A 57,671-nucleotide genomic window follows, 5' to 3' on the forward strand; every position below is an offset into this window, starting at 1 on the left:
TGTGGGAGAGTAGGACGCCGCCGAACAATTATTGTGGGAAGGCCCCGCACCTCTGGTGCGGGGCTTTTCTGCGTTCCGGACCCATTCACGACCGGCTCGTGACCCGGCCGCTCGATTAGGGTCGTCTGCATGCGCTATGACCTCGTCATCTTCGACAACGACGGTGTGCTCGTCGACAGCGAGCCCCTCTCGAACACCATCCTGGCCGCCTACCTCACCGAGCTCGGCCACCCCACCACGTACGAGGACTCACTGCGCGACTACATGGGCGCCGCCGTGCACCGTGTCCACGACCTCATACGCGAGCGGACCGGACACCCGCTGCCCGCCGACTTCGACGACACCTTTCATGCCCGCGTCTTCGCCGCCTTCGAGCGCGAACTGACCCCCGTCGACGGCGTGACCGAGGTGCTGGAGAAGCTCCGGGCCGACGGAGTGCCGTACTGCGTCGCCTCCTCCGGCAGTCATGAGCGCATCCTGGTCGGTCATCGCACCACGGGGCTGGACCGGTGGTTCACGGACGGCATCGTCTTCAGCGCCCAGGACGTGGGCAGGGGCAAGCCGGCGCCCGATCTCTTCCTTCATGCCGCCCGGCGGATGGGCGTCGCGCCCGAGCGGTGCGTCGTCGTGGAGGACAGCCGCCTCGGTGTGCAGGCGGCCCTGGCCGCGCGGATGGATGTCTACGGTTTCACCGCCATGACCGCCGAGGCGGAACTCGCCGGCGCCAACGGCTGGTTCGGGGCGATGGCGGAGCTGCCGGCACTGCTCGTGTGATCCGTCTACCGCGGAGTAAGGTCCGGGCATACGCTGTGCGGCCATGACTGAGCCGCGGTTGCGCCACGGACGTGCCTCTCTGGCGTTCAGCTTCTTCTCCCAGGGCGTCGCCTTCGCTCTGCTGGTGACCCGTATCCCCGCCATCCAGGACCGCTACGGGATCTCGGACGCCTTGCTGCCCCTGTTCCTCGCGGCCGTGCCGGTGCTCGCCGGGGTGGGCAGCGTGCTGACCGAGCGCGTCGTCCGGCGGGTCGCCGTGAGTACGGTGCTGCGCTGGGCGCAGCCCGTGGTGCTGCTGTCCCTGCTCGGCGTCGCCGCCGGCGACCGGCTGTGGCAGGTGGCCGTCGCTCTCGGCGTGTTCGGGCTGTCCGTCGGGGCGCTCGACGCGTCGATGAACATACTCGGCGTCGGCCTCCAACGGGCCTACGGCCGCAGCATCATGCTCGGCTTCCACGCCGCGTACAGCCTCGGCGGCATCGTCGGCGCCTCGCTCGCCTGGGTGGGCGCGCACTGGGACCTGGCGCTGGTCGTCTCATATCTGCCGGTCGTCGTGGTGCTCGTGCCGGCGGTTGCGGCCGGGAGCCGGTGGTACGTCGACGAGCAGCACGCCACAAAGCGGCCGGACGACGGGGACGCACCGGCTCCGGCCGGGAGCAAGGTCGCGTTCAGGATGTTGCTGCCGCTCTGCCTGGTGATGACGTTCGCGTACATCGGGGACTCGACCGTCTCCAACTGGAGCGCGAAGTATCTGCAGGACGTTCTCGGGAGCTCGGAGGAACTCGCGACCGTGCCGTACAACGCCTACATGGTGACGACCCTGATCGGGCGGGCCGTCGGAGACCTCGGGGTGCGGCGGTTCGGGGCCGTGGCGGTCGTCAGGTGCGGGGCGGTGCTGTCGGCGGCAGGGTTCGCCGTGGTGGCGGGGGCGCCGGGGGCGTGGGTCGGCATGCTCGGGTTCACGCTGCTGGGACTCGGGCTGTGCGTGATCGTGCCGCAGACCTTCGCGGCCGCCGGCCGCCTCTTCCCGGCCGGGCGTGCCAGCGACGCCGCCGTGGCCCGGCTGAACGTCTTCAACTACGTCGGCTTCCTCGTCGGCTCGCCCCTCGTGGGCGCGCTGGGGGGCGCCTGGAGCTATCGCGGGGCGATGCTGGTGCCGATGGCGCTGATCCTGGTGACGCTCGTGTATGCCCGATCGTTCGGCGAAGGAAGCGCCCGATACGGTGGCGGGTATGAGCGGCCGCGGGTTGTTGATGTGGGACGAGGCGGTAACGAAGTATGACTTCGGGCCCAGCCATCCGATGGATCCGGTGCGTCTGGCGCTGACCATGGGGCTGGTGCGCGCCTACGGGCTGGACCGGTCGATGGACGTGGTCGCCGGGAAGCCCGCCGGGGACTCGACGCTGCGTCTCGTGCACCGGGAGGACTACATCGAGGCCGTACGGGCCGCGTCGGCCGATCCGAAGGCCGCCGACCAGTCGTACGGGCTCGGCACGGTCGACGACCCCGCGTTCGCCGGGATGCACGAGACGTCGGCCCTGATCGCCGGCCAGTCCGTCGGTGCGGCGGAGGCGGTGTGGCGCGGGGACGCCGCGCACGCGGTGAACTTCGCGGGCGGCCTGCACCACGCGATGCCCGGTGGGGCGTCCGGGTTCTGCATCTACAACGACGCGTCGGTGGCGATCGCCCGGCTGCTGGAGCTGGGCGCGGAGCGGGTCGCGTACGTCGACGTGGACGTCCACCACGGGGACGGCGTCCAGGCGGCGTTCTGGGACGATCCACGGGTCCTCACGGTGTCGCTGCACGAGCATCCGCGGACACTGTTCCCGCAGACCGGCTGGCCGGAGGAGACCGGCGCCGACGCGGCGGAGGGCTCGGCGGTGAACGTGGCGCTGCCGGCGGGCACGGGCGACGAGGGCTGGCTGCGGGCCTTCCACGGGGTCGTGCCGGAGCTGCTGGCCGACTTCCGGCCGCAGGTGCTGGTGACCCAGCACGGCGCCGACACCCACTTCGAGGACCCGTTGGCGCACCTGGCGGTGTCCCTGGACGCGCAGCGCGCCGTCCAGGAGGCGTGCCACGCCCTGGCCCACGAGCATGTGGACGGCGGCCGCTGGGTCGCCCTCGGCGGCGGGGGATACGCGGTCGTGGACGTCGTGCCCCGGTCGTGGACGCATCTGGTGGCGATCGCGGCCCACGAGCCGGTGGAGCCCGAGTCGGTGATCCCGTCGTCGTGGCGGGACGAGGTGTACGCGAAGACGCGGCAGTTGGCCCCGGCGCGGATGACGGACGGCCGGTGGCCGGTGGCCTGGCGCCCCTGGGACGAGGGCTACGACCCCGCCGACCGGCTGGACCAGGCCGTTCTGGCGACCCGGCGGGCGGCCTTCCCGCTGCGCGGCCTGCTGGCATAGCCCTGGGCTCTGTCGCCGATCCCGCGACGGGCACGCGTTACGCCAACGGTGGGCGATGTACCGGGTTTTCGGGTGGCGGCCGCCCGGGTGCGTCAGCATCGGCAGGGTGTTGAGCACCCGAGCGCTGCGGGCGCATCTGCTGGCGTCACGACTGGCCGGTGTCGTCGCCACCCCCCGTGAGACGAGTCTGCGGAGCTATCGTGCCTTCGTCGCGCGTGACCCCCGCGTCACGATCGGCCTCGACCCCCGGTGGAACTGGAGCGGCCGGGACGTCCTCGCGCTCATGGCCGACCGGTGCGGGGTGTCGGCCGATCCGGAGCAGGTGAGCGGCGCGGACGTCATCGACCCCGAGCTGACTCTCGGCAGGCTCGACGCGTTCGCGGAGCGGCTGGGGGCCGTCGTCGCGCGCGGCGGCCCGGTGCTGTTCGGGACCGGACACCCGCACCGGCTGGTCGGGTTCTACGCCGGCCTGGCAGACGCCGTGTCGGCGGCGGGCTGTTCTGTACTCACACCCGCGCAGGGGCGATGTGTCGACATAACGACCCGGTTCGGCGTACGTCCCTACCGCCTCGAGTACGTACGGCGAGTGGCCGTGCTCCGTGAACCGGGAGCGCCCGCCGCCGGCGTCCATACGCATTCCCCCCTGCCGGTCAGGGTCGCGCTCCAGGCGGCCGCGGACGCCGGCGGGCCGCTGCCCGAGCTGGTCGTCGGCGATCACGGCTGGGTCTGCGGAGCAGGTCAACTGGGTGTCGAGGCCATCGGACTGGCCGACACGGACGATCCCGCCCTGTTCGTCGGGGAGGCGGAGGGTCTGGTGTCGGTCGCGGTTCCGCTTGACGACGCCGTACGGTCCGATTTCTACCGGCCGTTGACGCGCTATGTACTCGATCGGGCGTGTCTGTCACAGTAGGCCCCCGATCGCAGCTCCTCTTCCCCACTTGCATCACCCGCCCCTAGTCTGGGCAGTGAGCGCACAGCGACGAAGAGTCACCGGAGGGGAAGCCGGTGCGCGTCGGGTGCGGAAGGTACAGGTGGGTCATGGCTGCTGGCAGCGAGAGGCCTCTCAACGAGGTCAAGTTTCTCACCGTGGCGGAGGTTGCCTCGGTGATGCGGGTGTCGAAGATGACGGTGTACCGCTTGGTGCACAGCGGTCATCTGCCGGCGATCCGGGTGGGGAGGTCCTTCCGGGTACCGGAGCAAGCGGTGCACGAGTATCTCCGCGAATCCTTCGTGGGGGTGGAATCTGCGTGACGGAGGCTCGACGGTTCCCCTCGGATTACGTCCCTCACTCGGCGGCAGGTAGGCTAGGCCGACGTAGGTCGTGTGGGCCCAGACGCCCCGCACCGAGATTCCCGCTGATGCGGGGGTGTTCCGAGAAGTGAGCGAGGGTAGTCGTGGGCTCTGTTATCAAGAAGCGGCGTAAGCGGATGGCCAAGAAGAAGCACCGCAAGCTGCTCAAGCGCACCCGCGTTCAGCGTCGCAACAAGAAGTAAGCGGCAGCTGTACGCGTCGCCCCGGCCCCTCCACCACACGGTGGAGGGGCCGGGGTGTTTGCTGCTCCGACACGGCACGACGTGGCGAAAGTCCGTCGTGCGGTCATCACAGCGCAACAGTGACGCGCTACGGTGACGCCAGGACTCGAGGCCCGGTCGGCGGACCAGGGCCGGAACGCCCCAAGGAAGGCGCTGATCTTGGGCAAGGTCGTGCTCGTCACCGGAGTGGCCCGGCAGCTCGGCGGCCGTCTCGTACGGCGCGTCCAGCGGGACCCCGAGGTGGACCGGGTGATCGCGGTCGACGCCGTCGGCCCCGGACATCACCTGGGCGGTGCCGAGTTCGTCCGTGCCGACATCCGGCAGCCCGCCATCGCGCGGGTGCTCGCCGAGTACGCCGTCGACACGGTCGTGCACATGGACGTGACGGGCACCCCGCTCGGCGCCGGCGGCCGTGCGGCCGTCAAGGAGACCAACGTCATCGGCACCATGCAGCTCCTCGGCGCCTGCCAGAAGTCGCCGACGGTCAAGCGGCTGGTGATCAAGTCCAGTACGAGCGTCTACGGCTCCGCCCCCCGCGACCCGGCCGTCTTCACGGAGACCATGCCGCCCAAGTCGCTGCCGAGCGGCGGCTTCGCCAAGGACGCCGTCGAGGTCGAGGGATATGTGCGCGGCTTCGCCCGGCGCCGGCCCGACGTGGCGGTGTGCGTGCTGCGCTTCGCCAACATCCTCGGACCGTGCGCCGACTCGCCGCTCGCCGACTTCTTCACGCTGCCCGTGATGCCCACGGTCTTCGGGTACGACCCGCGGCTGCAGTTCGTCCACGAGGACGACGTCATCGACGTGCTGCGGATCGCCCTGCACGAACCGCGGCGCGGGACGCTCAACAGCGGCACCTTCAACATCGCCGGGGACGGCGTGCTGACGCTGTCGCAGTGCTCGCGCAGGCTGGGCAGGCCGACGCTGCCGGTGCTGCTGCCGGCGGTGACCTGGGTGGGCTCCGCGCTGCGGACGATCGGCCTCACCGACTTCTCGCCCGAGCAGATCCGGCTGCTGACCCACGGGCGGGTGGTGAGCACCGTTCAGATGCGCGAGACACTGGGCTTCCGGCCGAAGTACACGACGGCCGAGACGTTCGCGGACTTCGCACGCAGCCGCGGGCCCGGGCTGCTGCCGCCCGAGAAGCTCGCCAGGGCGGTGGACCAGGTCACGGCCGCCCTGTCCGTGGGCGACGCCGCCGTGGAGACCGGCGGGCCGGCGGCCACGCAGACGACGACGCACAGCAGCGGACAGCCCGGATAAGGAGCGCAGCCGACGATGGCGGACGCCAAGGTCATTCCGTTCGACGACGACCGGTCGCGCGGCGGCGGTGCACAGCGCCCGGCGCGGCGCCGCTCCCCGGCAGGCGGCCGCCGCAAGGCCGACCCCGCGGCTACGGGGGAGGCCGTGGTGAGCGCCCTGCCCGGGCCGCAGAGCGATGACGCCACGGACGGGCCGCCGACGCAGGACGACCCGGTGGCGTCCGGCGCCACGAGCGCCGAGGGCGCCGACGGGCCGGACGCCTCGCAGGACTCCGGGAGCACCCCGGCCGCCGCGGAGGGACACCAGGACACCGCGGCCGCGCAGGAGACACCCGGCGCGGCGGCCGGCGCCTGGGACCGGAGGATCGCCGGCGGGCTGGCGTTCCTCCGGCGCCGGATCACGGGGGACTACGAGGTCGACGAGTTCGGCTACGACGCCGAGCTCACCGACCAGGTCCTGATGTCGATGCTGCGGCCGCTGTACGAGAAATACTTCCGCGTCGAGGTGAAGGGCATCGAGAACATCCCGGCGGACGGCGGCGCGCTGGTGGTCGCCAACCACTCGGGGACGGTGCCGCTGGACGGGCTGATGATGCAGGTCGCCGTCCACGACAACCATCCGGCGGGCCGTCATCTGCGGCTGCTCGCCGCGGACCTGGTCTTCATGCTGCCGGTGGTCAACGAACTGGCCCGCAAGGCCGGCCACACCCTGGCCTGCGCCGAGGATGCGACAAGGCTTCTGCAGCGCGGCGAGGTGGTGGGCGTGATGCCCGAGGGCTTCAAGGGCATCGGGAAGCCGTTCGGTGAGCGCTACAAGCTGCAGCGGTTCGGCCGCGGCGGCTTCGTGTCCACGGCGCTGCGGGCGGGCGCGCCGATCGTGCCCTGCTCGATCGTCGGGGCCGAGGAGATCTACCCGATGATCGGCAACGCGAAGACGCTGGCGCGGCTGCTGGGCTTCCCGTACTTCCCGATCACGCCGACGTTCCCCTGGCTCGGGCCGCTCGGGGCGGTGCCGCTGCCGACGAAGTGGACGATCCAGTTCGGGGAGCCGATCGCGACGGACGGCTATCCGCCGGAGGCGGCGGAGGACCCGATGCTGATGTTCAACCTGACGGACCAGGTGCGGGAGCAGATTCAGCACACGCTCTACAAGCTGCTGGTCCAGCGCCGCTCGGTCTTCTTCTGACTCCCGGACGCGAATGAGGGGTGGCCCCGGCCGGGGCCACCCCTCATTCACGCACTGTGCCTACTCGCCGTCCTCCGCCTCGAAACCGAGGCCAGGGAGGATGCCCGGCAGGAGCGGCGGGATGGTGACCTCCGGCGCCGACGGCGCGGAGTTCCTGCCGGACGGCGACGGGCTCGTCGCGTCCTTGGGCGGGTCGAGCAGACCGCCCGTGTTGCCGCCGAGCAGGCCGTCGTCCTGCGCGGCCGTGCTGGAGCCGGACGGGCTGGGACTGGTGTTCTTCCCGGCCGGTTCGCCGCCGGGCGCGCTGGGCGCCGCACCGCCGGGATCCGCGGTGTTCCCGGAGTCCTGCGAGGTGCCGGGGCCCTGGGAGCCGCGCTGCTTCTCCGGGGTCCTGGGCAGCAGCGACTCGAGCGGGCCGACCTGTTCGTCTATGGCGTCGAAGGCGGAGTCGACCTGGTCGCCGACGTCGGTCAGCTGGACGGGCAGCCGGTCGCGCAGTCCGTCCCACGCCTCGCGGTGCGAGCGGGAGAAGGAGTTGAGCGCGGCCATCGGGGCGAGCGAGCCGTCGCGCTCGTACGCGGCGCTGAGCAGGCGGTGGCCCTCGGTGACGTCGTGCCGCATGCCGGTGAGCGTGCGGCGGACCTCGCCCAGGGACTCGTGGTCCATGGCGCCGGCGCGGTCCCGCTCCATGAGCCTGCGGGCCTCGCTCAGGCGGGTGGACGCCTGGTCGAGATAGAGCTCGCCGCGGTCGGAGTCGTCGTCGGCCAGGCCGAGCTTGAAGTCCTCCATGCCGCGCTTCAGCCCGTACAGGGATTCACCGGGGAGGGCGTCGGAACTGGCCGCGGCCACCCCGCCGAGGGCGCCCGCCGCCACACCGACGGTCAGACCGCCGGCCGCGAGCCCCTTCGACCAGCGGGAACGGGGCCGCAGTTTCCGGAGCGGGGATGCCCGGTGGGCGCCGCGGCCGGAGGTCCGCTGCTCGGGCACGGGAGGGCCCGCGGGCGCGGCCGCCGTGTCTCCTTGGAGCATCGCCTCCATGGCGGCCACGAGCTGCGCCCGCTGCACCACTTTGACCTCGGGGTCCATGTGCGGCTTCGGTAGCTCGCCTAGACCGTGGGCCAGGGTCAACAGCCGTTCGTGCTCTGGCGGTTCGACTGACTCGACCGACTCGTCGGGCTGTTCGGCCGCCTGGTCTTCCAAGGCCTGGGCGAAGGCGTTCGCCCGCCGGTGCGCCGAAACGTTCGCGATCACTGGCGGCACCTCCTCTCGTCATGACGATCGACTCCCCTGGGGATCTGGAGGGTTGCACACCTTGAGCACATCCACACGAAAGAGTGAGTGGCTGCGGGCATGGCGTGTCCAGAGGGAGCCTGCATTCCGCACAACGAGCGGCGCGGCACTTGGGTTACGCGCGAAAGATGATCGGACCAGTGCGTCATCGAGGCGTCACCGATTGTGAGTTGGGGCGGGGTCGTGGGGGTCGTGGTGTGGGGCCGGCGGGGGACGGGGGGTGGCTCAGCGTGCGTCGTCGGGGAGCAGCCGGGCGAGGGTGCGTACGGCCCGGTACTGCAGTGTCTTGATGGCGCCCTCGTTCTTGCCCATCGCCCTGGCGGTCTCGGCGACGGACAGGCCCTGCAGGAAGCGGAGGGTGACGCACTCCTGCTGCTGGGGGTTGAGCTTGCGGACGGCTTCGAGCAGCGCGGCGTTGGAGAGGGACTCCAGGACCGAGTCCTCGGGGCTGCGCTCCACCTCGTTGGCGTCGAGCATCTCCCCGGTGGTCACTTCCAGCCGGAAGCGGCTCGACTTGAAGTGGTCGGCGACCAGGTTGCGGGCGATCGTCACCAGCCAGGCGCCGAAGTCGCGGCCCTGCCAGGTGAAGGTGGAGATCCGGCGCAGGGCGCGCAGGAAGGTCTCACTGGTGAGGTCCTCCGCCGTCGCCTTCCCGCCGACGCGGTAGTAGATGTAGCGGTAGACGGTGTCGCTGTACTGGTCGTACAGGCGGCCGAAGGCGTCGGCCTCGCCGGCCTGGGCGCGCTCGACCAGGTCCATCATGCGGGCGCTGTCACTGTCGGCGGTGGGTCGGCGGGGGGCGGCGTGTGTGCCGGAGCCGCGGCCGGCTCGTCTCCCCGTGGCCCGTCCTTCGGCCGGCCGTCGCCCCTCGTCGACGGCGCTGCGCGTGGGGCCCTTGTGCAGGCCGTCGGTCAGGGCATAGCAGGGTGCGGCCGGGCCGTCGGCGGCAAGGCGGGGCATGGCGAAGGCGGGGACGGCGTACGCGGCGGGGACAAGGCCGCGCAAGTGGTCGAGGACCGCTGCGCGCAGCGTAGCCAGGCCCGAGGCGTCAACCCCGACGTGTGGGTACACGGGACTCCCAGAGGCAGAGCTTCCATCACGAGCAGTGCGGGACCGTTCACCCGTCGTGGGGACTGGTGGGGTCCGTCATGCGTCTGAGGAGAATAACGCTTCGTACAGGCAGTGCTACACCCAGTTGCTCAAATCGCCGTTTCCGACACTTGTGTTGCGTCTACGCGACAGTTCCGGTCGCACATTGTGAGCAGTTGCTGATCGAATTTGGTCATGATCTGTCGTCCCGAGCGGTTTCTTCTGGCCGGGACGTGACAAGAGGACTGGCCGGGGACTTACCCGTACAACGCCACAGGATTGGCGGACGACACGCGGGGGAGCGCATGTTCCGCAGCCGGGTCCGCCGTCCGGCGCGGGCCGGGGTCAGCGGCGGCGGCGGTGGAGGGCGACCGCGGCGGCGGTGCCGCCCGCCAGCGCGCCCACGCCGGCCGCGGCCGGGATGCCGACCTTGGCCGCCTTGCGGCCCGTCCGGTAGTCGCGCAGCCGCCAGTCGCGCTGCCGGGCGTACTTGCGCAGTTTGGTGTCCGGGTTGATCGCGTACGGGTGTCCGACGAGCGAGAGCATCGGGATGTCGTTGTGGCTGTCGCTGTACGCGGCGCAGCGGGAGAGGTCCAGGCTCTCTGCGGCCGCCAGGGCGCGTACCGCCTCCGCCTTGGCGGGGCCGTGGAGCGGTTCGCCGACGAGCCTGCCCGTATAGACGCCGTCGACCGACTCGGCGACGGTGCCGAGCGCACCGGTCAGGCCGAGCCGGCGGGCGATGATCGTCGCCGTCTCGACGGGGGCGGCGGTCACCAGCCAGACCTTCTGACCGGCGTCGAGGTGCGCCTCGGCGAGGGCGCGGGTGCCGGGCCAGATGCGGTCGGCCATGTACTCGTCGTAGATCTCCTCGCCGATGCTCATCAGTTCGGAGACGCGGTGGCCCTGGACGATGGACAGGGCGCTCTCGCGGGCGTCCTGCATGTGCTCCGGGTCCTCGACCCCCGCGAGCCTGAACCACGCCTGCTGCCAGGCGAACCGGGCCAGCTCGCGGCGCTGGAAGAACTTCCGCTTGTACAGACCCCGGCCGAAGTGGAAGATCGCGGCGCCCTGCATGACGGTGTTGTCGAGGTCGAAGAAGGCGGCGGCGCGTTCGTCGCCCGCGACGGGGAACTCCGGTTCGACGGCAGGGGCGGTGACCTGCTGCGCCTCGAGTGCCTCGATCGTCTGCGAGGACTTCCGTGCTGCCTCTGCTGCGGCTTCGCCCGCGAGCACGCTGCGTGCCGTGGCGGAGCGCCTACGCGGAGTGAGCCATCCCAGTGCGGCCATGTCGTGAGCATAGCCAGTCTGTTCGGTACTTCCCGACCCGCCCGGGACGCGGCGGCGTGAACTCTCCGCGTCCCCGCTGTCAATGACGTCCCCGCCGTCGACTCGGTGTCGCCGTCAGGAACCGCGAGAATGGGAGGCATGAGTTTTCTGCAGCGGCGCAAGAAGAAGGACTCCGCCGAACACGTCGTCACCCTCGTCGGCAAGCCCGGCTGTCATCTCTGTGACGAGGCCCGCGAGGTCGTCCGGGCGGTCTGCGCGGAGGCGGGCGCCACCTGGGAGGAGAAGGACATCAACAAGGACGAGGAGCTGCACCGCACCTACTGGGAGCAGATCCCCGTGGTGCTGATCGACGGTGAGCAGCACACCTTCTGGAAGGTGGACGCCGACCGGCTCCGGCGGGCGCTCGGCGTCCCGGCGGTCTGAGCGAGTCCCGTCCTCTCCGGCATGTCTCGATCGGGACCCGTCTCTGCCCGGGACCGTCGTGGCTCTATCGGGACGCGAGCGCGGCAGGGCACAGTGGTCAGGATCAGGCGGGCCCGGGGGCGTGCGCGAGAGGAGTGTGTCCGGCTTTGCGCCCTTCGGTGCCCCAACGGTCACGGACGGTTTGCGGTTCCGCAATTCGGCCGTCGGATGGCGTGACCCCGATCACTTTGGACGGACAAAGCGGACACCATCTTTGTGCACGCGTTCACAAAGACATAGCCTGCTGTCGACGGGGCGGTCTTGGGACACACGGCCGCCTGCAGCCTCGCTCATCCCCCAGGAGCACCGTGGCAACTGGCCGAAATCACCGACCGGCGACCCGTAGCCGAGGAATTCCCGAGGCCACCGTCGCCCGACTCCCGCTGTACCTGCGGGCGCTGACCGCTCTCTCCGAGCGGTCCGTCCCCACGGTCTCCTCCGAGGAACTCGCCGCGGCGGCAGGCGTCAACTCCGCGAAGCTGCGCAAGGACTTCTCCTACCTCGGCTCGTACGGGACCCGTGGCGTCGGCTACGACGTGGAGTATCTCGTCTACCAGATCTCCCGTGAACTGGGCCTGACTCAGGACTGGCCGGTTGTGATCGTAGGAATCGGTAATCTCGGCGCCGCGCTCGCCAACTACGGCGGCTTCGCCTCCCGTGGTTTCCGGGTCGCCGCGCTGATCGACGCCGACCCGGCAATGGCCGGAAAGCCCGTCGCCGGCATCCCGGTCCAGCACACGGACGAGCTCGAGAAGATCATCAGCGACAACGGGGTCTCCATCGGCGTGATCTCCACGCCCGCCGGTGCCGCGCAGCAGGTGTGCGAACGCCTGATCGCCGCCGGGGTCACCTCGATCCTCAACTTCGCGCCGACCGTCCTGTCCGTGCCCGACGGGGTCGACGTGCGCAAGGTCGACCTCTCGATCGAGCTCCAGATCCTCGCCTTCCACGAGCAGCGCAAGGCCGGCGAAGAGGCCGAGAGCACGAACCGCAGGGGCCCCGAAGGTGACATGACCGCGGTGATGCCGGCATGAGTCTCCTGGTCGTAGGGCTGAGCCACCGCAGTGCCCCCGTGAGCGTGCTGGAGCGGGCGTCGCTGCCCGCCGACGCGCGGAGCAAGCTGCTCCAGGACACCCTCGCGGCGGAACCCGCCACCGAGGCGACGGTGCTGGCCACGTGCAACCGCATCGAGCTGTACGCGGACGTGGACAAGTTCCACGCCGGCGTCGCCGAGCTGTCGACGCTGCTCGCGCAGCACAGCGGGGTCGGTCTCGAAGAGCTCACTCCTTATCTCTATGTGCACTACGAGGACCGGGCCGTCCACCACCTCTTCTCGGTGGCCTGCGGTCTGGACTCGATGGTCGTCGGCGAGGGCCAGATCCTCGGACAGATCAAGGACGCGCTGGCGGTCGGGCAGGAGCTGCACACCGCCGGGCGGCTGATCAACGACCTCTTCCAGCAGGCGCTGCGGGTCGGCAAGCGCGCTCACAGCGAGACCGGGATCGACCGGGCCGGGCAGTCGCTCGTGACCTTCGGCCTCGAACAGCTCGCCGACGGCGTGCCCGTCGAGAAGTGGGCCTCGGGCAAGCGGGCGCTGGTCATCGGCGCCGGTTCGATGTCCTCGCTCGCCGCCACGACGCTGGCGCGCCTAAGTGTCCGGGAACTCGTCGTCGCCAACCGGACCACGGAGCGCGCGGAGCGGCTGGCCGCGGTGCTCTCCGAGCCGGGCACGGTCGACGCGCGCGCCGTCGGCATGTCCGACGTCGCCGCCGAACTGGCCCTGGCCGACGTGGTCGTGTCGTGCACCGGTGCGACCGGGCTCGTGCTGACCGCGGAAGCGGTCGCGGCGGCGCTCACCGAGCACGTCGTGCCCGAGGCGCCCGCACCGGCGGACCTGCGCGCCCCCGGGGGCAGCGTCGTCGCGCGCCTGGCCGCGCTCGCGGCCCGCGACGGCCGGGTGGCCGAACTTCCGGGCGGCGCCGACGAGCCGGCGGGCCTGCCGGGCGTGGACCGGGCCGGCGGCCCGGGCACACCGGACGCGGCCCCCGCGACCGGCGACGGCGCGGCGTGGCCCGCTTCCGCGGGCGCGGTGGACACGAACGCGGACGGCTGCCCCGTCGGCCTCGACGACTCCCTGGCCCAGCACGGCGCCTGGGTGGCGGGCGCCTCGCGCGCCCGCACCGGCGCGGTCACCGCGTACGGCACGGGCGCCGGGCCCGTACGGCTCGCGCTGCTCGATCTGGCCATGCCCCGCGACATCGACGCCGCCGTCCACCGCCTCGCGGGCGTACGGCTCGTCGACATCGAGTCCCTCGCGGAGGCCTCGGCCGACGCGCCCATGGCGGCCGATGTGGACCAGGTCCGCACCATAGTGTCCGACGAGGTCGCCGCGTTCGGCGCCGCCCAGCGGGCCGCGCACATCACCCCGACCGTGGTCGCGCTGCGCACCATGGCCGCCGATGTGGTCGCCGGGGAAATGGCGCGCCTCGAGGGACGGTTGACCGGTCTCGACGAGAAGCAGCGCGCCGAGATCACCCAGACGGTGCGCCGCGTGGTGGACAAGCTCCTGCACGCGCCCACCGTGCGGGTCAAGCAGCTGGCCGGAGAACCCGGCGGCGCCGGGTACGCGGACGCGCTGCGGACCCTCTTCGACCTCGACCCGGAGACGGTCGCCTCCGTCAGCCGGGCCGACCTGAATGACGCAGACGTCAAGAACCGAGGGCGAGTATGACCGAGAGGGCACTGAGGCTCGGAACCCGGCGGAGCAAGCTGGCCATGGCCCAGTCCGGGCAAGTGGCGGAGGCGGTGCGCCGCATCACCGGCCGCGACGTCGAGCTCGTCGAGATCACCACGTACGGGGACGTCTCCCGCGAGCACCTCGCGCAGATCGGCGGCACGGGAGTGTTCGTCGCCGCGCTCCGTGAGGCGCTGGCACGCGGGGAGGTCGACTTCGCCGTTCACTCGCTGAAGGACCTCCCGACGACGCAGCCGGACGAGCTGGCGCTCGCGGCCGTCCCTAAGCGCGAGGACCCGCGGGACGTGCTGATCGCACGCGACGGACTGACGTTCGAGCAGCTGCCGAACGGCGCCCGGATCGGGACCGGTTCGCCGCGCCGCATGGCGCAGCTGAACGCGTACGCCCGCACCCACGGCCTGGCCGTCGAGACGGTGCCGATCCGCGGCAACATCGACACCCGTATCGGATTTGTACGGAACGGGGAGCTCGACGCCGTCGTCCTCGCCGCGGCCGGACTCAACCGCATCGGCAGGACGGACGAGGTGACCGACTTCCTGTCGGTCGACTTCGTCCTGCCCGCCCCCGGCCAGGGGGCACTGGCGATCGAGTGTTCCGCGTCCGACGCGGACCTCGCCGCCGCGCTCGCCGAGCTCGACGACCCGCACACGCGGGCCGCCGTGACCGCCGAGCGAGCCCTGCTCGCCGCCCTGGAGGCCGGCTGCTCCGCACCTGTGGGTGCGCTGGCCGACCTGTTGGGCGACGGGCAGGCTGTCAACGAAATGCGCCTGCGCGGCGTCGTCGGCACGACCGACGGCTCCTCGCTGGTGCAGCTGTCCACCACCGGTCCCGTACCCACGTCGCACGACGACGCGGCGGCGCTCGGACGCGAACTCGCGGACGAGATGCTCGCCAAGGGTGCGGCCGGTCTTATGGGGGAGCGAGCACTTTGAGCCCCACCACCTCGAACCGTCCACCCCTTCCGGCACACGGACAAGGGCACGTCACCTTCCTGGGCGCCGGTCCCGGCGATCCCGGTCTGCTGACTCTGCGCGCCGTCGACGCACTGGCCGGCGCCGACGTGCTGATCGCCGAGCCGCATGTGCTCGAGGTCGTTCGCGGCCATGCTCGGGCGGGCGTGAGCACGCCTGAGCTGACGGTCGTTGACGGCGCGTCAACAACCGCCGGAATCCCCGTACTCAGGGATGCGGCCAATCTTGTCATGGAGGCCGCGCGGGGCGGCAAGCGGGTCGTCCGTGCGGTGACCGGCGACCCCGGTCTGGACACCGACGCAGGTCAGGAGATGCTCGCCTGCGCCGCGGAGGGCATCCCCTTCGAGGTCGTGCCCGGAGTGGCCGCCGCGGTGGGCGTGCCCGCCTACGCGGGTGTCCCGCTGCGCGACGAGCACGGCACCGACGTCCGCTTCATCGACGCGCGGACGGCGTCCGACCGGTGCTGGACCGAGGTCGGCACGAGCGACGGCACGGTGGTCGTCTCCACGACCCTCGAGACGGTCGCCGCGGCGGCCGGCGAGCTGGTCGCGGCCGGCCGCAAGCCCGACACCCCGCTGACCGTGACCGTCGCCGGTACGACCACCCGGCAGCGGACGTGGACGGCGACGCTCGGCACGATCGCACAGACCCTGAAGCAGGCGAAGGTGCTGCCCTCCCCCGAGGGACACCAGCCGGTCATAGCCGTGGTCGGTGAGCGCAGCGCCGCCGCCCAGCGCGACCAGCTCGCGTGGTTCGAATCCAAGCCGCTGTTCGGCTGGAAGGTGCTCGTACCGCGTACGAAGGAGCAGGCCGCCTCGCTCTCCGACCAGCTCCGTTCCTACGGCGCGGTGCCGCACGAGGTCCCGACCATCGCCGTCGAACCGCCGCGCACGCCGCAGCAGATGGAACGCGCGGTCAAGGGCCTCGTCACCGGCCGCTACGAGTGGATCGCCTTCACCTCGGTCAACGCGGTCAAGGCGGTGCGCGAGAAGTTCGAGGAGTACGGGCTCGACGCGCGCGCCTTCGCCGGGATCAAGGTCGCGGCGGTCGGCGAGCAGACCGCGGCGGCGCTCGTGGACTTCGGCGTCAAGCCGGACCTGGTCCCGAGCGGCGAGCAGTCCGCGGCCGGCCTGCTGGAGGACTGGCCGCCGTACGACCCGGTCTTCGACCCGATCGACCGCGTCTTCCTGCCGCGCGCCGACATTGCGACCGAGACGCTGGTCGCCGGGCTCATCGAGCTGGGCTGGGAGGTCGACGACGTCACGGCCTACCGGACCGTACGGGCGTCGCCGCCGCCGGCGGAGACGCGCGAGGCGATCAAGGGCGGCGGCTTCGACGCGGTGCTCTTCACCTCGTCGTCGACGGTCCGGAACCTGGTCGGCATCGCGGGCAAGCCGCACAACGTGACCGTGATCGCGTGCATCGGTCCGGCGACGGCGAAGACCGCTGAGGAGCACGGGCTCCGCGTCGACGTCCTCTCCCCGGAGCCGTCCGTCCACCGCCTGGTCGAGGCCCTCGCCGACTTCGGCGCGGCCCGCCGCGCGGTGGCGGTCGAGGCGGGCGAACACGTGACCCGCCCGTCGGAACGGCGCCCTGGCGGACGGCGGCGACGCACGACGACGTGACGCCGCGCTGACGCGGTGGCGGGGCGGGTGGGGTTCTCCCCTACCCGCCCCTTCCCGTAACCGGGGGCGCTGCCCCGGGCCCCCGCGCCTCAAACGCCGGCACGTTCCAGCCTCGCCGGCGTTTGAGGCGCGGGTCCGGGCGGAGCCCGGTTCGGGAAGGGGCGGGGTGGGGAAAACGCCCCGCGCAGCGGCCGCCCCCGCCCCGCGGCGGTTGGCGGGAGCGCACCCCAAGGCGTACACCGGAAGGCAGACGCCGCCCCGCGCACGAAGTGGGAGACCGCCATGAGCGCCAGCACCATGCACCTCGACCCGTCCAACGCCGAACAGGCGCACGCATGGGACGGTGACCAGGGCTTCTACTGGGCCGAGCACGCCGAGCAGTTCGACCGTGCCGTCCACGCGTACCAGGGGCCGTTCCTCGACGCCGCCGCCCTCCACCGCGGCGAGCGTGTCCTCGACATCGGCTGCGGCAACGGGCTGGAGTCCCGCGCCGCCGCCCGGCTCACCGTCGGCGCGCCCGTCCTCGGCGTCGACCTGTCGGGGCCGATGCTGCGCGCCGCCCGGCGGGAGGCCGAGCGCGAGGGGCTCGACAGCATCCGCTACGAGCAGGCCGACGCCCAGACGTACCCGTTCCCCGCGGCGTCCTTCGACGCCGCCATCAGCCGCGCCGGGGCCATGTTCTTCGCCGAGCCGGTGACCGCGTTCCGCAACATCGCCCGCGCGCTGCGCCCCGGCGGCCGGCTGGTGCTGCTGGTGTGGCAGGACGTGGCCCACAACGAGTGGTTCCGGTCCTTCGCGACCGCCCTCGCCGCGGGCCGCGAGCTGCCCGTGCCGCCGCCCGGCGCGCCCGGTCCGTTCGCGATGGCGGACCCGGACGCCGTGCGGGACACGCTCACGGCCGCCGGATTCGAGGAGCCGCAGGTGACCGGGCTGGAGCGCCCCATGAACTTCGGCCGGACCGCCGAAGCGGCCTACGACTTCGTCTCCGGGATGCTCGCCTGGGTGATCGAGGACCTCGACGAGGCCGGCCGGGCGCATGCCCTCGAAAGCCTGCGCGCCGACATCGAGGCCCATTCGACGGACGGCGGGGTGCTCTACGACTCGGCGGCCTGGATCGTCAGAGCGACCCGCCCGTAGAGGCGCGTCGCGCGACGCCGCTGCCGACGCGGTGTCGGTAATCGGACCCTCCGGGCGGGCGTAGCGTGGCACGTATGACTGCGTACGGATCCTTCCCCGGTGCCCGCCCCCGGCGGCTCCGGACCACTCCCGCCATGCGGCGCATGGTCGCCGAGACCCGGCTGCACCCGTCCGATCTGATCCTGCCCGCCTTCGTCCGCGAGGGGATCAGCGAGCCCGTCCCGATCCAGGCCATGCCGGGCGTCGTCCAGCACACCCGTGACACGCTCCGGAAGGCCGCCGTCGAGGCGCGCGAGGCCGGGGTCGCCGGGATCATGCTCTTCGGCGTGCCCGAGGACGCCAAGAAGGACGCGGCCGGCACGGCGGGCACGGACCCGGACGGAATTCTTCAGGTCGCGATCCGGGACGTGAAGGCGGAGGTCGGCGACGAGCTCGTGATCATGTCGGACCTGTGCCTCGACGAGTACACGGACCACGGCCACTGCGGAGTCCTGGCGGCGGACGGCCGCGTCGACAACGACGCCACGCTGGAACGCTACGCCGAGATGGCCCAGGTCCAGGCCGACGCCGGCGTCCACGTCGTCGGCCCCAGCGGCATGATGGACGGCCAGGTCGGTGTCGTCCGCGACGCGCTCGACACCATCGGCAAGGAGGACGTGGCGATCCTCGCGTACACCGCGAAGTACTCCTCAGCCTTCTACGGCCCCTTCCGCGAGGCCGTCGGCTCGTCGCTCACGGGCGACCGCAAGACCTACCAGCAGGACCCGGCGAACGTCCGCGAGTCGATGCGGGAGCTGGCGCTCGACCTCGACGAGGGCGCCGACATGGTCATGGTCAAGCCCGCGGGCCCGTACCTCGACATCCTGGCGCGCGTCGCGGCCGAGGTGGCCGTCCCGGTCGCCGCGTACCAGATCAGCGGCGAGTACGCGATGGTCGAGGCCGCCGCCGAGAAGGGCTGGATCGACCGGGACAAGGCGATCGCCGAGACCCTGCTCGGCATCAAGCGCGCGGGCGCGAGCATGATCCTGACGTACTGGGCGACGGAGGTCGCCCAGAACCTCAGCCCAGGTCGCTGACGAAGGCCGTCCAGGCGGCCGGTGCGAGGCTGAGTACCGGGCCGCCGGCGTCCTTGGAGTCGCGGACGTGGATCGCGGCGGGGTGGGTGGCGACCTCGACGCACGCGCCGCCTTCGCTGCCGCTGTGGGTCGACTTGCGCCAGTGGTACGCCACTTCGAGGCAGTTGCCACCCTCGCTGCCACTGTAGCTGGACTTGAACCACTCGAGTGCGGTGCTCATGCTTCTCCTAGCAGCCGGTCCAACAGGCCCGCCGTCTCTTCCGGGTTGAGAGCCTGGGCCCGCAGCATCCCATATTTCTGCGTCAGGATGCTGACCTCGTCCTGGTCATGGATGAGCTGGCTGCCGCGCTGTGTCTCCGTGTAGGCGAGGTGCTGGTGCTCCGGCGTTTCGAGCAGGACGAAAGGCCCGTCCAGAGCTGGGTGCGTGGTGTGGGCGAACGGCATTACCTGCACCGTGACTCCCGGAAGCTCGGTGACCTCTCGTAGGTGCCGGAGCTGGGCTGTGAAGACGTCCCTGCCTCCGAGGGGTACACGCAGGACTGCCTCCCAGATCACAAAGCTCAGACTCCTCGGAGGGGCGCTGCGCAGAATGGTCTGCCGTTCCAGGCGGATGTCCGTCTGTGCCTCGATCTCCTCCGCGGGGATGATCGGGAGACGACTGCGGAACACCGCCCTCGCGTAGTCGGCGGTTTGCAACTGGCCCGGGACTACTTGGTTCTCGTACGAGGAGAGTGCGATGGCCTCGCGCTCCAGATCGACGAACTCCTCGACCCACGCCGGGATCAGGTCCACCTCCGGCAGGTGCTCCAGTGCCACCGACAGCGCGCCCTTCGTGTCGAGGCGGTCGTCGAATCTCTGCGCCAGGTCCGGCTTCAGAGGGCGGCGGCCCTGTTCGATCGAGGCGACGGTCTCCTCGCCGAGGTTGAACTCCGCCGCGAGTTCACGCTGCGTGAGGCCCGCGGCCTCGCGGAAGCGGGCGAGCTGGCGGCCGACCAGCCGCAGCGCCGTGGCGTTCTTCCTTTGGCGTCTCCTGGGGTGCATACCCCACCAACTCCCCGGACCCACGCGTACGTTACGCCCGCGCGACCCGTACAAATGAAACGTACGGGTCGACGGAGTGCCGCGACCCGGTCACGCACCGCGACGCTCGTGGTCGTGGACAAGACGATGCAACACGAGGATCTGCGCGAGCTGTTCTGCCGACGGGAACGCCGATCGGTCGCCGCGGCAAGGGAGTTCGCCCGTACGGCGCTCGCCGCGTGGGGCTGGGGCGCGCGGGCCGACGACGTCACGCTGTGTGTGAGCGAGCTCGTGACGAACGCGCTGGTGCACGGCGTACCGCCGGGCCGCGGCTATCTGCTGAGGCTGTGGCTCCAGGACCGGGGCACGTCGCTGCGTGTCGAGGTGCACGACAGCGGTGACGGGAAGCCGTGCCTGCGCGACGCGGAGTGCGACCCGGAGGGCGAGACGGGGCGCGGCCTGCTGCTGGTGGACGCGCTGGCCGACACGTGGGGCGTGGGGCCGCGCGAACCCGGCAAAGTGGTGTGGTGCGAGTTCGCGCGGCCGTTGACCTCCTGACGCCTACGGCGCGTCGGTCACCGTGCCCTTCAGGACCGGGCCCTGCGGCGTTCCCTCGTCGTCGGCGGGCTGGATGCCCAGGTACTCCGCCGGCTCCTTCACCTTGTCGGCGACCGTGGGGACGGTGACGTCCACGCCGGTGCTGCCGGGCGGTACCGGAACCCACAGGAACGGGTACTCCAGCTGGGACAGCGGGACCTCACCGTCGGGCACTTCGCCGAGCAGCGTGTCCAGCAGCCACTGCCGGTCGACGTCCTTGGTGGACAGCTCGGGGCCGTCGGGGACGGAAACGAGCTGGACCGACCTGTAGATCTCCGCGTCGGCGGGTGCCGACAGCGCGACGCGCCACTTCAGCGGCTGCCCCTCCGTCACCTTGTCGGCGACCGGCTGCACGGTGACCTCGGGCATCGGGTCGTCGTTCTCGGCGGTGACCCCGCCGGAGTACGCGCCGACGACGGTCCCGCGGACCGCCTTCACGAGCACGTCGTGCGACACGTCCCAGGAGTACCGCTTGTTCCCCTTCACCTTGACCGGTACGTCGATGCCGCCGCCGCCCGGCCGGACGGTCACCAGCCGGTCCTTGGCCCGGCCGGTGACCGGGTCGAGGACGTACAGCCGGACCGTGCCGCTGTTCTTGCCCGACACCCGCACCGGCACCCGGTACGTGCGGACGCCGGAGTCGCCCTCCTTGACCGTCAGGCGGCCGACGTCGATACGGGTCAGCGGGGCCTCGCGTACCGCTGGTGTGCCGGGGCTCCAGGCCCAGGCGTCCATCAGCCACGCCTGTCCGGAACGGGAGCGCGGGGTCAGCTCCAGGGAGGCGATCCTGCGCAGGTCGAGACCGGCGCGGGCGGCGGCGCCGAGCGATACGCGCACCTCGCGCGCCCAGTAGGAGGTGGTCCGGTCGGAGCCGGGGAGCCCGTCGACCCGGACACGGCCGAGGTCCGCCCGCTTGCCGGAGGCGTCGGTGACGGACACGTCGAGCTGTGTCCCGGTGGTGTTCGGCGGCACGAAGACGCGCAGGGCGAGGCCCTTGGCGCCCCTCACGGACAGCGGCTTCTCGGGGCGCACCTTCACCGCCGAGCCGGGCGCGGACCAGCGCAGTGCCACGGCGCGGCGGCCGGTCTCGCGTTCCGGCTGCCAGTGGGCGAAGTGCGGCGAGCCGCCGCCGGCCTCGGGGGCCAGGCAGGCCTTGCGCGGATCGGGGTCGATCGCGGAGCACAGCCGTCCGCCGGTCACCTTCACGGAGCCGTCCGGCAGGAAAGCGGCGCGGCGGTTCGCGCCGACGGCGTGGGTCAGCACCCGCGCCGGGTCGGCGGAGGGGGCCCGGCGGCCGGTGCCGTCGAGCAGTTCACGCGCCCGGTCGTCCCCGGCGACGAAGAGCCGGGCGGCGGAGGCGATGTAGGTGGCACCGGCCCGGTGCTGCTGGTCGGCGGTGAGCCGGGTCGCGGTACCGGGGGAGCAGACCGGGTCGGGCTGCTCGGGGTCGTGCCAGAAGTCGTCGTCGGCGGGTGCCTGCGCCTGGCCCGGGGTCCACTCGCTGTTGAAGTGGTTGTGGTTCGCTCCGACCATGTAGACCGCACTGTGCAGGGCCTTGCCCCGGCTGACGCCGCGTGTGCCGTCGGCGTACACCTGGCCCTGGAGGTCGGAGACATCGCCGTCGCAGCCCGGCAGGATCGTCAGCGACGGGACGTCCGGCACCGGGTTCTGGCCGAAGATCGTCGGGCCGATGAGCACGGTGCCTCGGATGTGCCAGCGCACCTTGCCCCGGTAGCCGTCCTGCCCGGCCGGCGGCGGGTACAGGCTGTCCATGGCGGCACGGTTGACGCCCTCGCCGCCGCGCGAGTGCCCGACGAGCAGGACGCGGGACAGGTCTGCCTTCGGCGCCGTGCGGACGGCCGCCGGTGCCGTGGCCGGAGCGGCGGCCCAGTCGGCCCAGCGGGCCAGGTGGTGACGTACCAGCGAGGAGCGGGCCTGCGCGCCGCCGTCCTCGGCGTTCCAGTCCTGGCCGTTGACGCCGTTGGCGGAGACCGAGACGGTCACATAGCCCTGGGAGGCCAGCAGCCGCTGGTCGCGCAGATAGCCCCGGTGGCTCGGGATCGGCTTCGCGCCCTTGGCGCACGGCCAGTCGATCGTCACTTCGTCGTCCTTGCCGGGGACGTAGCAGGTGGCGTGCCGCCCGTGCAGGAACAGCGCGACCGGGCGCTTGCCCGTGGCCCCCTTCGGCGCGACGACGACGCCGCGCATCTCGACGGGCGCGTCGAAGCCGGGCAGGCGGACCGCGTCGAGCGCGTACTCGCCGGTGGCCGTGCGGAACGGGCCCGGCCTGCCGGGGTCCACCGAGGCCGCCGGCAACTCGGGGAGGACCGGCACGGCCCGCTGTTCGCGGGCGCCGTCCGCCTTCTCGTCCAGGCGCCGGCCCGCCGCCAGGACCTGGAGGTCGGCCAGGTCCGTGGTGCGTGCCTCCGCCAGCGGCAGCCGGAAGGTCCGGCCGTCGTTCTCCTGCTCGGGTACGCCGACCAGTGCGCCGTCGGCGTGGAACTCCACCCGCGCGTCACCCGCCGGCACGGGCCGCGGGGAGCGCCACTCGAGGACTTCCTCCCCGCCCGTGTTCGTGATCCGCCAGCCGGGCGGGAGGCCGTCCGCCGTGTCGTCGGCCGCCGCGGCGGGCCGGGCGCCGGGTGGCTGCGGCTGGGCCTGCGCCACCGCGGGAGACACCCCCGCCACGGCGAGTACCGCTGTCGCGGTGACCCATATCTTTCGGGCACGTATCAACTTGTCTCTCCTCAACCCCGTTTCCCCGGCGCCCGGTTGATGCCCAAGCGCCTCTCGGACCCGGAGGACGGGGAGGAGGTGCCGCGGGTTGCCTGAAGACGCGCCACATGGTGCGGCCGCGGCCGGGGGACGACGTCTCCCCGGTCCGCGGCCCGTTCAGTGGCGGCGCTGCCTCGACTGCCTCAGCAGTAGAGGTTCCCGCCGGTCGGTACGCCCAGGATCTGCGCGAACTGCTGGTACTTGCCGACCCGGCTCTGGACCTGCGCCGGGTTCTTGCCGTCGCACTCCAGCGAGCCGTTGATCGAGCGGATCGTGTGGCCGAAACCGGCCTGGTTGACCATGGCGTTGTGGCCGGTCATCGTGCCGGGGCCGGACTGGGTGTTCCAGTACCAGAGGCCCGTCTTCCAGGCCACGGCGGCGTTGTTCTGGACGAGCCACGGGTTGTTCAGCAGATCGATGCCGAGCGCGTCGCCCGCGGCCTTGTAGTTGAAGTTCCAGCTGAGCTGGATCGGGCCCTTGCCGTAGTAGGCGGACTGGCCGGCCGGGCAGCCGTACGGCTGGCTCCAGTCGCAGTAGTGCGGGTAGTTGGCGGTGTTCTGCTCGACGATGTGGACCAGGCCGCCGGTCTCGTGGCTGACGTTCGCGAGGAAGGCCGCGGCCTCCTGCTTCTTCACCGTGTCGCTGCCGGTGGTGGCGAACCCCGGGTAGGCGCTCAGCGCGGCCGTCAGGCCGCTGTAGGTGTAGAACGAATTCCGGTTCGGGAACATCTGGTTGAACTGCGACTCGCTCACCACGAAGCCCGACGGGGAGGGGGTGCCGCCCCCGCCGCCTCCGCAGTTGTACGGGTCCCAGTACCAGGTGCTGATCGTCGGGCTGTAGCCCGGGTTGTCGTGCTCGGCCATGTAGTACGAGCCGTTATATCTGACAACGTTGCCAGTCGTGTACCAGGCGCCCTGCTGCCAGTTCGGAGCGGTGTCGCAGAGGGAATCCGCAGAAGACGCGGAAGCCGTCGACGCCGCCGATGCGGAGGGCGTCAGGACCGCGGCGAGACCGGTGGTGGCGAGGATCGCGACCAGCAGGGCCATGAGGCGTGTTCTCAGCACTCGATCACTCCTTTACGCGCAACGGCCTTACCGGGAGCGGTAGTTGCTCTCCGGTACGGCCGCGGTGGGGGGCTGTGGCCACACTCAAGCGCGATTGACGTGATCGAGTCAAGGTATAGACCAATGCGAACTTCCGGGTAACGTCAGAATGTCTTCCGGAACGAGTACCGGTGCTCCGCCTCGAAGTCCGTCGCACGGGTCCCTTCGGACGACAGCGACCGGACGTTCGGCGAAGCCGGCGTGTACGGCTTCCAGGCCGCCCGGCCGGTGCGGGCGACGCCCGACCAGATGTCGATCAGCGAGGCGCGCGGGCTGGTGGCCGGTCACCGGTCACCGGTTTCGCCCACCCCATGTCGAAGAGGTAGGGCAGTTCGCCGGGATGCGGCGCGCCGATCGGGAGACTCCCCCCGGGGCAGGCCCCTGCGTTGTCTTTGGCATCCATGACGCTGCGAAGCCCGCGTCCGCCGGGGCAGCCGGGCCGCCCCGTCCCGGCGGTGTACTTCGCGGTACCCCCGCCCTGGGGACAGCCCCGGGAGACCGGCCCGGAGCGGGCTTCGCGGGCTCGCGATCAGCGGCCGTGCGGCGCACCCTTGAAGTACCGCTGGAGGTGATCCGCCATGCAGACACTCGTCGGATGGCACGTCGAGATGGAGTTCAAGGAAGACGGCGACCGGACAAGGGCGGCCGCCATGGTGAGACTCGGTGACGGTACGGAGTACCGCGGTCACGGGAACGCGAACCGGCACCGGTCCGACGAACCGCAGCTGCTCGTCGGCGAGGAGATCGCGGGCGCACGCGCCCTGATGGACCTTGCCTCGCAACTGCTGCAGAAGGCCCACACGGAGATCGACGACGCGGCGGGCAGGCCCTCGCACGACATCACCCCGTGACCGGCCACGACGGCACACCGGCCGGACGTCAGCGGGCCGCTGACCCGCCTGCGTCCGGCCGGTGTGCCGTCCCTGTGATGCGCTGCCCGTGCGGTCAGAGACGCTCGGGTGTACGGATGCCCAGCAGCGCCATGCCCTGGTGGAGCGTGCGGCCCGTCAGGTCGACGAGGAAGAGGCGGTTCTCCACGACCTCGGGCGCGTTGTCGGCGCTGAGCACGTGGCACTGGTCGTAGAACGTCGTCAGGTGCGACGCCAGCTGGTACAGATACGCGGCCAGCTTGTGCGGCTCGTACGCCGACGCCACCTCCTCCAGCACCTCGCCGAACCGGTCCACGTGCAGACCGAGCGCCCGCTCGGCGGGCGCGAGCGGCAGCTCGGGGTGCGCGGCGGGACGCCGGTCGCCGGCGTTGCGCTTGATCGACTGGATACGGGCGTACGCGTACTGGAGGTAGACCGACGTGTCGCCGTTCAGCGACACCATCTGGTCCAGGTCGAACTTGTAGTCGCGCACCGCGGACGTCGACAGGTCGGCGTACTTCACCGCGCCGATGCCCACGTACCGGCCGTTCTCGACGATCTCCTGCTCGGTCAGGCCGACCTTCTCGGCCTTCTCCCGCACGACGGCCGTCGCCCGGTCGATCGCCTCGTCCAGCAGATCCACCAGCCGCACCGTCTCGCCCTCACGGGTCTTGAACGGCTTGCCGTCCTTGCCCAGGACCGTGCCGAAGGCGAGCTGGTGCGCCTTGACCTCGTCGTTCAGCCAGCCGGCCCGGCGCGCGGTCTCGAAGACCATCTTGAAGTGCAGGGACTGGCGGGCGTCCACGACGTACAGCAGGGTGTTCGCGTCGAGACCCTGCACGCGGTTGCGGATCGCCGAGAGGTCCGTCGCCGCGTAGCCGTAGCCGCCGTTGGACTTCTTCACGATCAGCGGCACCGGATTGCCGTCCGGGCCCTTCACGTCGTCGAAGAAGACACACAGCGCGCCCTCGGAGCGCACGGCGACGCCGGACTCCTCGAGGATGCGGCACGTCTCGTCGAGCATGTCGTTGTACCCCGACTCGCCGACGATGTCGGCGTCGCGGATCTCCATGTCGAGCTTCTCGAAGACCGAGTAGAAGTAGATCTTCGACTCGTCGACGAACCGCTGCCACAGCGCGAGGGTCTCCTCGTCGCCGGACTGGAGGTCCACCACCCGGCGCCTGGCCCGGTCCTTGAACTCCTCGTCGGAGTCGAACAGGGCGCGCGACGCCTTGTAGAGCCGGTTCAGATTGGACATCGCCTCCTCGCCGGAGACCTCCGGCGGGGCGTCGCCCTCCCGGTGGTCCAGCTCGTGCGGGTGCTCGATCAGATACTGGATGAGCATGCCGAACTGGGTGCCCCAGTCGCCGATGTGATGGCGCCGGACCACCTTCTCGCCCGTGAACTCCAGGATCTGCACCATGGCGTCGCCGATCACGGCGGACCGCAGATGGCCGACGTGCATCTCCTTCGCCACGTTCGGCTGGGCGTAGTCGATCACCGTGGTGCCCGCGTCCTTCGCGAAGGGCACGCCGAGGCGGTCGTCCGCGGCCCGGGCCGCCAGGGTCTCGACGATCGCCCGGTCGGTGACCGTGATGTTCAGGAAGCCGGGGCCGGACACCTCGATGTCCCCCAGCACGTCGCCGTCCCCGAGGGCGTCGACGACCTTGGCCGCCAGCTCACGCGGGTTGCCCTTGAGCTTCTTCGCGAGCGCCAGGATGCCGTTGGCCTGGAAGTCGGCCCGGTCGCTTCGTCGCAGCAGGGGGTCGGCGGAGCCGGCCTCCGGCAGGGCTGCCGAGAGGGCGTCCGCGAGGTGCTGCTGCACGGTCGAAGCGAGGGAAGGGACCGAGGCCATGAGCTTCCGTTCCGGTTGAGGTGTGCTGTCACTGAATGTTGCGGTGCTCAAGTATCCCACGGAGGGGCAAGTCGTTTCCCGGACGACCGGGCGGCGCACGGGCCCGAGAACCAGGCGGCGCACGGCCCGGCAACCGGGCGGCGCAGGGCCCGACCATCGGTGGCGCACGGGCGCGCCGGAGGAGCACCCTCCGTCTGGGAGAATGGCCGTGAGCTCAACCCAGCTTTCGAGAAAGAAGGACGTGCCGACCGTGGCTCAGAGCAGCACCGAGACCGACTGGGTCTCCCGTTTCGCGGACGAGGTCATCGCCGAGTCGGAGCGACGTGCGCCTGGCAAACCGGTCGTCGTCGCCTCCGGTCTGTCCCCGTCCGGCCCCATCCACCTGGGCAACCTCCGCGAGGTCATGACCCCGCACCTGGTCGCCGACGAGATCCGGCGGCGCGGGCACGAGGTCCGCCACCTGATCTCGTGGGACGACTACGACCGCTACCGCAAGGTGCCGGCCGGCATCGAGGGCATCGACGACTCCTGGGCCGAGCACATCGGCAAGCCGCTGACCTCGGTCCCCGCCCCCGCCGGCTCCGCCCACCCCAACTGGGCCGAGCACTTCAAGGCCGCGATGACCGCGGCCCTGGACGAGCTGGGCGTCGAGTACGACGGCATCAGCCAGACCGAGCAGTACACGACCGGCGTCTACCGCGAGCAGATCCTGCACGCGATGAAGCACCGCGCCGGCATCGACGCGATCCTCGACCAGTACCGCACCAAGAAGGCCCCCGCGAAGAAGTCGCAGAAGCCGGTCGACGCGGCCGAGCTCGAAGCGGCCGAGGGCTCCGGCGCGGCCGCCGAGGACGACGGCAGCGGCGGCGCGGGCGGGTACTACCCGTACAAGCCCTACTGCGGGCAGTGCGAGAAGGACCTGACCGCCGTCACCTCGTACGACGACGAGACCACCGAGCTGGCCTACGTCTGCACGGCGTGCGGCCACGGCGAGACCGTCCGGCTGAGCGAGTTCAACCGCGGCAAGCTGGTCTGGAAGGTCGACTGGCCGATGCGCTGGGCCTACGAAGGCGTGATCTTCGAGCCCAGCGGCGTCGACCACTCCTCGCCGGGCTCGTCCTTCGTCGTCGGCGGGCAGATCGTGCGCGAGGTCTTCGACGGCGTCCAGCCGATCGGCCCCATGTACGCCTTCGTCGGCATCAGCGGCATGGCCAAGATGTCGTCGTCGCGAGGCGGCGTACCCACCCCGGCCGACGCGCTGAAGATCATGGAGGCGCCGCTGCTGCGCTGGCTGTACGCGCGCCGCAAGCCCAACCAGTCCTTCAAGATCGCCTTCGACCAGGAGATCCAGCGGCTCTACGACGAGTGGGACAAGCTCGCCGCCAAGGTCGAGGACGGCACCGCCCTGCCGGCCGACGCCGCCGCGTACTCCCGCGCCGTCCGCACCGCCGCCGGCGAACTGCCGCGGACGCCGCGCCCGCTGCCGTACCGGACGCTCGCCTCGGTCGTCGACATCACCGGCGGCCACGACGAGCAGACGATCCGCATCCTCAGCGACCTCGACCCGGCGAACCCGCTGACCTCGCTCGACGAGGCCCGCCCGCGGCTCGACCGCGCCGAGAACTGGATCACCACGCAGGTCCCGGCCGACGCCCGGACCGTCGTCCGCTCCGAGCCCGACACCGAGCTGCTCGCCTCGCTCGACGACCAGGGGCGCGAGTCGCTGCGCCTGCTCCTCGAGGGACTGGACACGCACTGGTCGCTCGACGGGCTGACCACGCTCGTCTACGGCGTGCCGAAGGTGATGGCCGGCCTCGAGCCGGACGCCAAGCCGACGGCGGAACTGAAGGTCGCCCAGCGGTCCTTCTTCGCCCTGCTCTACCGGCTGCTCGTCAGCCGCGAGACCGGCCCACGGCTGCCGACGCTGCTCCTGGCGGTCGGCGCGGACCGGGTGCGGAAACTGCTCGGCGCCTGACGGCGACGGTTCTCCAGGAGGCCTGGGAGGGTCCTCACCCCGCGGGGTGAGGACCCTCCAACCGTTTCCGTGTCCTTCGGCCCACCCGGCGTACGGCCGCCGCTGCCGTCACGCGATGTGCAGCGGCATCAGCGTCTGCACCGGGGCCTTGCGCCGCCAGGACCGGCCGAAACGGGCCTGCAGCCGGGCCCGTTGAAGTGCTCTCCCGGCTTCAGCCGGGAAAGCACTTCAATCGTTGTCGTAGCCCGTATCGCCCGCGAGGCGCTCGATGTCTTCTCTCGCCCGCTCCATCTCGTCCGCGACGGCGTCGTCGGCGCTCTCGGCGAAGATCCGGTCGCGTTCCTTCACGGGAAGGCCCTGGCAGTGCGGCGGGAGGCTGGTGCTGAGCTCGGTGCCGTCCGCCACGGCGGCCTCCACCTGGGCGGTCGACTCCTCGCGGCACTTGGCCGCGTCCGGGCGGACGGGGCCGGTGTCGAGGAAGTAGAGGGCGAGGGCGAGGCCGAGGAGCAGGGCGACGGCCACCGCGCCCACGGACTTCGGGTGGGTTCGGACGGTCTGTGTCAGGGAGTGCATGGTGTCCTTGGTCGCTTCCGGTCACCTGGTGGGACTCGCGGCAGGCTGGGTTGCGGGGTCACGTCAAGGCGAGGAAAGAGCTCCAGTCGGCAGTCATGACGATCTTGACGTAGGGGTTGGTGTTGGTCTTGCTGGGGTGGTAGACCCGGATCTGGCCTGTCGTGGTCTCGCGGACCCACAGGTCGGGGATGCCGTCACCGCTCGTGTCGGGCAGGGAGATGACCTGATCGATGGCGTCCGCGGTCCAGCCCGTTCCGTAGAGCGTGTCGACACCTTCCCGGGAGTCGGCAGCGAGCGCGATGGACATCGGGTCGAGGCCGGACCCGCTGCTGTCGGGCTTGCCGTGCCGGATGTACATGTTGCCGTTGCCGGGATTGCGCCAGAGCAGGTCGGCGGTGCCGTCCAGGTCGATGTCCGCGAGGGAGACCAGGTCCCGGGCCGCCCAGGTGCTGCCGCCGAGGAGCAGTACCGCTTCACTGAAGGTGCCCGCCGTGTAGCCGCCGAGGAACCATAGCTGGCCGCCGTCGGTGACAACCATCAGATCGGGCTTGCCGTCGCCCGTCACGTCAGGGGTGGCGCGCATCTCGTCCCAGGTGGCGGGGTCGGGGGCGTTGTCGGGCAGGAGCACGCGGACGCGTTCGTCGACGTTGACGCCGCCGTAGCCGTCGCCCTGGTAGATCCAGAGCTTGCCGTCGGGGGTGCGGGCGAGGAGGTCGGTGAGGCCGTCGCCGGGGTAGTAGTCACCCCATTTCGAGATCAGGGCGTGCTTCTTCGACGTGGCGGTGGAGTCTGCGTCGTACCAGTGGTCTTTCTGGTTCTGGTCGCCCTTGCCGTTGTACGAGGCGACCATGCCGCCGTAGACCTCGCCGCCCTTTTCGGCGGGGTAGGTGTAGAGGGTGCCGTCGCTCTTGATGACGACCATGTCGGGGTGGACGTCACCAGTGACGTCGCCCGGGCCATCGGTGGAGCGCCCGGCGGGGACGAACGTGCGGATGGCGGAGCGCTCGGAACGATTGCCAACCGTGTCATAGGCGTATCCGTGCAGATACAGAGGGCCGGCTGTCGGGGCCTTGAGTGTGACGGTGATGGGCTGGCCCTTCGCGGCCCGGGTGACTGACTCGACGAGATGGCCTTGGACGGGGTCCCGGACGATGCGGAACGTCTGCCCCTCGGCGGTGTCGTCGAGGTAGATGTGCGTGTAGTTGATGGCGTTGAAGCCGATGGCGTAGTGGGTCGTGGAAGGGCCCGAGGCGAGGGTGACGGTGCCGGACGTGCCGTGCGGGGCGTCGACCGCCCAGTTGGTGCCGGCCGAGTTGGCCTGCGGGTAGTCCTCGGAGGTCATGGTCGGCGCCGCGGGGGAGGTGTTGTCCACCGTGAAGCGACACGGTTCGGATCCCGGCGGCCAGAACGTGGAGACGGCGCCCTCGGTGTCCTCGGCCCGTACATCCCAGGAGTAGGTCTTGCCGTCCGCGAGCTGCGTCGAGGCAACGGTGACGGAGGCGGTCTGGGTCTTGCTGCCGCCGGTGCCGGTGATGACCTTGTCAAGGATCTTCGTGCTGACGCCGGTCTCCCACAGGCGGAAGCGCAGGCCCTTGAGGTTGCTGTCGTAGTCGGTGGCCGTGGCCTTGAGTACGACATCGGTCAGCCCGATGACCTCCTCGCCGACGACGGTGTTGCACTCGCCGGGCGTGATGGAGCCGTTGACCGGCTCGTTGGGCTTCCGGTTGAAGCTGACCGTCAGAACGGCGCTGCTGGCGCTGTACTTGCGCCAGGTGTACGTGGAGGTCTCGGTGCTCGCGCGGAGCCCCAGGGTGAGCGAGCCCCACTTCTTGGTCGCGGCGTCCTGCGCCCCGGACTTGACGTTGTAGCTGACGTAGGCGTCGCTGCAGCCGTACGACTCGTTGCCGTGGGCGTAGGACTTGGCGTCCAACTCTCGGGCCCAGGAGGGCTGGTTGTTCCAGGTGGTGGAGGTCGAGATCCCGCCGGTCAGCCACAGCTCGATCTGCCGGGGTTCGGTACAGGACCAAGCGTGTGTGTTCTTGACCTTCCAGCTCGCCGACAGGACGGTCGAACCGTGGATGCTGCTGGAGATGCCCATCTTCCAGAACGATCTCGCCAGGCCGCCGTCCTGGGACTCGTAGCCGACCCGGGCCTCGCTCGTCCCGCCGGAGTAGTTGGTGCCGTTGTAGTAGTTGGCGTTGGGGTGGGGCTTGTACGCGATGGTCCAGCCCTTCTCCTGCAGCTCAAGGGTGGGGTCGATGAACACGGGGAAGCGGACCTTCCCGGCGTCGACCTTCTCGCCGGTCAGCAGGCCCGTCGCCGCCGCGTCGAGCTTGAGGGTGGCCCGCCCGGTTCCGCCGCCGTCCAAGGAAGCGGGCAGCACGGCACTCGCCGTTCCCGGCTCGGGTCCGGTCAGACCGGTCAGGGCGAAGGTGGTCTTGGCGGTCGTGGTGTCCGTGTACGGCTTGGCAGCCGGGTCCTCCGGGTTCTCCACGCCGGCCGAGTCCCAGGCGAGCGGGGTCGGGATCGCGCCGACGTAGGTGCCGTCGGCGGCGTCCGTGATGGTCACACCGCCGGTGGTGGTGTCGAGCGTGAACGCGGCGGTCTCGGAGCGCAGTCCGTAGGACACGGTCCGCAGGGCCTCCTGCCGGGCGGCCTGTTCGTTCTTGACGATGAGCAGCTGCCCGAAGCCGCCTTCCTCGCGCGCCACTAGGAGCAGGTCCACGCCAGGCAGCACCTCGCGGTACAGCGCCCGGTTGCGGTCGACCACGGGGTCGGGGAGTTCGCCCGGCCAGGTGTATGTGATCTTGTGGCCCGCGTAGGTGGCCGAGGCCAGGAACGACTCGCTCGGCACCGGCTGCTGTTCCACCGTGCGGGCGGCGGTGTGTGAACGCGCCGGTCGCCACAGCGCCGCGTGCACCGCGCCGTTGGAGCTGGGCGCCGTCCGTGACGTGTCCGCGGCCTTGGAACTGGTGCTCCGGCCCGCGGAACCGGTTGCCGCAGCCGTGAACTCCACCTGTCCAGCGGTGTTCTTCGGGCGCAGCCGGGTGCCGTCCTTGCTCCGCTGCAGGCCCGCGTCAACCGCGGCCCAGGTGCCGTCCGGCTGCTTCTCCCGGACGGGTGCGGCGTGTATTTCGCTGCGCCAGGTTCCGTCGGGCAGCGCGACGGTGCGGGAGGTCTGTGTGGTCTCCGCCTCCACGACGACCTCCCGCTGCTGTGTCTGCGCCTTCCGCATGGCTTCGTCGGCGGTCAGGGGACCGGAGGGCTTCGGAGCTGCCGAGGAAGAGGCCTCGTGTTGCCAAGGCGTCCAGACGACGAGCCCCGCCACCAGCGCAGCACAGAGCAGCGCGACGAAGGTGGCGATCCGGGCGCGTGTGCCCGCGAAGCGGCGGAGGACGGCGGATGGTTGGGCGGACACGGCGAGGGGCTCCCCAGAACGCGGCTAGCAAGGTGCCGGAGCGCCGCGGTCATGACGATCTCGTCGCCGACCTGGGCGTCTTCGGGCGCGGGCCCGCACAAGTTGCCTGGAGACATGGGTGTTTGTCGAGCCTTCCAGCTGCAATCGATTCGTGACCAGCGCGCTCTTCTTCACTCAGTGCGACGACCGATCTGTGCCCTTGAAGCCATGAGGGGCATATTTCTGTGCGCAGTATGGCTCTGATCTGCGGATTCACCGCTAATGCCAACTCTCGTAGCTTTACGGCGGATAGGGCATTGAAAATGCTGCGTGCAACTGTGCTCGACCTGTGATCGATAACTGTGTGTGAGCTGTGCGCCCTGCGTGGATTTCGTGAAGACTCCCGTGCTCGGCACGTGCATGACTTGTCTGCGTGCCCGATCTGTAGGTGTTCGCCGGCGCGCCCGAGCAGGGCGTGGGGTGGGGGAGTTGCGAGATGCGTCGTCGGGTGGGGCTGTCCTGGTCCGGACATGGACGGCTGGCCGAATCGGCCTCGGTGCGTGCGAGCCGTCGGCGACGGCGGACGGCGCTGGTGGTGCTGCTGTCGTCCGTGCTGACCATCACCTCGCTGAGCGGTACGGCCGTTGCGCTGCCCGGCCCCGACATGGACCGCAGCTCGAACTCGAACGTGGATCTGCCCGAGCCGGACAAGGCGTCCATCGTCGGACTCGACACCGAGGAACCGACCTCGCTCTCGCGTCCGGTCGATGTGCCCGTCGAGGAATACGTACCCGCCCATGTGCAGCCATGGCAGGCAGCGGCCGATCAGACGGCCGACCTGACCGGCGTCGCCGAGGGGCAGTCGGTGCCGGTCGGGACCACGCCGGTGCGGCTTGGTGTGCCCGAGGGGCAGGATCCGGCTGCCCTGGCGGGCACGTGGCAGGTCGACCTCGCCTCGGTGGACGCCTCCACGCAGGCGAACGTGCCGGGCATGCTGATGTCCGTGACCCCGCCGACCGGGGTGGACCCGGCCGCTTCGGTGGCGGTGGGGGTCGATCACACCGAGTTCGCCGACCTGTTCGGCACTCAGGCCGCCGACCGGTTCCGGCTCACCCTGCTCGAAGGCTGCTCCCTGCCGGACACCTCGACCCTGGACTGTCCAGCCGAAGAGGGTCTTTCCACGCAGACTGTTTCCGCTGACAAGGACGACCCCACCGCGACGCTCCTGGAGCTGCCGTCGAGTGTGGAGGTCACCCGGTCGGCCAAGGGCGCCCGCACAAGCGAGGCGGGAGCCAAGGAGAAGAAGCGGCAGCTGACCGGCGTGGTACCGGTCTCGATGCTCATCGCCGCCACCGGGCAGGCGGCAGGACAGCGGTCGGTCGGTCCGGACAAGGGGGAGAAGTCCCCGGAGCCCGGTGCGTCCGACGAGCGGGGGAAGACCGAGGAGCCGTCCTCGTCGGCCACACCTCAGGAGCCGCAGACGCCCGAGGAGTCATCGGGTCCGGAGGACACGAACACCCCGGATTCGAGCACATCCGCCTCGTATGGCGTGAAGCCCGCCTCGTTCACCTCGGCCAAGATGGCCGAGCCGCTGTCGAGCGCGTCGGCCGGAGTCCTCGGCGCGCTCGACATGGGTGCGTCCCAGAGTGGTGACTTCACCGCCACACCGCTGTCGTCCTCCGGCGACTGGGCGAGCGGATCGTCCTCGGGCGCCTTCACCTATGCGTACGACATCCAGCCGCCCGAGGTGCCCGGCGGCCTGATGCCGAACGTCAGTCTCGGCTACTCGTCGCAGACCGTGGACGGCCGTACCAGCGCCTCGAACAACCAGGCCTCCTGGATCGGCGACGGCTGGGACTACCAGCCGGGCTCGATCACCCGCCGCTATGTCAACTGCAAGCAGGACGCCAAGGCCAAATCCGGCGCCAACAACGCCGATCACCCCACGCACGACCTCTGCTACGGCTCGAACAACGCCACGATGACCCTGGGCGGCCAGACGGTCAGCCTCGTATGGGAATCGGGCAAGGGCTGGACCACGTCCTCCGGTGACGGCTCCAAGGTGGAGCTGCTCAAGAACACCTCGCTCGGCAACGGTGACGCGGACGGCGAGCACTGGAAGATCACCACCCGCGACGGCACCCAGTACTACTTCGGCCGCAACCGCCTCCCCGGCTGGAGCGAGGGCAAGCCCGAGACCGGCTCGGTCTTCACCGTGCCCGTCTTCGGCAACCACGCCGACGAGCCCTGCTACAAGGCCGGCGACTTCAAGAACTCCTTCTGCAATCAGGCCTGGCAGTGGAACCTCGACTACGTCGTGGACCCCTCAGGCAACGCCATGACCCTGTGGTGGCAGGCGGAGACCAACCGGTACGCGAAGGACTGGCAGTTCAAGAAGCCCGTCTCGTACGAGCGCGGCGGCTATCTGCGCCGCATCGACTACGGCCTGCGTTCCAACGCCCTCTTCGCCGAGGCCCCCGCCCGCGTCTTCTTCACCGTCGAGGAGCGCTGCTTCGCCGAAGGCTCCCTGGCCTGCACCGAAGCCAACTTCACCTCCAAGGACCCGGGCGACTACCGCATCTGGTACGACACCCCCGTATCGCTGCAGTGCAAGACGACCGGCGACTGCTGGAACGCCGCGCCCTCGTTCTTCACCCGCAAGCGCCTCGACAAGATCTCCACGTCCGCGCAGCGCACCCCCGGCTCCGGCCGCGCCACCGTCGACGTCTACCAGCTCAAGCAGTCCTTCCCGACGATGACGACCGGCACCAACACCGCCCTGTGGCTGGAGTCGATCCAGCGCACCGGCTACGGGACCGGCGGCGTCGCGGGCGGCAAGTACACGGCGCTCCCCCCGGTGACGTTCCAGGCCTCGCCGGATTACATGCCCAACCGCGTGCTGCGCGGCGCCGACGACCCGCGCCCCGGCTTCGCGCGCCAGCGCATCGGCCGGGTCGTCAACGAGTACGGCGGCGAGACCGCCGTCACGTACTCCAAGCCGACCGGTGCCTGCGCGAACGGCGAGGGCCTGCCCGCCCAGACGTCGAACAAGGGCCTGTGCTACCCGGTGGCCTGGCATCCGGACCCGTCGGTCGACGACGAGATCGACTGGTTCCACAAGTACGTCGTCACACAGGTCGAGGAACTCCCCGCGGTCTCCGGCGCGAGCGCGACCGCGACGGCGTACGAGTACGGCACACCGGCCTGGCAGCTCGCCGAGTCGGAGTTCTCCAAGAAGTCGGCGCGTACCTGGGCGAAGTTCGCGGGATTCGACACCGTCACCACCATCACCGGCGCCGACGACACGGCGACGTCGGCGAAGCGCACCAAGTCGATGACCCGCTTCTACCGCGGTCTCGGCACCGGCGTCACGGTCCAGGACATCGCGGGCGGCGACATCGGCCCCGACCACGAGGCGTTCGCCGGCCGCATCGCCGAACAGATCGACTACCCTTCGGCCACCGCGGATCCGAAGACGGGCTGGACCAGCCGCGTCATCACCACGCTCGCGGCGACCGAACTGGCGCGCCGCGTACTCGGCGACGGCCTGGAGGACCTCATCGCCTGGCGCGTCGTGGACACCGGCGACAAGTCCTGGACGAAGTCCTCGGGCACCGGCGACGACCCGAGCACGATGCGGATCGTCGCCTCCCACACCAGCTACAACGCCGACGGTCTGCCCACCCAGGTGGAGATGCTGGGCGACACCGGCAAGAGCGGCGACGAGTCGTGCACCCGGAACGAGTACGTCTCCAACACGGACAAGCACCTGATCGGCCTGACCAAGCAGATCCTCACGTCCCCGACCACCTGCGCGGCAGCCACCTTCGGCACGCTCACCTCGCTGACCGATGCGTCCCGCGTCACCTACGACGGCGGGGCCTACGGCGCCGCGCCGACACGTGGCCTGCCGACCGAGACGTGGACGCTCAAGGGCGACGGCTCCGGCTTCACCTCGAACGGCACCACCGGCTACGACGCGCTGGGCCGCACGGTCAAGACCACCCAGCCGGGCCAGACCGCATCCGCGACGATCACGTACGAGCCGGCCGGCGGCATGCCGTTCAAGGTGACCCAGACCAACGAACTCGGCCACACCTCCGTGCAGACGGTGGAGCCCGGCCGAGGCGCCGGCCTGACCACCACCGACGCCAACGGCCACACCAGCAGAGCCGTCTACGACGAGCTGGGCCGCGTCGTGGAGGCGTGGGGTCCGGGCCGTGATCCGTCCACCCACGAGGTCCCCGACCTGCAGGTCGAATACCGCCTGCAGGCGGGCGAGCCCACCGCCGTCATCTCCCGCACCCGCGCCCACGAGGACCGGGTGGAGACCTCGGTCACCCTCTTCGACGGCCTGGGCCGGGTACGGCAGACCCAGGAGCCCGCGACCGGCCAGGGCCGTCTGATCACCGACACCCTGTACAACGCCTCGGGCGAGGTGTGGAAGACCAACAACGCCTACCTCGCCGACGGCGAGCCCGAGCCGGTCCTGTTCTTCCCCGAGACGGCCGGCGAAGTACCGAACGCCACCCGCTACACGTACGACGGTTCGGGCCGCGTCCTGACGGAGACCCCCGTCCTGGGCGGCACGGACGCGGAAAGCCGCCGCTCCGTCTACGAGTACGGCCTCGACCACTCCACGGTCGTCAACCCGTACGGCACGGCCTCGTACCGGATGTGGACCGATGCCCTCGGGCGCACCAGCCGCGTCGACACGTTCACCGACCCCACCCGTACCGTCTTCGAGTCGATCCGCTTCACCTACGACTCCCGTGGTCAGCTGACCAAGGCGCAGCAGGACGACGGCACGGCCTGGTCGTGGAAGTACGACACCATCGGCCGCGTCGTGGAGGCCACCGACCCGGACACCGGCACCACCAAGTCGACCTACGACGACCTCAACCGGCCCGTCACCGCCACGGATTCCCGCGGCAAGACGGTCTGGACCGGGTACGACATCCTGTCCCGCCCGACCCTGACCCGCGAGAACTCCTCGGTGGGCAAGCTGCTCGGGGCGTACTCCTACGACCAGGCCGGCGGCGGCATCGGCATGCCGTACACGGCACTGCGCTACACCGACACCGGCGACGCCGCGCAGACGATGATCAGCGGCTACACCAGCGACTACCAGCCGACGGTTTCCTCGACCGCGCTGCCGAAGGACCTGGCCGACCAGTACGGCCTCGCCTACCGCTACACGTACGCGCAGACCTACACCGACACCGGACTGCCGCACTCCACCCGGCTGCCCGCGGTGGGCACGCTGCCCGCCGAAGAGGTCATCACCCGCTACAACGAGGAAGGCCTGGCCCAGTCGGTCTCCGGGCACGACTGGTACGGCTCGCAGACGCTCTACTCGCCGTACGGGCAGGTGCTGCGCTCCACCCTGGGCGACAACCCCTACCGGGTCTGGTCCACCGCTTCGTACGACGAGGCGTCGGGCGAGCTGACCAGCATGCAGACCTGGCGTGAGCAGGCTGGTGAGACCGGCGCGGCCACCGGCAACAAGGTCTCGGACACGTCCTACACCTACGACGCCGCGGGGAATGTCACCTCCGTCCGGCAGGGCGCCGCGGGCATCCGCGAACGCCAGTGCTTCCGCTACGACCCCGTCGGCCGCCTCAACGAGGCGTGGACGTCCGCCGACCAGACCGCCTGCAAGGCGGGTGGCGCGACCGCCGCCGCCGACGTGGCGAAGGGGGAGGACGGTTCGGGCTACTGGACCGACTACGCGTACGCCGGGCTGTCCGCGGAACGCACCTCGATGGTCGAGCACGACCTAACGGGTGACACGGCCAAGGACACGAGGACCACCTACGGCTACGGCGCGGGTGAGGCCGGACCGCACGCGCTGACCTCGCTGGTGCGTGACTACACGACCGAGGCGGGGGCGCAGGTCAAGCAGACGCTGCAGCGGATCTACGACCAGTCGGGCAACACGACACAGGTCACCGGCGACACCGGTGACGCCCAGACCCTGACCTGGACCTACGACGGTCTCCCGGAGACGGTCTCCGGACAGGGCACGAACGGCAAGACCGCCTACGTGACGCCCTCCGGCGCCTGCCTCGACCTGCAGACCGGCTGGGCGAAGAACGACCAGCCGCTGCAGACCTACCCGTGCAACAACACCCCGGCACAGAAGTTCAACTTCGTGCCCGACGACCCGACCGCTGACACCGACACCGGCAGCCTGCGGGTGCTGGGGGATTGGTGCGCCACCTCGACCGGAACTACAGCCGGCGCGGCGGTCGGTATCCGCTTGTGCGCGGGTACGGCGGACCAGAAGCTCGTACGCGACGGCGCGGGCCACTTCAAGCACGCCGCGTCCGGGCTGTGCCTGGCGGTCAAGGACGGTTCGACCGCAGCGGGCACCGATCTGGTGCTGGCCGCATGCGATGCGTCCTCTGTAGCCCAGTCCTTCACCGCACAGGCCGAGTCCCGCTACATCTACGCACCCGGCGGCGCACGACTGCTGACTCTGCGCGGCGACCAAGCCACCCTGCACCTCGGCGAGGCTGAGCTGTCGGTCAAGGCCGGCGGCGCGATGGTCGACGTCCAGCGCACTTATGCGGTGCCGGGTGGCAGCATCCTGCGCTCCGCGTATGGCAGTCACACCGCGGGCTCCTCACGTCTCGCCGCGATCACCTACGACCACCAGGGCAATCCCTACACCGAGGTGGCGCTTGAGTCGGGCATGGAGACCCGCATCCGCAAGACCGATCCGTTCGGCGGCGAGCGCTCCGCCGGCACGACCGCGCAGCGGTTGCAGACCCACCAGGGCTTCCTGGGCGCGACCCGCGACGACGACACCGGCTACACCATGCTCGGTGCGCGCCTGTACGACCCGGTGGCAGGCCGCTTCCTGTCCGCCGACCCCGTACTGGACCTGGCAGACCCGCTGCAGCGCGGCGGCTACGCCTACGCGCACAACAACCCGATCACCTTCAGCGACCCGACGGGCCTGTCCGTCTCCCTCTCCCAGAAGGAGATCGGGCTGGCACTGGCGGGTGCCGGACTCTCGCCGGCGATGGTGGCCGCGGCCAAGGGCGACCTCAACCGGTCCATGTCTTCCATCGTCATCTCCGCGGCCGGCGCCCTCCTGCAGGACTTCCTTGACCCGATCATGGGCTGCATCGGCGGCTCGATCTGGTCCTGCGCCGAAGTCGTCCTGGACCTGATCCCTTGGTACAAGGCCCTCTCCATGACCAAGAAGATCTACTCGGCGGTCAAGAGGGTCATGTCCGCGGTCAGCGCATGGCGTAAGGCCAAGGAGCGGGCGAAGAAGGTCATCGCCAAGGCCAACGCGGCCATCGACAAGGCGAAGCAGGCGAAGAAGAAGCGCGAGGAAGCGCGCAAGAAGGCTGCACAGAAGAAGAAACAGGCTGCGCAGAAGAAGCAGACAACCAGCAATCGCGCCTCCCACAGCGCCCGCAAGACCGGCAACGGAAAACAGAAGTCATCCCAGGCATCCGCCGCACCACGCTCCTCGGCCGCCAAGTCGTCGGGCGCAGGCAAGGGGAAGTCGTCCGGCGGGGGCAGTTCAGGTAAGGGCGGCTCCACCGGCGCCTCCTCCCGCTCCAACGGCGGCAGCAGCGGAGGCGGCTCCTGCCCCGTCAGCAACAGCTTCGTGCCGGGCACGAAGGTCCTGATGGCCGACGGCACCACCAAGCCGATCGAGCAGGTCAAGGGCGGCGACAAGGTCGTCGCGACCGACGAGAAGACGGGCGAGACCCGCGTCGAGACGGTCACGGCCGAGATCAAGGGCGAGGGCCTCAAGCACCTCGTCAAGGTCACGATCGACACCGACGGCACGTCCGGCCAGAGCACGGCCGAGGTCACCGCGACCGACGGCCACCCCTTCTGGGTGCCCGAACTCGGCAAGTGGATCGACGCCACCGACCTCAAGCCGGGCCAGTGGCTGCGCACCAGCGCCGGCACCTACGTCCAGGTCGCGGCGATCAAGCGCTGGACCAGCCCGGGCACAACGGTCCACAACCTGACCGTCTCGGACGCCCACACGTACTATGTGCTGGCGGGCAAGACTCCGGTTCTCGTTCACAACTGCGGAGTTACGCGTGGCGGAAACGAAAGCACTTACTCTATTTCGCATGATGCGAGTGGAAGTGGTGTGATTGCCGACCTTGATAGTGACGGCATTCTGACCATGATGATGCACAACAATCCCGACAAGGGCTCGCCGCTGCGGGGTAAGGCGATGTTCGACGAGGTCATGGGCCACTTCGGGGACCGAGTTCAGGGCGTCCAGGGGATCTGGGTGTACGGAGATAACCTTGGGGGCTTCAATGGAGCTGTCCGTGGTGGTGCGAGCCTTGTGTCGGCAGCCAAGGGAACCTGGACTGGAAGGCAAGCAGCCAGATATGGCTTCACTCGTGCGAGGATCGATGAAGCAGTTCCGAGGCTCGACGGGGACTTCCAGCAAGTCCTTGCCACATTCCGAAGATGAGGGAACTGATGGACGAGGAAATTGAACGATTGGCGTGCTTGGCCGTCGAGTACCACGGGATTGGGTGCAGCGTCGCAGAGATCACCGATCTCCTAATCGATAAGCATCCGGACTTGAGGTCGGCGCCGTTCCGGCTGGCCCAAGTTCTTCGATCGGCCTTCGGTCTTTCGGTTCATGACCTGCAATACGTCACGGCATGGGTGCAAGGTGAGATTTCACTGGAAACACTGGAGGAGCGCCTTCAGGCGACTCGGTAAGTCGGCCTCAGCTCATAACATGCTGTAGACATTTCGAGAGGCCCCACCGAATAGCTATTCGGTGGGGCCTCTCGGGCGTTTGACGGCAACGCTGACGGCAACGTCAGCGGACGACGGCCGCGGCGGGTGGGTCGCCGTCGGTCGGGCCAAGGACATTGCCCAAGGCGTCGACGGCTTGGCGCTGGAGGCGGAGTCGTACGTGGGCGTAGACGGTGGCGGTGACGCCGATGTGGGCGTGGCCGAGGAGTTCCTTGATCACGACGAGTTCGACGCCGTGTTCCAGGAGGAGGGTGGCGGTGGAGTGCCGGAGGTCGTGGAAGCGGATGCGGCGGAGGCCGGCCTTGCGGAGGAGCGTGATGAAGGCGCGGGTGAGGTTGGTCGGGTCGATCGGTCGGCCCTGCGCGGTCGTGAACACGTTCCCGTCGTCTGGCCATGTGGTGCCTGCTGGCTGCCCAGGCCTCGGTCCTACGTTTCGCTCATGCCGCACGGAGTCGGCATTCCGGCGCATGCAGTAGAATTCGGGTTCGGCCTGGATCCAGATGGTTTCGAGCCTCTTGATGTGAAATTGATACACCGGCCCTACGGGTTCCTGCAAGATGGGGACGAAGTGGTCGGTCAGGAAGGCCGTGTGTGGGCCTTTTCCGCTCCCTGGAAATGGACGGCGTTCGACGAGGGGCCGGGTGAGAGTCCGGAGTGGCCGCTGCGGTTGATCTTCCGGGGCGGCAAGGAGGCGGAAGCTCAAGACCTTGAGGAGATTGCTGGAGCGACAATTTCCGGCAGCCACAGCGGTGAGATCGCCAAGTGGATGGAGTGTGCTGGGCTTGACGCCAAGCCTGAGCTCCCGCCTTTGGTATTCACGTAGAGCGTCCAGGTCTCGTAGCGCGGGGTCACGTCTGACGGCTGCGGTCTCCAGGGATTCCGGGAGGGTCCTCACCCACGGGGGTGGGGCCCTCCTCCCGCATCCGCGCCCTTCGGCCCACCTGGCGTCCGGATACGCCGTCCTCGCCGTGGCGGGCCCGGTGCTCGCCGCTGTGCGCCGAGGCGGACACGAAACGGGCCTGAGCCCGGTATCGAGTGCTGAGCCACGCGTGGCGGTCCTACGCGATGTGGTCTTCCATCAGCTCACCGTTGAGACGGGCCGCGAACTGGTCCATGTACTGGTTCAGTTCGCGGGACTGGAGGCGCAGTCCGTAGGCGGCCTCGACGTTCCCGGCGAAGGCGCCGGGCGTCGGCATGCCCTCGCCCTCTATCGAGTGCCGGAACACCTGGTACAGCTCGTCGTCCGACGGTGCCGCTTCCTTCACGCCCTCACCCAGTGGCCGCGTGCCGCCTGCTCCGTTCGGCACCTGGAACTGGTGCTCCGGCGTTTGGGACCGCGGCTCCGGAGCCCGGAGCTCAGCCGGCGCCGGCGGCTCGGGCTCCGCCTCGTGTGGCTGCAGCACCGGGATCTGCTGCGGCTGCTCGTCGTACCAAGGCTGGTGCTCATGCAGAGGTTCGTACGCGGGGGGTTCGTAATTCGGGTCGTACTCGCCCTGGTAGTGCCCCTTCCGTGGCGTGGCGAACCACTGGCTAGGCACTTCCTCGGCAACCGCCACCGGCTCCCCGGCCGGGGTGGCCCGGGACTCCAGTTCCTGCGCCGGGGCCGGCGGCAGCAGCACCGGCTCGATGCCCGCGGCGGCCAGGCCGGCCGGGGCCGTGTCAGCCAGCGGCACGCCGAACTTCGCGAGCCGCAGCGGCATCAGCGCCTCCACCGGGGCCTTGCGCCGCCAGGACCGTCCGAAACGGGCCTGCAGCCGGGCCTGGTAGATCAGCCGGTCCTGCTCCAGCTTGATCACCTGCTCGTAGCTGCGCAGCTCCCACAGCTTCATCCGCCGCCACAGCTTGAACGTCGGCACGGGCGAGAGCAGCCAGCGGGTGAGGCGCACGCCCTCCATGTGCTTGTCGGCCGTGATGTCGGCGATCCGGCCCACCGCGTGCCGGGCCGCCTCGACGGAGACCACGAACAGGATCGGGATCACCGCGTGCATCCCGACGCCGAGCGGGTCGGGCCACGCCGCGGCGCCGTTGAACGCGATCGTCGCGAACGTCAGCAGCCACGCCGTCTGACGCAGCAGCGGAAACGGTATTCGCATCCACGTCAGCAGCAGGTCCAGCGCCAGCAGGACGCAGATGCCCGCGTCGATACCGATGGGGAAGACGACGGAGAAGGCGCCGAAGCCCTTCTGTTCGGCGAGCTCGCGCACCGCGGCGTACGACCCCGCGAAGCCGATCGCGGCGATGACCAGCGCGCCCGCGACCACCACGCCGATGAGTATCCGGTGCGTACGTGTCAGCTGCATCGCGGCCACCCGCGACCCTCCCCAATTCCTGAACCGGGTCCTGTAACCAGGTTCTGAACCGGATCCCGGACGGCATTCCGTGCGGTGTGTCGTACGGCATTCCGTACGGCCCCTTACGGCCCCGTACGGCAGACCGAACCGGAACCTGGGCCGGACACCCGAACCGGCGGGCACAGCCTGGCACATGCCGCCGGAGCCGTACCCTCCGGGCTCCCGGCGTTACGAACTTGTGTACTACTCGTCCTACTTGTTGGCGGTCGCGACCGAGGCCACGGCCTCCTTCGCGGCCTTGGCGGCGCCCTTAGTGATGTCGGACGTCGAAGGGTTCTTCGCGCCGGCGTAACCCGTGCCGTTGTACGTGAGCGTGACCACACCGTTCTCGGTGCGGGCCACGACCGTCGCGTACGTGAAGTCCTCGCCCGTCTTGCGCAGCTTGTACGTGACCGTCGTCGCCTCCTCACCGATGCCCGCGGCCGGCGAGGTCTTGACGTCCTTGGCCCCCTCGGTGGCCTCGGCCTTCGCGATCTCCTTGCCGTACGACTCCTCGGCGCGCTGCTCGGCGCTCACCGCGAGGGAAGCGTCGGACTCGTAGCGGAGGAACGAGACATCGAGCCAGCGGTACTGCGAACCCTTCACGCCGTTGTCGTCCAGGCCGTTCCAGGAGCAGCTGCCGCGCCGTGAGATGTCCGACGACTTGCCTTCCGTGCCGCTCTTGGACTTGGCGCCGGGGACCAGGTCCTCGATCGTCTTCCTGCCGATCGAGGAGCACGGCTCCGGCAGCTTGCTGAACTTGGCGGGAGCGACGGCCGGGGACTTCGTCGCCTCGGGAGTGGCAGAGGCGGACGCGGAGGAGTCCTTGGACTTGCTGTCGGAGTCCGACGAGCAGCCTGCGACGACGAGCATCACCGGGACGGCGGCGCAGGCGAGTATGCGAGTGAGTCGCGGGGCTGAACGGTGCATGGTTCCTTCAGTCAGTCAGTCAGTCAGTCAGTCGTTCGGTCAGTCAGTCGGTGAGTCGATCGTCCGGTCACGCTGTCGGCTGCCGCTCCGGCGCTCGGGGCGGCGCTCGGTACGGCGACGCCACGATGCCCGGTACGGCGAGGCCACCGTACGCGGACGCGCCGCCGCGGTGGGCCGGACCGCCGAACGCGGACGGGCGGGCGGACGGCCGCCGAGCCGTTCACTCGTCGAACTGCTCCGCCAGCTTCCTGGCCAGACTCTGCGCCTTTTCCTGCAGTTCCTTGCTGTCGGGGACCCCGGTCGACAGGGCCGGCTGCTCGCCGTAGACCACGGTGACGATCACGTTCGATGTGCGGAACACCACGCTCACGGTGCGGCGCTGCGCCGTGGAACCGGCACGGCCGAGCACATCGTCGATGAACGCGGCGTCGCCGAGCCCGTCCAGCATCCGGGGCTCGAGGCCCGTCGTGGCGGGAGCCCCAGAGGACCGGTCGCCGGACGCGGAGGAAGCCGCGGCACCGGCCGCCGTGTCGGTCGAGGCGCCGGGCCGCGCGGTGCCGTCCGTCTCGCCGCCGCCCGCAGGACTCATGGTGGCCGACGGCGAACCGTCGTCCTCCTCGGCCGTCTCGGACTCCCCGTCGGAGGGCTCCCTGGGGAGCGCGGACGCGATCGGGGCGGAGGCGGCCGCCTGCTTGGTCGCGAAGACCTCCCGCGCCCGGTCGTCGTCGCTGACGGCCGGGTCGTACGAGACGACCCGCTCGAAGTCGACCCGGAGCTTGTGCGAGGCGTTCGGGGAGTCGCCCTGCCAGCTGCAGGCGACCCGCCGGTCCGTGTCGTAGGTGACGCCCGCGGTGCCGCGCAGCGCCTTCAGCTGCTGCTCCTCGGGGAGCGTCGCCGTGCCCGGCAGCAGGTCCCTGAGGGTGGCACGCTCGACGGACCCGCACGGCTCGAGGAGCGTGCGGTACTTGCCCGGGGCCGCCGCCGGGGCCGCCGCCCCCTCGGCCTTGGCGTCGATGTCGGAGCCCTTGGCGCCGGCGCCGGCGGTGCAGCCGGTGACGAGCGCCGTGAGCAGCGCCGCCACGCAGGGGACGTACGCCTTTCGTTGCACGCTCGGGCTCCTTTCGCTGTCTGTTCCGCGGCTGCTCCGTGCTGCTGTCGGGGCGAAAACTGGTTGCCGCCCGACGGAGGCCGATGGACACAATGTCTATCGCACACGCTGCCGTCGCCGCCGGTCTGTCGACCGTTTCGCAGGCATTGGCCGCGTCATTTGCGTTTCATTCAGCCTCGGGGGAATCGAGTAGTTATGTCTTATGTGGAGATGCCGGGCGCCAAGGTCCCGATCCGTATGTGGGCCGACCCGACGACGGTCGAGGACGTCGCGATGCGGCAGCTGCAGAACGTGGCCACGCTGCCGTGGATCAAGGGCCTCGCCGTCATGCCGGACGTGCACTACGGCAAGGGCGCCACGGTCGGCTCCGTCATCGCGATGCACGGAGCGGTCTGCCCGGCGGCCGTCGGTGTGGACATCGGCTGCGGCATGTCCGCGGTAAAGACGTCCCTGACCGCGAACGACCTGCCGGGAGACCTCTCCCGGCTCCGTTCCCGGATCGAGCAGGCCATCCCGGTGGGGCGTGGCATGCACGACGAGATGGTGGACCCGGGGAAGGTGTTCGGCCTGCCCGCGGGCGGCTGGGACGACCTCTGGGACCGCTTCGACACGGTCGCGGACGCGGTCAAGTTCCGCAGGGAGCGGGCGACGAAGCAGATGGGTTCGCTGGGCTCGGGCAACCACTTCGTAGAAGTTTGTGTCGATACCTCCGATGCTGTCTGGCTCATGCTGCACTCCGGTTCCCGCAACATCGGCAAGGAGCTCGCCGAGTACCACATCGGTGAGGCGCAGAAGCTGCCGCACAATCAGGGCCTCGTCGACCGGGACCTCGCGGTCTTCGTCTCCGACACCCCGCAGATGGCCGCCTACCGCAACGACCTCTTCTGGGCGCAGGAGTACGCGAAGACCAACCGCGCCGTCATGATGGGGCTCCTCAAGGAAGTGGTCCGCAAGGAGTTCAGGAAGGCCAAGGTCACCTTCGAGCGGGAGATCAGCTGCCACCACAACTACGTGGCGGAGGAGCGGTACGAGGGCATGGACCTCCTGGTCACCCGCAAGGGCGCGATCCGCGCCGGCAGCGGCGACTTCGGGATCATCCCGGGTTCGATGGGCACCGGCTCCTACATCGTGAAGGGCCTCGGGAACGAGGCGTCCTTCAACTCCGCGTCGCACGGAGCGGGCCGCAGGATGAGCCGCAACGCGGCGAAGCGGCGCTTCTCCGCCCGGGACCTGGAGGAGCAGACGCGGGGTGTGGAGTGCCGTAAGGACTCGGGCGTGGTGGACGAGATTCCCGGTGCGTACAAGTCGATCGAGCAGGTCATCGACCAGCAGCGGGATCTGGTGGAAGTGGTCGCGAAGCTGAAGCAGGTCGTCTGCGTGAAGGGCTGAGGTGTTGAGGCGCTGACGCACGGCTGTGCGCCGCTCTCTCGGTGGGCCCCGGACCGGTCCGGTCCGGGGCTTCACGTTCCCGGCCTTATACGCCCGGCGCGGCGAGGGACTTGTGGAAGAACGTGGTGGGGCGGAGCGTGCCCGAAGGGTCGGCGGCGTAGTCGGAGACGGTGCCGAGCGGGGTCCAGCCGGCGGAGCGGTACAGGTGCTCGGCGGCGCTGCCGGTCTGGGTGTCCAGCATCAGCAGGGTGCGGCCTCCGGCGCGGGCGGACTCCTCCGCAGTGGTCAGGAGCCGGCGGGCGATGCCGCGGCCCCGGGCGGCGCGGTGGACCAGGAGCTTGGCTATCTCGGCGCGGTGGCGGCCGTTGGGCGAGGTCTCGCATCTGAGCTGGACGGTGCCCATAAGGCGCTCGCCGTCGTGGGCGGCCCAGAGGATCACGCGGTCGCCGGTGAGGTCGGGCGCCAGAGACGTCCACCAGGCGGTGGCCTGCTCGGAGGTGAGGGACGCCGTGAAGCCCACGGACGCTCCGTCGTCCACGGCGTCGAGGAGGAGCGCGGCGAGACCCGGTGCGGCGGCGGGCAGGTCCGCGGCCGTGAGGCGGGTGAGGGTGAGGTCGTCGGTCATCACAGGTCCCTGTGCACCTTCGAGTTGGACGCCTGGGCCCGGGGGCGGACGACGAGGAGGTCGATGTTCACGTGGGGCGGGCGGGTGACGGCCCAGGTGATGGTGTCGGCCACGTCGTCGGCGGTGAGCGGCTCGGCCACGCCCGCGTAGACCTTGGCGGCCTTGTCGGTGTCGCCCCGGAAGCGGGTGGTGGCGAACTCGTCCGTCTTGACCATGCCGGGGGCGACCTCGATCACGCGGACCGGGGTGCCCACGATCTCCAGGCGGAGGGTCTCGGCGAGGACGTGTTCGCCGTGCTTGGCCGCGACGTAGCCGCCGCCGCCTTCGTAGGTGCTGAGGCCGGCGGTGGAGGAGAGGATCACGACCGTGCCGTCCCCGCTCGCGGTGAGAGCGGGGAGCAGCGCCTGGGTGACGTTGAGCGTGCCGATGACGTTGACCTCGTACATGCGGCGCCAGTCGGCGGGGTCGCCGGTGGCGACCGGGTCGGCGCCGAGGGCGCCGCCCGCGTTGTTCACGAGGACGTCGCAGCGGTCGAGGGACGCGGCGAAGGAGTCGACGGCCACGCGGTCGGTCACGTCGAGCGCGTACGCCGTGGCCCGGTGGCCGGTGGCGGTGAGTTCGGCGGCGAGGGCCTCTATGCGGTCCTTGCGGCGGGCGGTGAGGACGACGTGGTGACCGGCGGCGGCCAGTTGCCGTCCGGTGGCCGCGCCGATGCCGCTGCTCGCTCCGGTGACGACGGCGACGGGGTGCTCGGCGGTGCTCATTCCTCAGCTCCTTGTGCGGATGATCGATGGTGATCGACGTGACGCCAGAATAGATCGGGGGGACGCGCCGGAACTGACCGACAATCACACTTAATTCCGGGTGAACCGGTATCTTCTGGCTATGTCTGTGATGCGTAGGGTGCTGCCGGCCGGGGCCGCGGCGGTGTTGTTGTTGACCGGGTCGGGCGCGGCGAGCGCCGGTGGCGGTGTCGGCGGTGGTGCCGTCGCTCCGGAGTCGGACGTGGCGCACCACGGCCATGTCTCGCTGAGCGACGGGCGGCTCAGGGTCTCGCTGACGACTCGCAACCATGGGCCGTCCGATCTGCAGGACGTGACCGTACGGCTCTCGCTGTCGGCGGCCCCGGCCGGTGCTCCGCGGTTGCCGCGCGCATGTCTGCGCGTGGGCGAGCGGGACGTGCTCTGCGCCATGGGGCCGCTGCGGGCGGACGGTCTCGGCAGCAGGCTCCGCCTTGACCTGCCGGTGGCGGGTTCCCCGCAGGAGGTCGTCGTACGGGTCGGCACGGTCTGGAACGGCGGCGCGAGCGACCGGAATCCGGAGAACAACGAGCACGAGGTCCTGGCTCCGGCCACCGGCGACCGGTACGTCTTCTGACGTCCCGCTCCGTGGCGGGCGGGGCCGGTCACCGTGACCTCCCGTGGTCGGCGGCCCAGGCGATGTAGCCGTCGGGGCGGACGAGTAGGGCGGTGCGCCGGTCCGTCGTCCAGTGGGCCCGGACCACGGGCCCGGGAGCGGCGGGGGCATCGGGTGCGTCGGACGCCGGGCCGGAGGGTCCCACAAGAACGAAGGCGCCCTCGCGCAGCAGCTCGTAGAGCCGTCCGTCCGCGAGTCGCAGGTCGGGGGCGCGCCGGCCGGTGAGCCGGTGGGAGCCGCGCGGCCCGCCGTACGAGATGCCGATGCCCGAGACCATGCCCATCGCCTTGGCGGCGGCAGGCGGGACCGAGTTCAGAAAGCCGGCGGCGAGTGAGCGGGCCGCGCGCTGGAGCGGGCTGTGCGCCATGGCCAGGCGCACGAGGGCGCCGCTGCTGCGCAGGACCGCCGCGCCGACCGGGTGGCGCTCCGACTCGTAGGTGTCGAGCAGGGTTTCGGGGTCGGGGGTGCGGCCCTGGATCGCGGAGACGAGTTTCCAGGAGAGGTTCGCCGCGTCCTGGAGGCCCGTGTTCATGCCCTGGCCGCCCGCGGGGGAATGGGCATGAGCGGCGTCACCGGCGAGGAAGACGCGACCCTTGCGGTACGCCGGGGCCTGGCGCTCGTCGCTGTGGAAGCGCGAGATCCAGCGGGCGTCGTGCATGCCGAAGTCGGTGCCGAGGGCTCGGCGGGCGATCTCGCGCACTTCGTCGAGGTCGACGGGCTCGCTGTCGGGCACCTGGCGGCTGCGGTTCCAGCCCATGACCCGGTACCAGCCGTCGCCGAAGGGGGCGATGAAGGCGAAGGCGTCCCCGACGCCGTTGACCGTGAGGAGGTCCGCGGGCTCTTCGGTGAGCTTCACATCCGCGAGCACGATGGACCTGATCACGGAGACGCCGGGGAAGGGCAGGCCGATCGCCTTGCGCACGGTGCTGCGCACGCCGTCGGTCCCGACCGCGTACCGCGCGCGGAGGGTGGTGTGTGCGCCGGTCGCGTCCTGGACCCGGGCGGTGACGGAGGCGCCGGACTGGTCCAGGCCCGTGAGCTCCGTCCCGTACCGGAAGACGGCGCCGGCGGCGAGGGCGCGGCGCTCCAGGAGCTTCTCCACCTCGTACTGCGGGGTGATGAGGAGGAACGGGAAGCGGGAGGGCAGCCTCGACAGGTCGAGGGACAGGCGCCGGAACATCCGCAGGCCGGTGATCGCGGTGCCCGTCTCCACCAGCTCGTCGGCCAGGCCGCGGGCGTCGAGGAGCTCCAGGGTGCGGGCGTGCACGCCGAAGGCGCGGGTGATGTTGCTCGTCTCGTGCGGGCGGCGCTCCAGGACCGTGACGCCGACGCCCGCGGAGGCGAGATCTCCCGCGAGCAGCATGCCGGTGGGTCCGGCGCCGACGACGACCACGTCGGTGTCGAAGGCCGGCTCCGACGCCGGGCGGGGGACGTCGGGGTCCGTGCTTCCGGTGCTGGGCGTGCCGGTCATGGCTGCCTCCTCGATCCGGGCGCTGGAAAGCCGCGCCATTGGTCAACGGTTGTTGGTCAACGCTTGTTGGCAAATGTAGACCCGGCAGATCTGGCATGTCAACGGTTGTTGGCCTACAGTTGTTGGCATGACGACGGAAGCACCGACGGGGCCACGCCGCTCCGATGCCACGCGGGCCGCGATCCTCGAAGCGGCCCGCGAGCGCTTCGCGGCCGACGGGTACGAGCGCGCCACCATCCGCGCCATCGCCCGGGACGCGGGGATCGACCCCTCGATGGTCATGCGCTACTACGGGAACAAGGAGGGGCTCTTCGCCGCCGCTTCCGAGTTCGACCTGCGGCTCCCGGAGTTCGGCGCCCTCCCCGTACGGCACGCCGGTGCCGTCCTGGTCACCCATTTCCTCGACCGCTGGGAGCAGGACGACGTGCTGATGGCGCTGCTGCGCGCGGCCGTCACCCACGACGCCGCCGCGGAGCGCGCCCGCGCCATCTTCCGCGACCAACTGGGGCCCATAGCTCTGGCCATGTGCCCTGATCCCGTGGAGGCGCCGCGGCGGGCCGCGCTCATCGCCTCACAGATACTCGGCATGGCGATGGCGCGCTATGTGCTGCGGCTGCCGCCGGCCGTCGAGATGACGCGTGAGGAGGTCGTCGGCTGGCTCGCTCCGACGGTGCAGCGCTATCTGACGGGAGAGGGGCCTGGGGGTTCGGCGGGGGAGTAGTCCGCAGGGGCGTCGGGGGAGGGGCCGGTGCTGGGGCCGGTCGGCCACGCCGTGCCCCCGTGGCGTCACGCTCCGCTGGTGCGCAGGGCGTCGGCGACGATGGCCTCCAGGCGGGAATGGTGCGCGCCGCGCCAGTAGACGCGGCCGCACGCCGCGCACTGCGCGAAGACGTCGTACGTACGCTGCGTGCCCTGCTGCAACTGCTCCTGGACCGCATCCTTGTCCGCGTCCTTCAGCGGCCCGTTGCAGGCGGTGCAGCGGGTCCAGGGGGCGAGCGCCGGGGCGAACCGCTCCAGCACGTCGCGCAGTTGGTCGTCCGGGCGGTCGCTGTAGATGTAGGCGCCGGCCCAGATCTCCCGGCGTCGCAGCAGCCCGCGGTCGCGGGACAGCAGCACCCGCTGCTCCTTGGCGGAGAGCGTGGCGAGCGCGGGGTCGCCTATGTCCTCGTTCTCGTACGCCGCGTCGACGCCGAGCAGGCGGAGCCGCCGGGCGAGCGTGCCGAGGTGGACGTCGAGGAGGAAGCGCAGCGGAGCGCCGGGGATCTGCTGCGGGCGGTCCACGCCGCGCACCTCGACGTGCTCGCCGTCGGCCGGGATGTGCGAGACCGGGACCTGGCGGCCGTCGACCAGCAGCCGGCCCGCCTCCGTCAGCGGCACGCCCAGCGACTCCACGACGTGGCCGAGGGTCGACGAGCCGTCGGTGGCGAGAGTGCGGGGGCCGGAGCGGTAGTCCGACGGGACGAAAAGCCGCAGCTCGGGGGCGACCTCGATGGTGATCTCCGGTCTGTTCACGCGCCCAGCATGGCATCGGGCGCGGGGGGCGGGCCAGCGCATTCCGCGGCGGCGGCGGCGGCGGTGGGGCGGCGCGGCCCGTTCGCGTTGCGGGCGGCGGCCGGCCGCTGCGCGGGGCGTGTTCCCTCCCCGCCCCTTCCCGTAACCGGGCTCTGCCCGGGCCCGCGCCTCAAACGCCGGCGGGGCTGGGTTGGCGGTCTCGTCGGGGCTCCGCCCCGAGCCCCGCGCCTCAAGCGCCGGCGGGGCTTGAGTTGCCGGCCACGCTCCTATGCCTGAAACGCCGGCGGGGCTTGAGTTGCCGGCCACGCTCCTGCGCCTCAAGCGCCGGCGGGGCTGGGTGAGGCGTCGGGGGTCAGGTCGAGGCACCAGTCGTTGGAGCGCAGCAGGTTGCCCGGTGGGTATTCGAAGTCGCACTCGCCGACGAGGACGAAGCCCGCCTTCCGGCACACCGCGTTCGACGGAGCGTTGGACACCGAGGGGAAGGCGTGCAGGAAGCGGTGTCTGCGTTCGGCTCTTGCCGCCTCGACCATCGCCAGGGTTCCGGCCGTCGCGATTCCCCGGCCCTGGAAGCGCGGGAGGACGCTCCAGCCCGTCTCGTAGACCTGCTCGTCCTCCCAGGTCTGCTCCCAGAAACCGACGGTGCCGGCGGGCTCCCCGGGCGGACCGTCCCCGGTGTCCACGACGATGCGGAACATCCGGCCGCGACCTGTGCGGTCGGCGCTCATCTCGACGTACCGGCGGTGGCGGGTGAGGAGCTGGTCCTCCGTCTCCGGGCCGCCGAGGTGGTTCATCAGAGCCGGGGCGTTCGCCGCGCGGAGCAGGTCCAGGTCGTCCGCCGACCAGGGTTCGATGCGTACCGGGGTCGTCTTGCCGTCCATGTCCGCACTGTAGGGCGCGGGTACGGGCCTGAGTGGGACAGCGGACCGGCCGTCGCTACCGTTCGGCTCTCGCGTACGCCGACGGGGGGACGCCCACCGTGGCGGTGAAGTCCCGTACCAGATGCGCCTGGTCGCTGTAGCCCAGCTCGCCGGCGAGCGCCGGCCAGTCGACGCCGTCGGCCGGTCCGCCCGACTCCTCGGCGCGCTCCAGCGCCTCGTGGATGCGGTAGCGCAGGACGACCCACTTGGGGCCGACGCCGACGTACGTCGCGAACAGGCGCTGCAGGGTGCGGACCGACAGCCCTTCCGCCTCGGCGAGTTCGGCGACGCGCCGCACCGAACGGTCGCCGCGGATCCGGCTGACGAGCTGCATCGTGCGCTCCGCCTGCGGGTCGGGCCGCGGGTCCAGGCCCAGCAGGAAGGCGTCCAGGGCCGCGACCCGGTCGTCCTCCTCGTCCGGGCCGAGGACCGCGTGCACGGCTGCGCGCAGCGACGCCTCGTCCGCGTCCGGCAGCAGTACGTCCCCGATCGGCAGCCGGCGGCCCGTCCAGTCGGACACCGGCCGCCACGGGGCGAACGGCCGGAAGCCGCCGGGCCGGAACTGGATCCCGCAGACCCACCCGCGTCCGGCGAGCTTCCGCGTGAACAGCTCCGGGCCGATGCCCGCGACCTCGGCCCGGGCGGGCCCGTCGCCGGACTGCTGGAAGACCACGTTCACCGACGGGTGCGGCACCACATGGGAGGCGTACGGCTCGGTCAGGTCCCAGTCGATGAGCCAGTAGTGCTCGAGATACGGACGCAGGGCGGGCGCGGGCTCGCGGCGGCGGAAGCGGACGCGGGCGAACAGCTCGCGGGCGTCCACGATGCCCCTCGTGTCGCGCCGGGGACCGGTCATGTGGCCGATCCTAGAGCGGCCGGTGTCGCGTTTTTTCAAGACGCGGCGGGGGGGGTGCCTACGGTGCCGGTATGACGAAAAGCATCAGTGACTTGCTCGAAGCAGCGGCGGAGCGCACCGTCCCGGTGGTGCGCGGCATCACGGACGCACAGCTCGGCCACGCCACCCCGTGCGCCGAGTACGACGTGCAGGGGGTGGCCGACCACCTCTTCCAGGTGATGGTCAACTTCCAGGCGCTGGCGGCGAAGGAGGACGCCGACTTCTCCGTCAAGCCGGACTACGTGGGGCGCGGCGACTGGCGCGCCGCCTTCGCGGACGAGACGGCCGCTCTCGTGAGGGCGTGGGCGGCGCCCGGCGCGGAAGAGGGCACCTCGGGTGCGATGGGGCTGCCGGCCGGCGTCGTCGGCCGGATGGCCCTCGGTGATCTGACCGTGCACGGGTGGGACCTGGCCCGCGCCACCGGGCAGCCGTACACGCCCGACCCGGTCGTGGTCGGCGACGTGCTCGGCGCCTTCCGGGAACTCGCTCCCACGGGCCGGCGGATGGGGGCCTTCGGCGAGGAGTTCCCGCTCCCCGACGGCGGTGCGGGGGCGTCCGACTTCGACCGGCTGCTGGCTCTGACCGGCCGCGACCCGGGATGGCGGCGGCCGTAGCAACGAACCACGGTCGTCCCCTCCCGACGGTCACCCCCGCCGACGGCGTGCCGCGGCGGGTCCCGCCGGACGCGGACGGCACGCTGTGGGTGGCCGCGTCACCGTGGACGGCGACCGGACCACCGGCGGCGGAGGCACCCGTCGGCTCCGGCATCGGTACGGGAGCGTCCGTGCCGTACGTGACCTTGCCACGCCCGCCTCCGTCCATCTTCCGGACGCGTCCCGTTAAGCTCACGGCTCACTGACGGTGAGCGAACGACGGACGGAGACGTGGACGTGTCACGAGCGCGTGTGGGTGTGGCCGTACTGACCATGGGCACACGCCCCGCCGAACTGGGGGCGCTGCTCGACTCGGTGGCCGCGCAGGACCTTCCCGCGACGCGCGTGGTCGTCGTCTCCAACGGCGCGCCCCTGCCGGAACTGCCGCCCGGCGTCACCGGGATCGAGCTTCCCGAGAACCTCGGCGTGTCCGGCGGGCGCAATGTCGCGATGGAGCGGCTGCGGGAGTTCGGGGACATCGACGTCCTCGTCGACCTGGACGACGACGGACTGCTCATCGAGCGGGACGTGTTCAGCCGGATCGCCGCCATGTACGACGCGGACGACACGCTGGGGATCGTCAGCTTCCGTATCGCCGACGAGACCGGTTTCACCCAGCGGCGGCACGTCCCGCGCATCGGCAGGACCGATCCGCTGCGCGGCGGGCAGGTGACCACCTTCCTCGGCGGTGGGCACGCCCTGTCGATGCGGATGCTGGAGCGGGTGGGCGGCTGGCCGGAGGACTTCTTCTTCACGCACGAGGAGACCGACCTCGCCTGGCGCGCCCTCGACGACGGCTGGAAGATCCTCTACGCCCCCGATCTGGTGCTCCAGCATCCCCGGACCGCGCCCACCCGGCACGGCGTCTACTACCGGATGACCGCGCGCAACCGGGTCTGGCTGGCGAAGCGGAACCTCCCGGCCGTCCTGGTGCCGCTCTATCTGGGCGCCTGGACGGCGCTCACCATCGCCCGCACCCGGTCCGCGCCGGGACTGCGGGCGTGGTTCGGGGGGTTCGTGGAAGGGGTCCGCAGGCCCTGCGGGACGCGGCGGCCGATGCGCTGGAGCACGGTCTGGCTGATGGCCCGGCTGGGCCGGCCCCCGGTGATCTGACCGGCGGAAGAGCGCCCCGTGGACGCGCCCGTGACCGCCCCCGCAGACGCCCCCGTAATCGCCGCCGTAAGGGAACCGTCATGTCATAAGGGCCCCGTGGGCGCACCCCGCGGCATTGAATGGAGATCCGGCAGTGATGGTTGACGGATCTTTCGAGGAGGCGGGGATGGGACGCGTACGCAGGGCTCTGAGCAGACCGGCGGGTGTCGTGGCGCTGGTGCTGGCGGTCGTGGTGGCGGTCGCGGGGCTGTACTGGTTCCAGCCGTGGAAGCTCTGGCAGGACGAGACCGTGGAGGAGGCGCTCCCAGGGGTCGAGGCCCCGGCGACGCCCACGACCGGGCCCGCCGAGAGCACGCCGCCGGCCACCGCGACGCCGTCCGCGCCGCCGGCGGGCCCCGAGATGCTCGCGGGCGGTGAGCTGATCAGCCACGAGCACACGACCACCGGGTCCGCGCGGCTGCTGCGCCTGCCGGACGGCTCGTACACCCTGCGGCTGGAGAACCTGGACACGAGCAACGGGCCCGATCTGCGCGTCTGGTTGACGGACGCGCCCGTCAAGGAGGGCAAGGCGGGCTGGCACGTCTTCGACGACGGCAAGTACGTCAGCCTCGGCAAGCTCAAGGGCAACAAGGGCGACCAGAACTACGCGCTGCCCGCCGATGTCGACCCGGCCGACTTCACCAGCGTCAGCATCTGGTGCGACCGGTTCGACGTGTCCTTCGGCGCGGCGGAACTCACCCGCACCTGAGCGGCGGCGGCGACCCCCTCCGCAGCGGGCCGTCTCAGCAGCGAGCCGCAGGAGGCGCCGGCGGGCTCAGGGCCAGACCAGGCAGTACGGCTGATGCCCCGCCTCGTGCAGACGATGGCTGAAATCCTGCCATTCGTGGAGCAGTTGGTAGACGTTGAACGCGTCCCGCGGCCCGCCGCGGTCCGGGACCGTCGACCATATGAACGCCGCCGCGCCCACCGACTCCTCGCCGATGCCGCGCAGCGGATCGACCACGGTCATCGGCAGCTTCACCACCGCGTAGTCGGGGTGGAGCACCACGAGCTCCAGCGGCGGCACCTTGTTCAGGGGCATGCCCTGGATGCCGGTCAGCACCATCGCGGCTATGGTCTCCGGCTTGATCTTGGTGAACATCCCGCCCATGCCGAGCTCGTCGCCGCCGAGTTCCTCGGGGCGCATCGAGATCGGCACCCGCGCGGCAGTGGCCCCGTCGGGCGCGCCGAAGTATTTGTAGGTCACCCCCACTCGGCCGCTCCTGCCTCCCGCGGGCTCATCTCCTTCGCCTCGCCGGTGCTTTCCGCGCCGGGCAGGCTCAGGACCCAGATCGTCGGTCCCCTCGCCCAGTCCGCCACCGCGATGCATATCTCCACCCGACCACTCGCAGCCCCCGCCGCGCAACCCGATCATCGTGACAGTGACCTCCCCCACGAACGTGCGGTGAAACACCTGTCCACCAGATCTGTCCGAGCCTCTGAGACCATGGATTCTGTGAGCTTTCCCTATGACGCCCCAGTTTCGCAGACGCTTTTC

47 protein-coding genes and 1 pseudogene (1 of these 48 running past the window's edge) are annotated in these 57,671 nt (G+C 70.7%); 27 read left to right on the forward strand and 21 right to left on the reverse strand.

Translation table 11 applies throughout. The features are described from left to right. The first annotated feature begins 129 nt into the window (after positions 1–129). From ACFYOP_RS28200 to ACFYOP_RS28235, 8 genes are all read left to right on the forward strand, one after another. On the forward strand, positions 130–774 hold the full coding sequence (locus ACFYOP_RS28200) for an HAD family hydrolase (RefSeq protein ID WP_356899596.1): 645 nt from the start codon (positions 130–132) through the stop codon (positions 772–774). Between the two features lie 43 nt (positions 775–817). Then, entirely contained in the window at positions 818–2,053 is a 1,236-nt protein-coding gene (locus tag ACFYOP_RS28205; RefSeq protein WP_356899595.1) for an MFS transporter, read from the forward strand. After that, positions 2,004–3,179 (forward strand): acetoin utilization protein AcuC, encoded by a 1,176-nt coding sequence (locus tag ACFYOP_RS28210; RefSeq protein ID WP_356899594.1) that lies wholly within the window; start codon positions 2,004–2,006, stop codon positions 3,177–3,179. Before ACFYOP_RS28205 ends, ACFYOP_RS28210 begins: the two co-directional genes overlap by 50 nt. Before the next feature lie 106 nt (positions 3,180–3,285). Further along, positions 3,286–4,089, forward strand: coding sequence for a phosphatase (locus tag ACFYOP_RS28215; RefSeq protein WP_356899593.1), 804 nt, complete (start codon positions 3,286–3,288; stop codon positions 4,087–4,089). Between the two features lie 128 nt (positions 4,090–4,217). Next, positions 4,218–4,430, forward strand: a complete 213-nt coding sequence (locus tag ACFYOP_RS28220; RefSeq protein ID WP_014046653.1) for a helix-turn-helix domain-containing protein — start codon at positions 4,218–4,220, stop codon at positions 4,428–4,430. 143 nt (positions 4,431–4,573) lie between these two features. After that, positions 4,574–4,672, forward strand: a complete 99-nt coding sequence (locus ACFYOP_RS28225; protein WP_003948845.1) for a 30S ribosomal protein bS22 — start codon at positions 4,574–4,576, stop codon at positions 4,670–4,672. 198 nt (positions 4,673–4,870) lie between these two features. Further along, positions 4,871–5,971: an NAD-dependent epimerase/dehydratase family protein gene (locus ACFYOP_RS28230; RefSeq protein ID WP_356899592.1), complete on the forward strand. Its 1,101-nt coding sequence runs from the start codon at positions 4,871–4,873 to the stop codon at positions 5,969–5,971. A 15-nt stretch (positions 5,972–5,986) separates the two neighbouring features. After that, positions 5,987–7,156 carry a 1-acyl-sn-glycerol-3-phosphate acyltransferase gene (locus ACFYOP_RS28235; protein WP_356899591.1) on the forward strand — a complete coding sequence of 390 codons (1,170 nt, stop codon included), beginning with the start codon at positions 5,987–5,989 and terminating at the stop codon, positions 7,154–7,156. 60 nt (positions 7,157–7,216) lie between these two features. Here the strand turns inward: ACFYOP_RS28235 and ACFYOP_RS28240 are convergent, their stop codons facing one another. The 3 genes from ACFYOP_RS28240 to ACFYOP_RS28250 form a co-directional block, all read right to left on the reverse strand. Further along, entirely contained in the window at positions 7,217–8,407 is a 1,191-nt protein-coding gene (locus tag ACFYOP_RS28240) for a DUF5667 domain-containing protein (protein WP_356899590.1), read from the reverse strand. A 264-nt stretch (positions 8,408–8,671) separates the two neighbouring features. Next, a complete protein-coding gene (locus tag ACFYOP_RS28245; RefSeq protein ID WP_356899589.1) occupies positions 8,672–9,517 on the reverse strand; it encodes an ECF subfamily RNA polymerase sigma factor, BldN family in 846 nt (281 codons plus the stop codon). A 363-nt stretch (positions 9,518–9,880) separates the two neighbouring features. Continuing rightward, the gene (locus ACFYOP_RS28250) at positions 9,881–10,822 is read right to left on the reverse strand and encodes an HAD-IB family hydrolase (RefSeq protein ID WP_356899588.1); all 942 of its coding nucleotides are present in this window, start codon (positions 10,820–10,822) and stop codon (positions 9,881–9,883) included. 138 nt (positions 10,823–10,960) lie between these two features. On the opposite strand from ACFYOP_RS28250, the gene ACFYOP_RS28255 reads away from it, so the two are divergent. The 7 genes from ACFYOP_RS28255 to hemB all read left to right on the forward strand — a co-directional run bounded on the left by ACFYOP_RS28255 (position 10,961) and on the right by hemB (position 18,848). Next, the gene (locus tag ACFYOP_RS28255) at positions 10,961–11,245 is read left to right on the forward strand and encodes a glutaredoxin family protein (RefSeq protein WP_356899587.1); all 285 of its coding nucleotides are present in this window, start codon (positions 10,961–10,963) and stop codon (positions 11,243–11,245) included. 347 nt (positions 11,246–11,592) lie between these two features. After that, positions 11,593–12,318, forward strand: a complete 726-nt coding sequence (locus tag ACFYOP_RS28260) for a redox-sensing transcriptional repressor Rex (protein WP_356899586.1) — start codon at positions 11,593–11,595, stop codon at positions 12,316–12,318. Then, positions 12,315–14,015 carry a glutamyl-tRNA reductase gene (locus ACFYOP_RS28265; protein WP_356899585.1) on the forward strand — a complete coding sequence of 567 codons (1,701 nt, stop codon included), beginning with the start codon at positions 12,315–12,317 and terminating at the stop codon, positions 14,013–14,015. Before ACFYOP_RS28260 ends, ACFYOP_RS28265 begins: the two co-directional genes overlap by 4 nt. After that, a complete protein-coding gene (gene hemC / locus ACFYOP_RS28270; protein WP_356899584.1) occupies positions 14,012–14,971 on the forward strand; it encodes a hydroxymethylbilane synthase in 960 nt (319 codons plus the stop codon). Before ACFYOP_RS28265 ends, hemC begins: the two co-directional genes overlap by 4 nt. Next, positions 14,968–16,635: a uroporphyrinogen-III synthase gene (locus tag ACFYOP_RS28275; RefSeq protein WP_356899583.1), complete on the forward strand. Its 1,668-nt coding sequence runs from the start codon at positions 14,968–14,970 to the stop codon at positions 16,633–16,635. Before hemC ends, ACFYOP_RS28275 begins: the two co-directional genes overlap by 4 nt. Before the next feature lie 282 nt (positions 16,636–16,917). Then, the gene (locus ACFYOP_RS28280; RefSeq protein WP_356897598.1) at positions 16,918–17,772 is read left to right on the forward strand and encodes a methyltransferase domain-containing protein; all 855 of its coding nucleotides are present in this window, start codon (positions 16,918–16,920) and stop codon (positions 17,770–17,772) included. Between the two features lie 74 nt (positions 17,773–17,846). Beyond that, on the forward strand, positions 17,847–18,848 hold the full coding sequence (gene hemB / locus ACFYOP_RS28285) for a porphobilinogen synthase (RefSeq protein ID WP_356897599.1): 1,002 nt from the start codon (positions 17,847–17,849) through the stop codon (positions 18,846–18,848). Here hemB and ACFYOP_RS28290 read toward each other — a convergent pair. Together ACFYOP_RS28290 and ACFYOP_RS28295 are read right to left on the reverse strand one after the other, a co-directional pair. Further along, the gene (locus ACFYOP_RS28290; RefSeq protein WP_356897600.1) at positions 18,832–19,068 is read right to left on the reverse strand and encodes a DUF397 domain-containing protein; all 237 of its coding nucleotides are present in this window, start codon (positions 19,066–19,068) and stop codon (positions 18,832–18,834) included. The genes hemB and ACFYOP_RS28290 overlap by 17 nt on opposite strands. Next, on the reverse strand, positions 19,065–19,889 hold the full coding sequence (locus ACFYOP_RS28295) for a helix-turn-helix transcriptional regulator (RefSeq protein ID WP_356897601.1): 825 nt from the start codon (positions 19,887–19,889) through the stop codon (positions 19,065–19,067). The genes ACFYOP_RS28290 and ACFYOP_RS28295 overlap by 4 nt, the downstream gene beginning before the upstream one ends. Positions 19,890–20,003: 114 nt before the next feature. Here ACFYOP_RS28295 and ACFYOP_RS28300 point away from each other — a divergent pair, with 114 nt between their 5' ends. Further along, positions 20,004–20,426 (forward strand): ATP-binding protein, encoded by a 423-nt coding sequence (locus ACFYOP_RS28300; protein WP_356897602.1) that lies wholly within the window; start codon positions 20,004–20,006, stop codon positions 20,424–20,426. A gap of 3 nt (positions 20,427–20,429) precedes the next feature. Here ACFYOP_RS28300 and ACFYOP_RS28305 read toward each other — a convergent pair whose 3' ends face one another. Together ACFYOP_RS28305 and ACFYOP_RS28310 are read right to left on the reverse strand one after the other, a co-directional pair. Further along, on the reverse strand, positions 20,430–23,201 hold the full coding sequence (locus ACFYOP_RS28305; protein ID WP_356897603.1) for a hypothetical protein: 2,772 nt from the start codon (positions 23,199–23,201) through the stop codon (positions 20,430–20,432). A 182-nt stretch (positions 23,202–23,383) separates the two neighbouring features. Continuing rightward, positions 23,384–24,286, reverse strand: a complete 903-nt coding sequence (locus ACFYOP_RS28310; protein ID WP_356897688.1) for a chitinase — start codon at positions 24,284–24,286, stop codon at positions 23,384–23,386. Between the two features lie 635 nt (positions 24,287–24,921). On the opposite strand from ACFYOP_RS28310, the gene ACFYOP_RS28315 reads away from it, so the two are divergent. Further along, positions 24,922–25,194: a DUF1876 domain-containing protein gene (locus ACFYOP_RS28315; RefSeq protein WP_356897604.1), complete on the forward strand. Its 273-nt coding sequence runs from the start codon at positions 24,922–24,924 to the stop codon at positions 25,192–25,194. Positions 25,195–25,288: 94 nt separating this feature from the next. On the opposite strand, the gene argS is transcribed toward ACFYOP_RS28315, so the two are convergent. Continuing rightward, positions 25,289–27,067 carry an arginine--tRNA ligase gene (argS, locus tag ACFYOP_RS28320; protein WP_356897605.1) on the reverse strand — a complete coding sequence of 593 codons (1,779 nt, stop codon included), beginning with the start codon at positions 27,065–27,067 and terminating at the stop codon, positions 25,289–25,291. A gap of 241 nt (positions 27,068–27,308) precedes the next feature. Between argS and lysS the strand changes: the two genes are divergently transcribed. Further along, positions 27,309–29,042, forward strand: coding sequence for a lysine--tRNA ligase (gene lysS, locus ACFYOP_RS28325; protein ID WP_356897689.1), 1,734 nt, complete (start codon positions 27,309–27,311; stop codon positions 29,040–29,042). Positions 29,043–29,270: 228 nt separating this feature from the next. Here lysS and ACFYOP_RS28330 read toward each other — a convergent pair whose 3' ends face one another. Together ACFYOP_RS28330 and ACFYOP_RS28335 are read right to left on the reverse strand one after the other, a co-directional pair. Further along, entirely contained in the window at positions 29,271–29,615 is a 345-nt protein-coding gene (locus tag ACFYOP_RS28330; RefSeq protein ID WP_356897606.1) for a hypothetical protein, read from the reverse strand. Between the two features lie 58 nt (positions 29,616–29,673). Next, positions 29,674–33,033, reverse strand: a complete 3,360-nt coding sequence (locus tag ACFYOP_RS28335; protein ID WP_356897607.1) for an FG-GAP-like repeat-containing protein — start codon at positions 33,031–33,033, stop codon at positions 29,674–29,676. A gap of 475 nt (positions 33,034–33,508) precedes the next feature. Here ACFYOP_RS28335 and ACFYOP_RS28340 point away from each other — a divergent pair, with 475 nt between their 5' ends. Further along, positions 33,509–41,479: a polymorphic toxin-type HINT domain-containing protein gene (locus tag ACFYOP_RS28340; protein WP_356897608.1), complete on the forward strand. Its 7,971-nt coding sequence runs from the start codon at positions 33,509–33,511 to the stop codon at positions 41,477–41,479. Positions 41,480–41,839: 360 nt separating this feature from the next. Here ACFYOP_RS28340 and ACFYOP_RS28345 read toward each other — a convergent pair. Further along, positions 41,840–42,187 (reverse strand): annotated as a pseudogene (locus ACFYOP_RS28345) (tyrosine-type recombinase/integrase); the annotation flags it as partial. A 27-nt stretch (positions 42,188–42,214) separates the two neighbouring features. Between ACFYOP_RS28345 and ACFYOP_RS28350 the strand changes: the two are divergent. Then, entirely contained in the window at positions 42,215–42,598 is a 384-nt protein-coding gene (locus tag ACFYOP_RS28350) for a hypothetical protein (protein ID WP_356897609.1), read from the forward strand. Positions 42,599–42,833: 235 nt separating this feature from the next. Here the strand turns inward: ACFYOP_RS28350 and ACFYOP_RS28355 are convergent, their stop codons facing one another. The 3 genes from ACFYOP_RS28355 to ACFYOP_RS28365 all read right to left on the reverse strand — a co-directional run bounded on the left by ACFYOP_RS28355 (position 42,834) and on the right by ACFYOP_RS28365 (position 46,143). Beyond that, the gene (locus tag ACFYOP_RS28355; RefSeq protein WP_356897610.1) at positions 42,834–44,075 is read right to left on the reverse strand and encodes a DUF2637 domain-containing protein; all 1,242 of its coding nucleotides are present in this window, start codon (positions 44,073–44,075) and stop codon (positions 42,834–42,836) included. A gap of 243 nt (positions 44,076–44,318) precedes the next feature. Further along, entirely contained in the window at positions 44,319–45,035 is a 717-nt protein-coding gene (locus ACFYOP_RS28360) for a DUF3558 domain-containing protein (RefSeq protein ID WP_356897611.1), read from the reverse strand. Between the two features lie 220 nt (positions 45,036–45,255). Beyond that, positions 45,256–46,143 carry a DUF3558 domain-containing protein gene (locus ACFYOP_RS28365; protein ID WP_356897612.1) on the reverse strand — a complete coding sequence of 296 codons (888 nt, stop codon included), beginning with the start codon at positions 46,141–46,143 and terminating at the stop codon, positions 45,256–45,258. 195 nt (positions 46,144–46,338) lie between these two features. Here ACFYOP_RS28365 and ACFYOP_RS28370 point away from each other — a divergent pair, with 195 nt between their 5' ends. Further along, entirely contained in the window at positions 46,339–47,532 is a 1,194-nt protein-coding gene (locus ACFYOP_RS28370) for an RtcB family protein (protein WP_356897613.1), read from the forward strand. An 85-nt stretch (positions 47,533–47,617) separates the two neighbouring features. Here the strand turns inward: ACFYOP_RS28370 and ACFYOP_RS28375 are convergent, their stop codons facing one another. After that, complete coding sequence (locus ACFYOP_RS28375; RefSeq protein WP_356897614.1) at positions 47,618–48,157, reverse strand: GNAT family N-acetyltransferase; 540 nt, start codon at positions 48,155–48,157, stop codon at positions 47,618–47,620. Then, a complete protein-coding gene (locus tag ACFYOP_RS28380; protein ID WP_356897615.1) occupies positions 48,157–48,921 on the reverse strand; it encodes an SDR family oxidoreductase in 765 nt (254 codons plus the stop codon). Before ACFYOP_RS28380 ends, ACFYOP_RS28375 begins: the two co-directional genes overlap by 1 nt. 121 nt (positions 48,922–49,042) lie before the next feature. Between ACFYOP_RS28380 and ACFYOP_RS28385 the strand changes: the two genes are divergently transcribed. Continuing rightward, entirely contained in the window at positions 49,043–49,534 is a 492-nt protein-coding gene (locus ACFYOP_RS28385) for a hypothetical protein (protein WP_356897616.1), read from the forward strand. A gap of 28 nt (positions 49,535–49,562) precedes the next feature. On the opposite strand, the gene ACFYOP_RS28390 is transcribed toward ACFYOP_RS28385, so the two are convergent. Then, positions 49,563–51,044 (reverse strand): FAD-dependent monooxygenase, encoded by a 1,482-nt coding sequence (locus tag ACFYOP_RS28390; protein ID WP_356897617.1) that lies wholly within the window; start codon positions 51,042–51,044, stop codon positions 49,563–49,565. A gap of 127 nt (positions 51,045–51,171) precedes the next feature. Here ACFYOP_RS28390 and ACFYOP_RS28395 point away from each other — a divergent pair, with 127 nt between their 5' ends. Then, entirely contained in the window at positions 51,172–51,765 is a 594-nt protein-coding gene (locus ACFYOP_RS28395; protein WP_356897618.1) for a TetR family transcriptional regulator, read from the forward strand. Between the two features lie 65 nt (positions 51,766–51,830). Here the strand turns inward: ACFYOP_RS28395 and ACFYOP_RS28400 are convergent, their stop codons facing one another. From ACFYOP_RS28400 to ACFYOP_RS28410, 3 genes are all read right to left on the reverse strand, one after another. Next, a complete protein-coding gene (locus ACFYOP_RS28400; RefSeq protein ID WP_356897619.1) occupies positions 51,831–52,556 on the reverse strand; it encodes a Mut7-C RNAse domain-containing protein in 726 nt (241 codons plus the stop codon). A 317-nt stretch (positions 52,557–52,873) separates the two neighbouring features. Further along, positions 52,874–53,434 (reverse strand): GNAT family N-acetyltransferase, encoded by a 561-nt coding sequence (locus tag ACFYOP_RS28405; RefSeq protein ID WP_356897620.1) that lies wholly within the window; start codon positions 53,432–53,434, stop codon positions 52,874–52,876. Positions 53,435–53,489: 55 nt separating this feature from the next. Beyond that, positions 53,490–54,329, reverse strand: a complete 840-nt coding sequence (locus ACFYOP_RS28410) for a helix-turn-helix domain-containing protein (protein WP_356897621.1) — start codon at positions 54,327–54,329, stop codon at positions 53,490–53,492. Between the two features lie 71 nt (positions 54,330–54,400). On the opposite strand from ACFYOP_RS28410, the gene ACFYOP_RS28415 reads away from it, so the two are divergent. From ACFYOP_RS28415 to ACFYOP_RS28425, 3 genes are all read left to right on the forward strand, one after another. After that, positions 54,401–54,982, forward strand: coding sequence for a TIGR03086 family metal-binding protein (locus tag ACFYOP_RS28415; protein WP_356897622.1), 582 nt, complete (start codon positions 54,401–54,403; stop codon positions 54,980–54,982). Positions 54,983–55,258: 276 nt separating this feature from the next. Continuing rightward, on the forward strand, positions 55,259–56,134 hold the full coding sequence (locus ACFYOP_RS28420; RefSeq protein ID WP_356897623.1) for a glycosyltransferase family 2 protein: 876 nt from the start codon (positions 55,259–55,261) through the stop codon (positions 56,132–56,134). 166 nt (positions 56,135–56,300) lie between these two features. Further along, entirely contained in the window at positions 56,301–56,882 is a 582-nt protein-coding gene (locus ACFYOP_RS28425; protein ID WP_356897690.1) for a DM13 domain-containing protein, read from the forward strand. Between the two features lie 66 nt (positions 56,883–56,948). Here ACFYOP_RS28425 and ACFYOP_RS28430 read toward each other — a convergent pair whose 3' ends face one another. Next, positions 56,949–57,503 (reverse strand): hypothetical protein, encoded by a 555-nt coding sequence (locus ACFYOP_RS28430; RefSeq protein ID WP_182327717.1) that lies wholly within the window; start codon positions 57,501–57,503, stop codon positions 56,949–56,951. A gap of 117 nt (positions 57,504–57,620) precedes the next feature. On the opposite strand from ACFYOP_RS28430, the gene hemL reads away from it, so the two are divergent. Continuing rightward, positions 57,621–57,671, forward strand: partial view of a glutamate-1-semialdehyde 2,1-aminomutase gene (gene hemL, locus ACFYOP_RS28435; protein ID WP_356897624.1) — the start only. The gene runs 1,266 nt beyond the window's last position; 51 of the gene's 1,317 nt are visible here — the first part of the coding sequence; it begins with the start codon at positions 57,621–57,623; the stop codon falls past the right edge of the window.

Origin of the sequence: Streptomyces sp. NPDC006294, assembly GCF_042870895.1 — a bacterium.
In the GTDB taxonomy this organism is placed as follows: Bacteria; Actinomycetota; Actinomycetes; order Streptomycetales; family Streptomycetaceae; genus Streptomyces.

Bases quoted from the DNA above. Each gene is read 5' to 3' on its own strand.
- ACFYOP_RS28200 (WP_356899596.1), top strand. From the start codon at position 130: ATGCGCTATGACCTCGTCATCTTCGACAACGACGGTGTGCTCGTCGAC.
- ACFYOP_RS28205 (WP_356899595.1), top strand. From the start codon at position 818: ATGACTGAGCCGCGGTTGCGCCACGGACGTGCCTCTCTGGCGTTCAGC.
- ACFYOP_RS28210 (WP_356899594.1), top strand. From the start codon at position 2,004: ATGAGCGGCCGCGGGTTGTTGATGTGGGACGAGGCGGTAACGAAGTAT.
- ACFYOP_RS28220 (WP_014046653.1), top strand. From the start codon at position 4,218: ATGGCTGCTGGCAGCGAGAGGCCTCTCAACGAGGTCAAGTTTCTCACC.
- ACFYOP_RS28235 (WP_356899591.1), top strand. From the start codon at position 5,987: ATGGCGGACGCCAAGGTCATTCCGTTCGACGACGACCGGTCGCGCGGC.
- ACFYOP_RS28250 (WP_356899588.1), bottom strand. From the start codon at position 10,822: ATGGCCGCACTGGGATGGCTCACTCCGCGTAGGCGCTCCGCCACGGCA.
- ACFYOP_RS28255 (WP_356899587.1), top strand. From the start codon at position 10,961: ATGAGTTTTCTGCAGCGGCGCAAGAAGAAGGACTCCGCCGAACACGTC.
- ACFYOP_RS28265 (WP_356899585.1), top strand. From the start codon at position 12,315: ATGAGTCTCCTGGTCGTAGGGCTGAGCCACCGCAGTGCCCCCGTGAGC.
- hemC (WP_356899584.1), top strand. From the start codon at position 14,012: ATGACCGAGAGGGCACTGAGGCTCGGAACCCGGCGGAGCAAGCTGGCC.
- ACFYOP_RS28280 (WP_356897598.1), top strand. From the start codon at position 16,918: ATGAGCGCCAGCACCATGCACCTCGACCCGTCCAACGCCGAACAGGCG.
- hemB (WP_356897599.1), top strand. From the start codon at position 17,847: ATGACTGCGTACGGATCCTTCCCCGGTGCCCGCCCCCGGCGGCTCCGG.
- ACFYOP_RS28290 (WP_356897600.1), bottom strand. From the start codon at position 19,068: ATGAGCACCGCACTCGAGTGGTTCAAGTCCAGCTACAGTGGCAGCGAG.
- ACFYOP_RS28295 (WP_356897601.1), bottom strand. From the start codon at position 19,889: ATGCACCCCAGGAGACGCCAAAGGAAGAACGCCACGGCGCTGCGGCTG.
- ACFYOP_RS28310 (WP_356897688.1), bottom strand. From the start codon at position 24,286: ATGGCCCTGCTGGTCGCGATCCTCGCCACCACCGGTCTCGCCGCGGTC.
- ACFYOP_RS28315 (WP_356897604.1), top strand. From the start codon at position 24,922: ATGCAGACACTCGTCGGATGGCACGTCGAGATGGAGTTCAAGGAAGAC.
- argS (WP_356897605.1), bottom strand. From the start codon at position 27,067: ATGGCCTCGGTCCCTTCCCTCGCTTCGACCGTGCAGCAGCACCTCGCG.
- ACFYOP_RS28330 (WP_356897606.1), bottom strand. From the start codon at position 29,615: ATGCACTCCCTGACACAGACCGTCCGAACCCACCCGAAGTCCGTGGGC.
- ACFYOP_RS28340 (WP_356897608.1), top strand. From the start codon at position 33,509: ATGCGTCGTCGGGTGGGGCTGTCCTGGTCCGGACATGGACGGCTGGCC.
- ACFYOP_RS28350 (WP_356897609.1), top strand. From the start codon at position 42,215: ATGCCGCACGGAGTCGGCATTCCGGCGCATGCAGTAGAATTCGGGTTC.
- ACFYOP_RS28355 (WP_356897610.1), bottom strand. From the start codon at position 44,075: ATGCAGCTGACACGTACGCACCGGATACTCATCGGCGTGGTGGTCGCG.
- ACFYOP_RS28360 (WP_356897611.1), bottom strand. From the start codon at position 45,035: ATGCACCGTTCAGCCCCGCGACTCACTCGCATACTCGCCTGCGCCGCC.
- ACFYOP_RS28370 (WP_356897613.1), top strand. From the start codon at position 46,339: ATGTCTTATGTGGAGATGCCGGGCGCCAAGGTCCCGATCCGTATGTGG.
- ACFYOP_RS28375 (WP_356897614.1), bottom strand. From the start codon at position 48,157: ATGACCGACGACCTCACCCTCACCCGCCTCACGGCCGCGGACCTGCCC.
- ACFYOP_RS28380 (WP_356897615.1), bottom strand. From the start codon at position 48,921: ATGAGCACCGCCGAGCACCCCGTCGCCGTCGTCACCGGAGCGAGCAGC.
- ACFYOP_RS28385 (WP_356897616.1), top strand. From the start codon at position 49,043: ATGTCTGTGATGCGTAGGGTGCTGCCGGCCGGGGCCGCGGCGGTGTTG.
- ACFYOP_RS28390 (WP_356897617.1), bottom strand. From the start codon at position 51,044: ATGACCGGCACGCCCAGCACCGGAAGCACGGACCCCGACGTCCCCCGC.
- ACFYOP_RS28395 (WP_356897618.1), top strand. From the start codon at position 51,172: ATGACGACGGAAGCACCGACGGGGCCACGCCGCTCCGATGCCACGCGG.
- ACFYOP_RS28405 (WP_356897620.1), bottom strand. From the start codon at position 53,434: ATGGACGGCAAGACGACCCCGGTACGCATCGAACCCTGGTCGGCGGAC.
- ACFYOP_RS28410 (WP_356897621.1), bottom strand. From the start codon at position 54,329: ATGACCGGTCCCCGGCGCGACACGAGGGGCATCGTGGACGCCCGCGAG.
- ACFYOP_RS28415 (WP_356897622.1), top strand. From the start codon at position 54,401: ATGACGAAAAGCATCAGTGACTTGCTCGAAGCAGCGGCGGAGCGCACC.
- ACFYOP_RS28425 (WP_356897690.1), top strand. From the start codon at position 56,301: ATGGGACGCGTACGCAGGGCTCTGAGCAGACCGGCGGGTGTCGTGGCG.
- ACFYOP_RS28430 (WP_182327717.1), bottom strand. From the start codon at position 57,503: ATGCATCGCGGTGGCGGACTGGGCGAGGGGACCGACGATCTGGGTCCT.